This window comes from Nostoc sp. UIC 10630 (assembly GCF_010747425.1).
GTDB lineage: Bacteria > Cyanobacteriota > Cyanobacteriia > Cyanobacteriales > Nostocaceae > Nostoc.
In genome coordinates this window covers 1-57,671 of record NZ_JAAGOG010000003.1, presented here as the reverse complement: position 1 = coordinate 57,671, position 57,671 = coordinate 1, and the positions used below count along the sequence as shown (strand labels likewise).

The following is a 57,671-nucleotide window of genomic DNA, read 5'->3' as shown; positions in this document are numbered from 1 at the left end:
AAACAGAAATCCGTGGCGTTAGTTTAGACCAGAAATTGGGATAGACAATTAACAAACATTAATCAAGGAAATCGCCATTAACTCAAGATATATCCTTGAAAGGCTGTGGAGCCAATTAAAAAATAATTTGGAATCAATAAATTCTGCCCTAGAGTTGATTGAGTATCTGAAAACCTGCCATGCTAATTTAAAATTGATTGCATGGTAGGTTTTCTATCGCAGTGATTAATTTAATTAATATTTTTTTGCAAAAATCTGCCAAAATGGCAAATATATACTGACGACATTGGTAAACTAATAAGAACGGCAATTTCAACCACAATAGAGGTGATTGGCAGCAAGCAAGTTAATTTAAAAACATAAAATCAATGATTAGTTCTGACTATGAAATAAATCAAACTGATTACAAAAGTAGTCAGCATTTCATGGAGTAAATAACTCCTATCCCAAGATAAATGATGTAACCGTTGCTAATGGTGGTTCTTTTTCTGAGGAAGTCTGAGCAAAAAGAATTTGGGGAGGTGGATTCCCCCAATCCAAATTTTATACAGCTTTCATTGACTGCAGACGATGTGAGTAATGCTTAGAAAACTTTCTATCTTGTGATTGGTGTTGCTTTATTTAATAAAGCAAACGCTTAACACCAATAACAGGGACGGAAACAGGAAAGTTATGGTGAAACCGTTGTCTTGGCTGGTGGAACTAGTAGGTCATACGCTTCTCTTTCAACCATTGTAATCCTAGTCCTCCCAACCTGGATTATCTCTGCTTTCTAAATTTTCAATTTATACAGTAAATACTGGAAGTTCAAAACTTGAAGAGCTTCCAGTATTTTTATGTATAAATAAAAACAGAGTGGACAATTCGACCACCCTATTTTTTGTAGAGAATGGTTAATCCAACAATGAATTAAACCTTGGCTAATTCTGGGGTAGGACGCTTGCTGTTGCGAATTGATGTAATGGCCTCAGCATAATCTTTAGCATTAAATACAGCTGAACCGGCGACAACTGCATTAGCTCCTGCTTCTAAAACTTGCCAAGTATTATTTGCCTTCAGCCCTCCATCCACTTCAATCCAAGGGTCAAGACCGCGTTCATCACACATTTGACGTAGCTTGCGGATTTTAGGTAACACACCAGGGATAAAGCTTTGACCACCAAAACCAGGGTTGACGCTCATAATCAGTACTAAATCGCACAAATCTAGAACGTATTCAATTAACTCTAGAGGACTACCAGGATTAAGTACAACTCCAGCTTTCTTACCAAGCTCTTTAATTTGCCCCAAGGTACGGTGCAGATGTGGAGAAGCATTATGTTCGCAGTGTACGGAGATAATATCAGCACCCGCTTTAGCAAATCCTTCTACATACTTTTCTGGCTCCACAATCATCAAGTGGACATCCAGTGGCTTGGTTGTAACCGGACGAATCGCCTCCACAATCAGAGGGCCTATCGTAATATTAGGTACAAAACGACCGTCCATTACATCAACATGAATCCAATCTGCTCCGGCCGCGTCTACGGCGCGAATTTCATCACCCAGACGGCTAAAATCGGCTGATAGGATAGATGGAGAAATTACAATGGGCTTTTGAGATAGGTTTTGGGTCATGGCTAGTGGGTTTTTAAGCGTCCTCGTCTGTAAGCATTGTAACAAAACATTGAGCAAGACTCATAACTTTGATCCCGGCCTTTTTACAGGAGTAGAGAGCAGAGAGAAAATAATAACTCCTAACTCTTGACCAATGACCAATGAATAATGACCAATGACTAATGACAAATAACAAATGACTAAAAAACTAACCTGGATAATTTGGGGATTAAGTGCTTCTTGTCTGAGTGCGCCAGTAATTGCTTCGGCTTTAGAATCTGCTTTGGGAACTAACGGTATTGATGCTTTGAAGCTACACCAAGCTCCTTATAATTTAATCGGTCGTAAAATTGCTATTGGTCAAGTGGAAATTGGTCGGCCGGGAATGTTTGGGTGGGATAAGGCAGTGTCTAAAAATCGCGCCATATCTTTAGCGGGAGTATTCTTACGCAATGGGCCAGCTAAGTCTAATAGCGGTGTTGACCCTCACGCCTACAATGTTGCTGGTGTAATGGTAAGTAAAGACAAAGCTTTGCCGGGAATTGCTCCGGGAGCGAGATTGTATTCGTCTGCGGTGGGTTCCACTAAAAGCATGGGTCAGCCAGAAGAATGTTTATCAGCCCAGCACATAGCGCTACAAAATGGTGGCGATGTCCGTGCCATTAATTTTAGCTTTGGTGAACCTCTCAGTCGCGATCCTAGACCAGAGGCTATTTTAGACGGCAATGCTTTACTAACTTTATGTGTTGACTGGTCTAGCCGTGTTCATGATGTTTTGTATGCGATCGCAGGCAACCAGGGTAAAGGCGGTATTCCTATTCCTACAGATAATTTTAACGGAATGAACGTGGCTTTTTCATCCCGCCGAGGGGGAATTTTTAACAAGGTAGATGTGGCTAATCTGGCGGGTGCTAACCAAGGAGTGAGTGGAAGGCTAGCTGGAAGGGAATTTGATATTGGTGGCCGCCGCGCTATCAGTTTAGTTGCTCCTGGGAATAATATTCCTTTACTCAATCCAGATGGCAAATTGAACAAGGTTACAGGTACTAGTTTTGCAGCGCCTCAAGTTACGGCTACCGTTGCTCTATTACAAGAATTTGCTGACCGACAGATACGCACAAAACAACCCCACTGGAGCATTGATGCTCGGCATCATCAAGTAATGAAAGCTGTATTGCTGAATTCAGCAGACAAAATCCAAGATAGTGGCGATGGCTTACGGTTGGGAATGAGCCGGACGCTAATTGATAAACAAAATCAAAACTGGCTAGATTCTGATGCTTATAAAGATCCAAAGATTCCCTTGGATGCTCAAATGGGAGCGGGTCATTTAAATACATTTCGCGCTTATCAGCAATTGAGTGCTGGTCAATGGCAGCCATCAACTACGGTGCCAGCTATTGGTTGGGATTATCACAAAGTGGATGTTGGAGCATCTGTTGACTATGTATTAGTAAAACCATTAAAGCAAGGAAGTTTTGTTGCTGTTACCCTAACTTGGGATCGATTGGTAGAACTCAACGATAAAAATACAAACCAACAATATGATGTGGGCGAAAATTTTCGCGATCGCGGTTTAAATAATCTCGACCTATACTTAGTAAAAGCTGATGCTCAAAATTTAGATACTGGTGCTGTTTGCTCTTCAATCAGCCAAATCGATAGTGTAGAACATATTTTCTGCCCAGTTCCTGCTACTGGCAATTACAAAATCCGCATCCAGTTTCGTCAAAAGCTAAATGAAGCGACTCAACCCTATAGTTTAGCTTGGTGGAGTGTACCTATCAATTAAAAATAGGTCAGCATAATTTTCATCTATTCGAACAACACTCTCCAATCAGGGCGCATAGGCGTGCGTCCCTATGAAAATTCTGTATTTTATGCAACTAAAAATGTTATTCTATCTCAGGAGTTGCAAAACAATAGCCGAAAAAAAATTTTCTGTTAGGGGTATTTGATGAATTACCCCTAACTCCTGTAGTTTGGCGTAAATCCTATATCTATAAAAACCCAATAGAAGTGGTTATTTTATGTTAGGTAGTCTACAATACTGTTATTGATAAATAGAAAAGTTCCTCAAAATTGAGATTTTTCATAATTCGTCTGCATAGCCGCCTCAAGTAAGAATTAGCAGCTTTAATGAGTTGTGTTTTATTCCTCTGAACTATTAACTTGCTGTTACAAAAACTGTAACAGTCTTATTTTCTATTGGATCAAATGCAATAGTAAATCATTGACACAGTGTCTGCGTCAACCATAAGCACAGATCGGGAATCTTTGGCAAGTGAGGTAGCAGAATGAATCGGCAAAAGTTTAGTGATGCAAAAGAAAATTTTCTGCAAAGACGTTATGGTGTGAGTCTGGGCAGACGTTATGCTTTGGCAGCTGCAAGTGTTGTTCTATTCAGTGTATTAGGTTGTTCTCAAGTCGAGAGTAACAAAAGTGCCCTCGCCCAATCTAGTTTACCTCAGCCAGAAACTCCATTGCAAAAAAAAACAGTCAACACTGATACAAGAATAGTTGAGTCTAGCAATAAGTTTGGCTTCAAACTATTTTCAGAAGTTCTGAAAGATGATAAAGGTGAGAATAATATTTTTATCTCACCTTCGAGTGTCGCTCTTGCTCTAGCCATGACCTACAACGGCGCTAGTGGCTCAACTCAACAAGCTATGGCAAAAACCCTAGAATTACAGGGAATGAATCTACCAGAAATTAACTCTTCTTATGCGGCGGTATTAAAGCAGCTTTTAGAAAATCCAGATGCGAAAGTCCAACTGAGTATTGCTAACTCGCTTTGGGCAAATCAAGATGTTAGCTTTGCACCAGATTTTCTCAAGAGAACCCAGGATTTCTATCAAGCTAAAGTCAGCAATTTAAACTTTAAAGATGCCGCCGCATCTAATATTATCAATAACTGGGTTAAAGAAAATACTAAGGATAAAATCACTAAAATAGTTGAAAGTATTAAACCAGACCAAGTGCTGTTTCTGATTAATGCCATATATTTTAAAGGTAATTGGAGTAACGAATTTGACAAAAGTCAAACTGCTCAATACCCTTTTTACATTACATCTGGTAAACGAAAGCAACACCCAATGATGTCACAAGAAAGTGACTATAGGTACTATGAAAGCGAACAATTTCAGGCGGTTAGCTTGCCTTACGGTCAAGATGGGAAAATCAGTTTTTATATCTTTCTACCCAAACAGAACTCTAATCTCAAAGCCTTTTATCAGAACTTGAATGTTGAAAACTGGGAAAAATGGATGACTCAGTTCAACAAACAAAAAGGGTTTATTCGTCTACCTCGCTTCAAAACAGATTATGAAGTTACACTCAATGATGCCTTGAAAAGTTTAGGCATGGAAGAGGCTTTCAGTAACAAAGCCAATTTTTCTGGCATGGGTAAAAATTTTGCCATTAGCCAAGTTAAGCATAAAACTTTTGTCGAAGTGAACGAAGAAGGTACTGAAGCGGCTGCGGCTACTTCAGTGGGAATAGTCGCAACATCTTTGAGAGATGAACCAGAACCATTCCGAATGATTGTTGACCGTCCCTTCTTCTGTGCGATTAGGGATAATCAGACGGGAAACGTTTTGTTTATGGGTTCCATTATTGAACCACAATGAGGAGGCAGGAAACCTCCTGCCTCCTTAAGGTAATGTCGCTTCAGAAATACTCAAAGTGTTGTTAGCGTTTGCTTTCGAGGACTCGTTTGCTGCAACGGGTGCAGTTACTTCCCCCGTGCCGCTATCGTTTGTCTCGCCACCAAGACGCAAGGCACTTAAAGCGGTTTTAATGACAACAGCGGTGGGTACTGCCACAATTACGCCCAACAGTCCGCCAATTCTTGCCCCTGTTAAAACTGAAATTAAAATCCAAACTGGATTTAAACCCGTAAAACTGCCTAAAATTCGGGGGGCAATTAAGTTTTCGAGAATTTGCTGTACGATTACTGCTGCTATCAAAACTCTCACACCCATTGAGAAATCTTGTAGTGCTACCAATAGTGTAGTCAGAGCAATGCCCACAGAACCACCAAAGGGGACGAGAGCCATCAGACCAATAGTTAGCCCAAATAGCAGTCCAAATGGTACTTTCAGCCACAAAAAGGTAGGAATGAGGGCTGAAGCCATACAGGTAGATAAAATCAACTGGGTGATGAAGAAATTTTGAAAACTTAGGCGGACTGTTTGGGAGAAAGGAGCGCGAAATTTAGAGGGTAGCCATTCTACTAAACTTTCCCAGAGTTCACTCCCATGCTGTAAAAGGTAGAAAGTCAAAACCATCGTCAAGAGGATATCTAGCAGACTAGTGACTGTAACTACCGCCAGATTTAAAACTTGGCCAGCGATCGCTTGTAATTGTCCCTTGACGCGATCGTTGATTTGTACTACCAGAGCATCGAGGTTAATCGGTAAGCCAAAAGTCTCCGCTTTTTCGTTTAATATCATTAGCTGAGAGCGTCCAGAGTCGATCAACTCTGGCAACCGAGCCACCAGTTGTTGAGCTTGGGTAAGGGCTAACGGAACAAGCGTCACACCCAACGCCAATAAAATCGATAAAGCCAAGAGAAATACTAGGATAGCAACTTGCTCTCGTTTAGCACCATGATGTTCCATCCAACTCACGGGGTAGTTGAGCAGAAATGCTAAAACAGAAGCTCCCACTAAAATGACTATGAGAGAATGGAAATAATTAAAAAATACCGAAAGTGCCCAACCATTTAGAACTAGCAGTGGAACGAATAACGCGATCGCCCCGATTCGCGCTATTGGTGTGAATGTTTGCCACCAGTCGAGTAGCTTGCGTGTCTGCATTTTGAGCTAATTGCGGGATAGAACTAAGTTAAATCTTTCTTTACAGCTTATTATCTCTAACTATATGAGTCTTATTCATCCTTCTAGTTTAGGAGTTATACTAACCCCAATGAAGAATTTTGAATCAAAAGAGAACAGGGAGTGGAGAGCAGGAGAGCAGGGGAGCAGGGGAGCAGGGGAGCAGGTGGAGAATAATAATGCCCAATGCCCCATGACGGCAGTTGCTCCACTAGGGGAAACCCCAAGACCGCACGGTCTCCCCAATGCCCCATGCCCAATCCCCAAAACCCAGTTGTTTTTATATTTGATTCCGATTATCGGCTTTTTTCCATCTTTGTGGACTCTCTATCGGGGGCAGGCCAGCCGGGAACAACTTGCTGTTAGCCGTCTGTCTATCACTTTGGCACTTACTTGGCTGTTGGGATATTTATTATTAAGTACCGGAGCCACAACTTCAGATTTTTTTTCGCTACGTCTATTTATCCTGAATAGTTTTCTCACGTCGGGTTATTTTATAGTGAGTGTCTGGTTGATTTTGCGCTTAATGCAGGGCAAATCTGGACGTTTACCAGGCTTTAGTACTTTAGCAGAACGATTGTTTAGTAAGTACTTATCTTAATTTTTTAGGATGAGAATTATTCAGTAGTTTTACCTATTTCCTAAAAAATTATGGTTGATTTCTCTATATATCTAGTCAAATCCAGTTTATTATTGCCATACTTCAGTAAAACATCTCTAGGTTGACCCAAAAGCAGAAAAAATGCTGCTATAAGTGTTGTGGTTGACACTACATTAAAAAAGTTAGCACTGATAATTAAGAGTTAGCTATTATGGGTTGATTTGTTTGGATATTTTTAGTCTGCAAATTTACCAAATTTGATTATTGAGTAAGTGTGAGGAAGTCTGTGACCATTCAAAGAAGTTCGGCGGAAGAAAATCAGTCGGGAAAAGCCTCAAAGTCCAATAAAAAAATTTCTCAGAACTCGAAATCTGGACGTTGGCTGTGGTTTTGGGTAGGGATGAGTGGGATTGCAATGGTGTCAGCAACAGCAGGGGCACTTTTGGCGGTGTCTTTAACCAGTACACCTTTGCAACAAGCCCAGCTAAGTCCACAGGAAGAAGCGGCCTTTGATGGCGATCGCATTTCTGGAGGTGTGATGCGATTCTCACAATTAACTCGCCCAGTTAATCTCTTAGTTATGGGGATGAGTGTACTCCCTCCAGATGTCCAAAATCCCCCTGAAGACACCAAAAACCTCAAATACCTGCCCCAGGTAAACTCCTTTGATGGTCTTTCTGATGTGATGCTCTTGGTCAAATTTGATCCAGAGACGAAAAAAATAATTATGCTCTCCATTCCCAGAGATACCCGCACAGAAATAGAGGGGTATGGAGTGAAAAAAATTAATGCTGCTAATGTTGATGGTGGGCCAGCTTTAACTGCCAGAACCGTCAGTAATCTCTTAGGTGGGGCGGGAATTGATCGCTATGTGCGAATTAACGTTCTGGGAGTTGCCAAGCTGATTGATGCTTTAGGAGGCGTAACAGTCTACGTCCCCAAAGATATGAAGTACCAAGATGATTCTCAGCATTTGTACATCAATTTGAAGGCGGGTAAGCAGCATCTCAACGGCGAACAAACACTGCAATTGCTGCGGTTTCGCCATGACGAACTTGGTGATATTGGTCGAATTCAACGCCAGCAAATGGTCATGCGGGCTTTGATGGATCAAACACTCAACCCAGCTACTGTTGCTCAATTACCTAAAGTTTTGGATGTAGTTAAAGACCACATCGATACTAATTTGACGGTTGAAGAGTTAGTGGCGCTAATGGGTTTTGGCGTGCGGACAAATCGCTCTAATATGCAAATGTTAATGCTGCCAGGTCGCTTTAGCGAAAAAAATGAGTTTGATGCTAGCTATTGGTTGCCCAGTAAAAATGGTATTGCTAAACTGATGGCTCAACATTTTGGCTTGGAATCAGAACAAGAACAGCAGATGGCTGATCCACGCTCTTTGCGTGTAGCAATTCAAGATAGTACAGGTGGCGATCGCTCTAATCTCCAACCATTAATTAGAGCCTTGGAAAAATCTGGATATCGCAACATTTATATAGCTAAGGCATGGGGTGAACCTCTAGAGGTAACTCATATTGTCGCCCAGCAAGGAGATGGTGACAGCGCCGAATCAATTCGTGAAACTTTGGGATTTGGCGAAGTGCGTGTGGAAAGTACTGGCAACCTTGGCTCGGATGTCAGTATTCAAGTAGGTCAAGATTGGTTGCAACAAAAATCTATTTTGGAGAAGTCGCTGAGTAAATAATTCGTAATTCGTAATTCGTAATTAATTACACTGGCACAAATGCTGCTGAGAGAGAATTTACTGTTTGGCTGAGTTCTTGGAGTTTAGCTGCTACTGCACCATTGGTTAATAATTCCTCTGCTTTAGCTAAACCCTCTGGCATATCTGAACAAATACCACTCCGCCATAAGTAAAATCCACCATTCCACAAGGCTGTTTGCATTAGTTCACCTGGTTTACCTGCTAAAATATCCTGAATATCCGCCACCAATTCTTCAGTAGTTCCAAGGGGTACGTTCTTGGTAGTAAAGCCGTAATCACGCGGTACGAGGTGCAATCTTTCTACCTCTTGGGATGCTATGGATGGAGATAAGCTGATAATTGCAGTGCGATCGCGCGGTAAGTCGCAACTACCTTCCAGTCCTTTTACTAATGTAAATTTCGTTACGCCCCGCAGCCCTAGAGCTATCTTAAACATCCCTTCTGTCGGCGGATGCACAAATCCAGCAATGACATGAGCATCACCAGCATAAGGACACCAAATTAGCTCCATTGTCGCCAAAGGCGGACGTTTGCCAAGTTGATCGCGGTATTCCCAAATACTTGCAATTAAGGGAAAATGCTGTGGTAAATAAATAAAGCCGATTCCCGTTTGCTCAAAAACTTGCTGGGTTTCTGCCAGTGGTAGGTTAGTCCAATCGACTCCTAAACCTTGCCAAATATCTATTAGGGGTAAGCCGTACTTTGTTGGCAGGCGATCGCCTCCGTGCATTATGACTGGTTGTCCAACTGCGGCGAGGATTAAAGCTGTTACCGGACTAATTGGTGCTGTACGGGTTCTGCCATCATAAGGGATGCCAAGAGTGATCGCAGTTCGGCCAGAGTCGAATGGTTGCAGCTTTGGCCCCAATTCATCATAAGCATCCAACATTCCTGCTAACTCTTCCCCTGTAGGACGTTTGATTCGATGAGCAATCAAAAACGCTCCAATTTGGGCTGGTGTCGCTTCACCCAGCAGCATCATTTTAGTAGCGCTGGCTGCTTCAGCGCGAGTTAAATTTTCCCCTGTGTGGTTTCCGCTACCTACTTTTTTCAGTAATTCCCTAAATACATTGCTCATTTGTCCTTTGTCCTTTGTCTACTGTCATTTGTCCATTGTCCTTTCTGAAAATGACTAATGACCAATGACTAATAACTAATGACTAATAAATAATGACACTCAAGAAGCTGATCGCTGCTGGTCAATTTGTAATGGGATATTTTCCCGCACGAGTTGCCAAAAGTACTTAATGGGGGGAATTTGTAGTCGGTCTTGAGTTGTCACCATAACTACCCGCCGAGTCAAACTTGAACCATCTGTTAAAGCACTAATATTATTGTTCTCTAAGGAACGAACCGCTAAAGTAGGGTCAAGACGTGCTTCCAGTAATGCTGATTGAGGTAGCAAAGCGATTAATTCTCCTTGGCGCACCACTCCTCGAAAGGCATCTAGGGTATTTACCTCTAAAGCCGCCTGGAGTGTAGCTTCCATTCGCTCAAATCTATCTTGTATTAAGCGCTGCATCCCATAACCATCTTTAAAAACCACTTGGGGATAAAGAATTAGCTCCGACCAAGGGACACATTCATATTGTGCCAGGGGATGATTAGCTGCGGTGAGAACTTCTATCGGTTCATCATAAAGTACTTCTACCACCATTTCCCTAGCAGTGGTTAAAAAGCGATTATTCATCACAATTGCTAAATCGACCAATCCATCTTTGAGGACTTTCAGGGCGCGATCGCTTCCTAATGAAGTCACCCGCAATTGCACATCTGGATAAGCATGACAAAATTTTTGCAACACTGGTGGTAAGTAAGATCCACATAATGAGTGAATCACGGCAATGCAAAGTTCTGGTTGCTTTCCGGCGATTAAATCAGCTAATTCTTGTGTAGCTGTCTCCCATTCTTGGCAAATTTTACGGACACGGGGTAGTAAACATTCACCTCCTAGCGTTAATTTGGCGTGAGTAGTTCTATGAAAAAGTTCTACACCCAAATCTGCTTCTAATGCCTGGATTTGGCGACTAATCGTCGATTGGGTAACACCAGATGTTCGCGCTGCTTGTTGAAAGCTGCCGGTTTGTGCGATCGCTAGAAAGGCTTGCAACTGCTCTAGGCGCATTTTTATGTAGCCTGAATTACATTTATCTGTTTCATTAAGTTAACGGCTTTTTAACCAAAATTTAGTATAGTTTGTTACAGTAATTTTTCTCTGCTTTACATTTGGGTAAATCAGCTTTTACTGCCTTTTTCGTCAATTATCCGCTTTCCACGGATTTTTTTGATAAATATCGCCAAAAAAGAATTGACTATTTCTATTCTGTCTGCTAAAGCGCAGTGTTAGGCTGCTGGCGTTGCGGTAGAATCTGCGTCATAGTCCTTCAGTTGCCCATCTTCCATATAAATGATGCGATCGGCAATATCGAGGATGCGGTTGTCGTGGGTAACTAGCAAAATCGTGCAGCCTTGTTCTTTGGCTAGCTTCTGCATTATTTCTACAACATCGCGCCCAGATTTTTTGTCGAGTGCAGCAGTAGGTTCATCTGCTAAGACAATCTTAGGGTGGCTAACTAAAGCACGAGCGATTGCTACCCGTTGCTTTTGCCCTCCAGATAGTTTCTCTGGGTAGTAATCGACACGATCTGCTAAACCGACAGTTTCCAAAATGGCGATCGCTTTGGCGTTGATATCCTGATTGAGAAAATCATTATGCAACTCTAAAGACATTCGGACATTTTCTCTAGCTGTCAAAAAAGTCATCAGGTTATGAGCCTGGAAAATATAACCAATTTTGCGGCGCAGCTTAGTTAACTGCTGCTTTTTGGCATCACAAATTTCCTCTCCTAAGATTTTGAGACTACCTTCTTGGGCAGAACGTAATCCACCCATTAAGGTTAACAAGGTAGTTTTCCCCGATCCAGAGGGGCCAGTCATAATGACAATTTCCCCTGCATTAATCTCCAAATTAATATCAAATAATACTTGTTTACGAAGCCCACCTTCACCAAAATAGTGGTTGAGGTTACTAACAGAAATTACAGATTCTAAAGTAGAAAGTGTTGAGTTGGAATTTTCTGGTAAAGACTTTTGCAACATAGGATTTTATAAAGCATTGGGTAGAAAAAATAATTCTTGTAGAGACGCGATGAATCGCGTCTTCTTCTATAGAGACATAATTCATCGCGTCTAAAAAACATCAGCAGGATCAGCAGATCGTAACTTCCGTATTGCGATCGCACCAGAAACACTACACATAATCACGGTCAAAATCCAAACCTGGATCGCCCGTTCCATTTTCATGAAAATAGGAAGCATCGTCGCAGCATAGGTGACTTGATACAATCCAAAAGAAAGGATGAATCCAGGCAGAAAACCTAATATAGCCAATAACAATGCTTCTTGAATTAGAACTCCCAAAAGATAGTTATCGGTGTATCCCATTGCTTTGAGGGTGGCGTATTCTGGCAAGTGATCAGAAACATCAGAGTAAAGGATTTGATAGACAATCACGATGCCAACGATAAACCCGACTGCTGTACCCAAACCGAAAATAAAACCAATGCCAGTACCGGCTTCCCAGTAAGTTCTCTCCACCTTGGCAAACTCTTCTGGAGTCAGGACTCTGACATCTTTAGGTAGTCCATTGACAAGTTGCGATCGCACTTTTTCTGGATCTGCATTTGGTTTAAGCGTGATTAACCCAACTTCGATGCGATCGGGTTTACGTTCTGGAAATAACTGGAGAAAAGTCGAATCACTGGTGATCACATTACCATCGGCAGCAAAAGAAGCACCATCAGTAAACAAGCCTTTAACAAAGACGGCTTTACTATTCAGTTCCGTGTCAAATTTGCCTGTTTTCTTCCAAATATCAGCAACTGCACCGTATTCTGGGCGACCTGCCTGGTCAAAGATAACTTGATACAACTGTTTAAGTTGATCCTGATTTTGTCTGATTTCAGGTGATTTGAATGGTGATTGTGTTGGATCAACACCCCAAACCAAAATGGCACGCTCAAGACGTGTTTCAGGATTTCGCCACTGTCCAGTACTGATGTAGACAGAATTAACTGACTGAACACCTTCATAACCTAATGTTTGATATAGTCGCTCTCTGGAGAAATTTTTTACAGAAAATAAAGTTTGAAATTGGGGATTAATTAAAACTAAATCTGCTTGTAAATTGCGATGAGGTTTCACCGCAGCATCAAAAAGCGCACTTTCAAATCCTAACTGGATAAACATCAGTATATCGGCAAAGGCAATACCTGCGACTGCAACAGCCAGACGGTTTTTTTCTTTCATTAACTGCCGCCATGCTAGCGGCGTTTTGCGAAATAGTTTAGAAAACATATTCAAAAAAACCTTAATAATCCAATGTTTCAGCTTGCTGCTTAAGCTGGCGCTCTCGCATGAAAAGAAATAAGGGAAGACCTAAAGACACACCAACCAAAAGGTTACAAGCAATATAAACCCAGAGATTTTGCATTTTTAGACGTGTCCCTTCCCAAAAGACAAATGTCCACAAGACTAGCGATGAAACAATAACATCCATGCCAAAAAAACCAGAAATTTTGTTCGCAAAAAGTTGTTCAAAAAACAGCCTTATATCAAGACCATGCTCTAAGATGAATGGAACAAATTGGGAGTAAGGTAGAACGAAGCCAAGTACACAAAACAAAAGGTATATGACTTTAATCATGATTTAATTCACCCTCTAAAAAATGCTGAAATACATGAGATAGCGAATAACAACTCTATATTTCAATTGCTGTCTGTACCTGTAAATTAGTGAAACCTGCAACTCGCTTGCTGTTTTCAGGACTGAGGCGAATTTTCACCTCAACTACTCGGCTATCAAGGTTTTCCCCTGGCTGGTTGCTGAAAACGTTTTGTCTATTTACCTGCAAGCCAATTTGGGCAACGGTTCCTCGCAGTTCACCGACAAACGCCTGACTGCTAATCACTGCCTGTTGTCCTAGTTTCACTTTACCGATGTCGGTTTGATAAACTTCTGCCACTGCCATCATCTGGTTTGTTTGCGCTAAGTCTGCAATGCCAGAAGTACTAATTTTTTCTCCGACTCGCGTATGAATTTTGATGATCTGTCCCGCCATTGGTGCTTTGATGTAAGCACCCGCCAATTCAGTTTGGGCATGTTTGAGTGTAGCGATCGCATTTTCAACTTCTGTCTTAGCTGCGGCTACATCTACAGGGCGAACTTCTGCAATACTGGTAAGCGTGGCTTTGGCTTCACTAACTTGCTTGCTACCAGTGGCATTAGTGCGGGCGAGTGCTGCTTTAGCTTCAGATAATTGTTTGCTAGCAGTAGTATTAATCCGGTTGAGAACTGCTTTGGCTTCGTCTACTTGTTGTTTAGCAGTTTCTACAGTCAAGCCTTTGCTGTCATACAAAGAATTAGAAACTGCACCTTGAGAATATAGCTGCTGATAACGTTGATATTCAGCTTCGGCATTTTTCAGTTCTGCCTCTAGCTTCTTAATTGTTGCCTCTTGCGCGATTCTGTCGCCTTCCCACTGTGCCTCTATGCGGAATATCGCTTCCTGCTGCGCTGTTTTGTCTCCTTGGGATTGAGCCTGAAGTCGTTCAACACTGGCTTGCTGGGCGTTAATTTCTCCTACTTTTGCTCCAGCTTGCACTTGAGCGAGTTTAGCTTGAGCAACTCTAACTTGTTGTTGGGCTTGTAATACAGCAGTTTGTAAACGATCGCGGGCATCTAAAATTGCTACCAACTGTCCGGCTTGAACGCGATCGCCTTCTTTGACTAAAATTTTGGCAATGCGATCGCCATCCAATGCCAAGGGCGCAAACAAGCTAATTACCTCAGCTTCGGGTTCGAGTCGTCCTAATGCAGCCACTTTTTGAATTTTGGGCATGGTTTCTACTGGCTCAGATTTCTCTGTTTGACCAACTAACCCAGACCGAGAAATTCCATAAACAACAATTCCACCTGTAATCAAAGTAGCTACAATTACTAATGCAATTAACCCTTTATTATTAGAAGATTTTTTTGACAAAACCATCTCTTTTACTCTCCTAAAAAATCTAACTCTCAAAATCTGTTTTATTTCTAACTCCTAACTCTTGCGGCAAATATGCCGTGAGCATTTTGCCTAACAATGTACATTGTTCAATAAAATCAATTGTTTCATCACCCCATAACTTCTCCAAAATTAAACCGTTGACAAAGCTCAAGACAAAGGAAGCCAATACCGGATCTTGAATACCTAAAAAATCGCAGGCTGCCTGCTGATAACGCTGGTTAGTCCGCTTAAAAACACTATTACTCAACATTTCTTTAGAGTCTTGATGTTGACAAAAATCAATCCAAATATAAGTCCATTTAATGAAGTAATCTTCGTTTTTCACTAGATACCTGCCTAGTGCTTCCATTGCCGCTTGTAAGGTTTGCGCTCCTTCTAATTCAGCCAATGCTGCACTTAAATCTTGCTCACATATTTCTTGGGCCAATTGCTCAAATAAAGCTTGTTTGCTAGGAAAATAGTGGTACAACGTACCAGTAGAAACCCTTAATCCTTCAGCGATTTGGCGCATAGTAATGGAACCATAGCCTTTTTGGGCAAATAAATCAAAGCACTTGTCAAGCAGTTCTTTACGGTATTGCTCATGGTCAACAATCTTAGGCATGACTCATTTTTTTATATCGAACGCTCGTTATATTTTATAATACTATACTTTTGCAGTTTAGCTACAGAGGTTCTCGCTTGAGTGAAATACAAAATATCGGAAGATTGAGGGAAATTACCACTCAGCTAAAGCGATCGCTATTCCTTGTTGCAAATCTGGTGTGAGTGCAGCATTATTGGCTAACTGCTGCAATTTTTGATGTGCAACTTCCCCATCCAAATTTTTGAGTGCTGCGATCGCGTGTAGTCTCACTGATACATTAGAATCAGCTAGCAGTGAAATCAATGGTTCAATTGCTTGTATTTCCCCTAGCTGTCCTAAAGATAAAGCGATCGCACTTTTGATGTTGACAATCTTTGTGGCTGGATGCTGCGATCGCAGTATTTGCAATAATATTTCTGCGGCTTGTGTAGTTTGCGGCTTTTGGACTCGCCCCAAAACGGTGACAATTTCTTGCCAAAGTGTCTCTGAAGTGATTTGATTAAATGCTGTTTGCAAATATTCCAAACTAGATGGTGTCCCCACCCAACTTAAAGCGCGGATGGTTTCTAATTGCAGCTTTGTTGGTGTTTGAGGTGAAATCAACAAATCAAATAAATGTTTTGCAGCGTCATTACAACCCATCCGACAAAGGGAAACTGCGGCTGCACAACAAACATCAAGGTTAAAGTCGTAAAGCTTGGGTTGCAGTCTTGTCACCAAATTTAATGCTTCGCGCAAATCGGGGCGAAAACCTAAACCAAGCACTGCTGCACGCCTAACTGTAGCAGCAATATCATTTAAAGCGTTTAACAAGATTAGTGGTATACGTTCGTCGTGAAAACTGCTGAGGGCTTCAATTGCAGCAGTGCGGATTGTGGCTTGTGAATCTTGTACTACACTCAACAGTGGTGCAATGGTTTCTGTTTGGGGAATACAGGAAAGCGATCGCACTGCTAAAAGTCGTGTATCTTCTTCTAATAGAAGTTCAGTTAGTGAAGTAATAGCAACAGTACCCATTTGCCCTAGTGCTGTAGCTGCGATCGCTTTGAGTTCTTCATCCTCATCAGTTTTCAACAATTCAACTAAGGGTGCGATCGCTTCTGGGTGCTGAAATTCGCCCAAGGTTCGCGCTGCATACCAGCGTAATTCTTCCTCTGCATCTTCATCTTTTAAGATGTCAATGAGTGGTGGGATAGCAATATTTCCCAAGTGAGTCAAAACTTTGGTGATTTCCCAGCGTTGTTGAAAATCTCCCATCTCTAACATTGAAATTGCTAATGTCAGCAGATATTCTCGATTTTTAACTACCTCTGGATGTTGTGAGTCTGACCCTAAAATTAATTGTTGTAAATATTGAATCAGTGATGACCAATCAGCTGCATTATATGCTGTCTGGGCTTGCACCAAAAGCTGGTTGATATTACTCACGATACTCTGAATTGTATTGTTTAAGTGGGCTTGACTACAACTGAATTACCTTCAATTTTGGCGGCGTAAGTTTTAAGCGCTTCTGTCGCTGGGCCTTTTAGCACCTTACCATCAACCCCATATTCTGAACCATGACAGGGACAAGCGAATTTTTTTGCCTCAGCTTTCCATGCTACAGTGCAACCTGCGTGAGTACAGGTAGGGTTAACAGCTGTCATTGCGGCTTTAGATGTTCCGACTACCAACACAGGCCCAGCCGGTGAGTCTTTAGCCAGTAATTGACCAGTTTTATCTAATTCTGCCGAAGTGCCTACTGTTTGCCAATCCCCAGTTGCGGAATTTGTTTGAGAAGAACAAGCTGCGATCGCTACAGGTAGAGAACTCGCTATCAAACCCAAACCTACCCAATTAATAAAATCACGACGTTTCATAGTTGCTGAAATAATATCTAAGTTTTCGCTAACATCTGCCACCTCGATTTTGAATTAGTCTATGGCAATCCAAAATCCCTTCAGTCATCTCAAACCCTCTTCATCAAGCGGTTTGTGTAGCTCATTGGCTGACTGTGATGCAAAAAATGCATATTACGTATCCTTTTTCAGCAATTTTACTAAAAAATCGTAACAATTTATACGATTTTAACAGAAATCTCGCATTAAGTTATGAGTATCGAAATTGTTACATGAACATTATCTAAACCTGCTTGACAAATTTTACAGATGCAAATGGAGACAAGTTTTTCTTGACTAACCACGGATTTGAAGTTTCACGTTGAAATGCTTTTAAGTAACAATAATCAGCCGTAATCAAATATTAAGTCTTTATTCCCTAAACCTCGTAGATATACCACCTAATGGAACTACGGGTTGATTGATATTGGGCAATTAGCAGCAAAAATTCTCACGAGAGTCAGCCTCATGACAGACACAACAACTACGACTACCAGCCTCAATAAATTCGAGAAATTCAAGGCGCAAAAAGATGGACTCGCCATCAGGGATGAGATAGAGAAATTTGCGGACTTGGGCTGGGAAGCAATGGACGAAACAGATCGCGATCATCGGCTCAAGTGGGTAGGCGTGTTTTTCCGCCCTGTTACCCCAGGCAAGTTTATGATGCGGTTACGGATGCCTAATGGTATTCTCACCAGCAGTCAGATGAGTGTTTTAGCCCAAGTGGTGCAGCGTTATGGAGATGATGGGTGCGCCGATATTACCACCAGACAGAATATTCAATTACGGGGAATCAGAATTGAAGATTTACCAGATATCTTTAATAGATTTCACGCAGTTGGTTTAACCACTATCCAATCAGGGATGGATAACATCCGCAATATTACAGGCGATCCGGTGGCGGGATTGGATGCTGATGAGTTGTACGACACAAGAGAGTTGATACAGCAAATTCAAGATATGCTCACCAACAACGGTGAAGGAAACCCAGAGTTTAGCAACTTACCACGGAAATTTAACATTGCGATCGCAGGTGGAAGAGACAATTCAGTTCACGCTGAAATTAACGATTTAGCTTTTGTTCCAGCATTTAAGGAAGGGACTGGGGACTGGGGACTAGGGACTGGGGAAAAATCTTCCGAGTCCCCAATATTTGGTTTTAACATCCTCGTCGGTGGCTTTTTCTCAGCTAAACGTTGTGAGGCGGCGATTCCTCTAAATGCTTGGGTAGTTCCAGAAGATGTGGTAGCTGTATGTAGAGCAGTTTTGGAAGTCTTTCGTGACAACGGGCCGCGTGCTAATCGGCAAAAATCCCGCTTGATGTGGCTAATTGATGAATGGGGTTTAGAAAAATTTCGAGCAGAAGTAGAAAGCCGTTTGGGTAAATCATTATTACCCGCAGCCGCAAAAGACGAGATTGACTGGGAAAAACGCGACCACATCGGAGTATATAAACAAAAACAACCGGGGCTAAATTACGCAGGTTTAAATATTCCTGTCGGGCGACTGTATGCCGAAGATATGTTTGAAATTGCTCGTCTAGCAGAAGTTTTCGGCAGTGGTGAGATCCGCTTTACCGTTGAGCAGAACATCGTCATCCCCAACATTTCTGACTCGCGGTTAGCAACATTTTTAACAGAACCATTACTAGAAAGGTTTTCTATTGATCCAGGTTTCCTGGCGCGATCGCTAGTATCTTGCACAGGCGCACAATTTTGCAACTTCGCCCTCATCGAAACCAAAAACCGCGCCTTGGAAATGATTAAAGCCTTAGAAGAAGATTTAATCTTCATCAATCCAGTCCGAATTCACTGGACAGGTTGCCCTAACTCTTGCGGCCAGCCCCAAGTTGCAGACATCGGCTTGATGGGAACTAAAACTCGTAAAAATGGCAAAACCCTGGAAGGTGTTGACATATATATGGGCGGTAAAGTCGGCAAAGATGCCCATTTGGGAACTTGCGTTATCAAAGGCATACCCTGCGAAGACTTACAGCCATTATTGCAAGATTTACTAATCAAAAACTTTGGGGCAAAACTCAAACAAGAAGCTTTACTAGTTGGGAACTGCAAACTTTAAGACTTAAACTTCGACTTTTAAGACTTAACCTTCGACCTTAAAAACTTAACCTTCAAACTTAAAGACTTAAGCTTCGACCTTTAAGGCTTATCTTCTCCTACCTCTTCATCGTAGTTTATTCAATTAGAAAGATTGGAATGCTTAAAAACTTATTTTCATTTAGCGATCGCTACCGAATTTTACATCAAACTTGGTTTGCTTTCTTTCTTACCTTTGTCTGTTGGTTTAATTTTGCTCCCTTCGCTACAACCATTGGCAAAGAGCTAAGTTTAGCGCCTGAGCAAATCAAAACTTTGGGTATCTGTAACCTTGCTCTCACAATACCTGCACGGCTAATTATTGGGATGCTTCTGGATCGTTTTGGCCCCAGAATCACCTACTCAATCTTGCTGATGTTTGCGGCTGTTCCTTGTTTAGCAACGGCACTAGCGCAAGATTTTAATCAACTAGTTATCAGTCGTTTGCTGATGGGAATTGTCGGCTCTGGGTTTGTTGTCGGTATCCGCATGGTAGGGGAATGGTTCCAGCCGAAGGAGATGGGAATTGCTCAAGGCATTTATGGCGGTTGGGGTAATTTTGGGGCTTTTGGTGCAGAGTTTGCCTTACCGATACTTGCAGTTTCTACTAGCTTTTTCGCTGGTGGTGCTTCTAACTGGCGATTTGCGATCGCACTTACAGGGATCGTTACAGCTATCTACGGCGTAATTTATTACAACAACGTCCAAGATACACCCACTGGTAAAGTCTACAAGAAACCGAAGAAAAATGGTTCTTTAGAAGTGACTAGTGTTAAAAGCTTCTGGGCGATGATTGTCTCGAATTTTGGTTTGATTTTCGCTTTAGGTTTATTAGCTTGGCGCTTAGAACAAAAGAACATTCACTTCCTAACTTTGAGCCAAATGTATTTGGCTTGGTTACTATTAGCAGGATTGTTTGCTTACCAAAGTTATAAAGCTTGGCAAGTAAACCGAGAACTTCTCACTGGCAAGAAAACTTACCCTGCATCTGAACGCTTCCAATTTGGTCAAGTAGCTTTACTCGAATTTACTTACATAACTAACTTTGGCAGCGAATTAGCAGTTGTTTCTATGCTCCCAGCATTCTTTGAAAAAACTTTTGCTCTAGAGCATGTTGTCGCTGGGATGATTGCTGCTACCTATCCCTTTTTGAATTTGGTTTCTCGTCCTAGTGGTGGCTTAATTTCTGATAAATTTAGCTCCCGCAAATGGACAATGACAATTATTAGTGCTGGCATCGGTGTTAGTTATTTGATTGCACATTTTATTAATGGTAACTGGCCAATTCCGTTAGCGATCGCAGTTACAATGTTTGCCGCTTACTTTGCTCAAGCTGGCTGCGGTGCAACTTACAGTATCGTACCCTTAATTAAAAAGGAAGCCACTGGACAAATTGCCGGTAATGTGGGAGCTTACGGTAATTTTGGCGGCGTAGTTTACCTAACAATTTTTAGCCTAACCGACGCTCCCACACTATTTACCACAATGGGTATAGCTGCACTAATCTGTGCTTTTATGTGTGCTTTCTTCCTCAAAGAACCAAAAGGTTCCTTTGCCGCAGCTTATGAAGGTGAATTACCAGAAACTGCCACTCAAAACCCTACCTTTATAGCGGAAAAATAGACTTCTGCATTGGACATTGTAAGAGAGATTTTCATTTTTTCTTGTGAGTGCAACTCATGAAATTTCTTGACTACCCGCTTCAAGGTGACTCGTAAAATAAGATTGTTTTTTCTCAGCGCTCTCTGCGCCTCTGTGGTTAAATAAATTACTTTTGAACCGCAGAGACGCAGAGGACACAGAGTAAAGTGCTTAAAGAATAATTTCTACACTATTCTTTACTCCCTAACATTTCTCAAACAGTCGCTAAATCTGAGGTTGCACAATCAAAATAACAAAATGGTACAACTGCCATGAGTGAATTTACCAAAACTCTTTGTCCTTACTGTGGTGTTGGTTGTGGACTAGAAGTTTCACCCCCAGCCCAACTTGGCAAAGCAACTAATCGAGATAGTGAAGGAAATCCGACTTGGCGGGTGCGCGGCGATAAAGCCCATCCATCTAGCCAAGGAATGGTTTGTGTCAAAGGCGCAACGATCGCAGAATCTTTAGATAAAAATAGATTACATTACCCAATGGTGCGAGACTCTTTAGATCAAGAGTTTCGGCGCGTTAGTTGGGATGAAGCTTTTAATCTCATCACGCAGCGCATTCAAACAGTCCGCTTCACCCAGGGGACAGAAGCCTTATGTATGTACGGTTCTGGTCAGTTTCAAACCGAGGACTACTACATAGCCCAGAAGCTCATGAAAGGCTGTCTGGGTACTAATAATTTTGATGCCAACTCACGTTTATGTATGTCTAGTGCTGTGGCTGGCTACATTCAAAGCTTTGGCGCAGATGGCCCGCCCTGTTGTTACGAAGACTTAGAGTTAACTGACTGTGCATTTTTAATTGGCACTAATACAGCCGAATGTCATCCCATCGTTTTTAACCGACTGGAGAAATATCACAAAAAGAACCGCAAGGTCAAAATGATTGTGGTAGATCCCCGACGCACACCAACCGCCGAAGCCGCCGACTTGCATTTAGCCATTCGTCCCGGTACAGATATCGATTTGTTAAACGGCATCGCCCACTTATTGATGCGCTGGAATTACATTGATACCATGTTCATGGACGACTGCACCAGCAACTTTCCCGCTTATGCTGAGGTGATTCGCCACTATCCACCGGAAGTCGTGGCTCGTCAATGTGGAATCAGTATTGAAGATTTAGAAACAGCAGCACGCTACTGGGGTGAATCTCGGCGGGTACTGTCTTTGTGGTCAATGGGTGTGAATCAATCGTCAGAGGGGACAGCTAAGGTAAGAACTATCATCAACCTGCATCTGATGACTGGACAAATCGGCAAACCTGGGGCTGGCCCTTTTTCCCTCACTGGACAACCAAACGCAATGGGAGGAAGGGAAGCCGGTGGTTTGGCGCATTTATTACCGGGTTATCGGGTAGTGAAAAATCCCCAGCATCGGGCAGAAGTTGAGCAGTTTTGGGGACTTAAACCAGGACAGATTTCACCCAATCCCGGTTTGACTGCTTGGGATATGATTACTGGCTTGGAAAATGATGCTGTCGGGTTATTGTGGATTGCAGCTACTAATCCGGCTGTAAGTATGCCAGATTTGGAGCGAACTAAGAAGGCGTTGTTGCGATCGCCTTTTACCATTTACCAAGACGCTTATTATCCCACAGAAACCTCTGCCTATGCTCACGTTTTGCTACCAGCAGCCCAGTGGGGTGAAAAAACTGGTGTGATGACAAACTCCGAACGGGTGGTAACTTTGTGTCAAGCATTCCGCCAACCACCAAGAGAAGCTAAAGCAGATTGGGAAATTTTCGCTGAAGTTGGACGCAGATTAGGTTTTGAAAAAGAGTTCGCCTTTGCTAACTCGGCTGAAGTTTATGCTGAATTCGTCCAATTAACTCAAAATCGCCCCTGCGATATGACAGGTATCAGTCATGAACAATTGACACAAGGCCCGACTCAATGGCCTTACCCAGCCAAGAAAGGAGAGTCAGTATTTATTGATAGTGAAACAGGACTCTTAAGTTTTCAGCCAGAAGAAGAAGAAACTTTCTCTGACAAAGAAGCTGGGAAGAAGCGTAAGTACCATACACTCAGAACAGGAAAACGGCTCTACACTGATTTACGCTTTCATACCCCTGATGGACGCGCTCAATTTGGGGCATATTACTCAAAGGGATTGGCAGAACCACCAGACCCAGATTATCCTTTTGTGCTAACTAATGGGAGACTTTACGGACATTGGCACACCCAGACACGCACCGGTCGCATTGAAAAAATTTGCAAAATGCACCCCGAACCGTTTATCGAAATTCATCCCCGTGATGCGGCGAAGTTAGGTATTGTAGATAACCAATCTGTACAAGTGCGATCGCGTCGTGGTAAAGCTCAGTTTCCTGCGAAAGTGACAAAAGCGATCGCACCAGGTACAGTTTTTGTCCCTATGCACTGGGGTTCACTGTGGGCTGATAATGCCGAAGCTAACGCCCTCACCCATCCAGAATCTTGCCCAGATTCGCTGCAACCAGAATTAAAAGCCTGTGCTGTGCAGCTGATACCAATTTTTGTAGAAGTTACAGTCAAAGATTATCAATTCCAGTCATCACAATGGTAAGCTGCAAAGTGTATTTATAAAGAGGGAATTAACAATCAATCACTAATAGGTAATTTAGTCAATAATAAATAACTAATAGTGATTATAAATTTTTATGGCTCTCTACTCTTGACTCATAGCAACTACTATATATAAAGAGGCTAGATTTCTAGTAAGCAGAGGTTTTACTAGCACCGAGTTAAGCTATGGGAAAGAATAAAAATCAGATAGTAAACTTAAAAATCATCTTTTTTTTAATCCTCTAGATTTATCTATAGGATTTTATTTTATTTAAAAATTGGGTGCAGCAAATGAAAAAGTTAATGAGGCAAATTCTCGGAGCTACCACAGATGAGAACTTCATGCACATCATTGAAAACATTGAGGTGCTAGTTTCTAAAGTTCTATCTATTTTTATGGTAGTTGTAATTTTGGTTGCGATCGGAGACTTAGCAGTTTTTATTCTTAAAGAGTTATTTACAGCTCCCTATGCAAAGTTTAACACAACCTTGTATAAAATATTTGGGTTATTTTTGAATATTTTAATCGCTTTAGAAATCTTAGAAAATATCACAGCTTATTTGCGAAAGCACGTCTTTCAAGTTGAATTAGTTATTGTCACATCTTTAATTGCTGTTGCCAGAAAAATTATCATTCTTGATTTAGAAAAAGTTTCAGGTATTGATATAATTGGTTTAGGAATTGCTATTCTCGCCCTCTCAATTAGTTACTTGATAATTCGGCTCAGTAATGACAGAAATACTCGTTAACAATAGAGCTTGATTAAGATATTTTCGGCTATAATATCTAGGGAGATATAGTTTGGTCTGAATCCACCTAAAAATATAGAGTATACGAGATAATTAAGAACAACCAAAACTCCATTTTGGATAAATTATTAGTCTGCGATCGCTATTTATGTATTGTTTTTAATTACTAATTGGTGTAAATGAAATCTAAAAAATTATCCATACTTTAAAATCGTTAATTTTAAATAATCGAATTTTGAATACTTGACTATGACAGATTTTTTTCAATTTGAAGCAGACTTTGTTGATTCCCTGCGTTGTATCCCCATGCAGGTGCGCTGCAATTTAGATACTTGTGGCATTAAGCTAAAATTGTCTGATTGGAATCAAATGACTACAGCCGAACGTCAAGCTTTAGTCGATTTACCTTGCACAACAGAAACGGAAATTCAGTCTTACCGCGAACATATCGAACAATTAATTCTAGAACGCACGGGTATACCAGCTACAAAATTACCCATTGAGCCACATCCTGCATGGCTAGACTCTAGTACCGTACCACCTAGCCTCCAGGAAAAAGCTCAAGAAATAGGTGTAAACCTGACACCGCAACATTGGGCAGCTTTAACGCCTTTACAGCGTTTTGCCTTAATTAAACTCAGTCGCCCAGGGCATGAAAGCAAAAATTTTAAGAGAGCGATCGCAGAATTTAATCTGCTTTAATTTACAGAATAAAAGTGTTCAGTGCATTACACTTTGTTAACTTGCCATCATGAAATGATACATTATCGCCGAGTTAGTGCTGTAATGTGTCAAAAATTTGTGCGTCTGCTCACGCCTAATAGACTCAACTCTAAATTAATATTTATTTTATAAACAACTGCTAAATATTGATTCTAGACTATTGACTATTAACTAATAGGTGGGGGTAGAAAATATGGCTGCAAAGAAACTTTTGATGCTGGTTGGGGACTATGTAGAAGACTATGAAGTGATGGTTCCTTTTCAGGCGTTACAAATGGTGGGGCATACCGTCCATGCAGTTTGCCCAGACAAAAAAGCTGGTGACAAGGTGCGGACAGCAGTTCATGACTTTGAAGGAGATCAAACTTATAGTGAAAAACCCGGTCACAATTTCACTTTAAATGCTACTTTCGCGGAAGTAGACGCTGCAACTTATGATGGCTTAATCATTCCCGGAGGAAGGGCACCAGAATATATCCGCCTGAATCAGCAGGTACTAGAAATCACCCGTCACTTTGCCCAAACGAAAAAACCAATTGCTGCCATCTGCCACGGCTTACAGTTATTAGCAGCTGCTGATGTACTGCAAGGGAAGAGATGCACTGGGTACCCTGCTTGTAGTCCAGATGTCAAGAGTGCTGGAGGGATTTATGTTGATATCGCTGTTGATGAGGCAATAGTTGATGGTAATTTGGTAACGGCACCAGCTTGGCCTGCTCACCCCCGTTGGCTGGCAGAATTCCTGATAGTACTTGGAACTAAGATTGAACACCCACAACTGGCTACAGTTATTTGAGCCAATACACCGAAAATCTTTTGGGGCGATATTCAGGGCAGTTTCTTTACCTACTCCCTACTTCAAATAGACTGTGGCAAAAACAGCTGACCTTTAAAGTGAGACTCCTACGGACGCTCGATTACTCGCTACCGCCAGTTACTCATTGAGAAACTCTCTTCTTTACAAGACACTTTGCGTTCGCAGAGCGTTCCGTAAAGCCTCCGGTATAGATCCGCTTAGGGCGCAGCCTCTCGTAGAGAAAGATAAAGCGCTAGCCCTGTCCCTTTGGAAGAAGACCATACTAGCTCGCAACAGACCACGAGAAATTATATATTTTCTAAATGAAACTAAATGCAGTAAAAACTACTGTTTTTTGATAAATTGCTTTGGATGAAATTTACCGCTAGGATGTCAAAAGCAGACAAATCATATAGTCTGATTCATCCGCATGACAAGCCCATTTAGGACAAACTCTCAGTACATGGAATACTTATTAACATTAGGTGAAACAATTTGAAATTTCCCATCTAGAATTTTAAATTTCTTAGCAGTAAGTGAAGCTATAGTGGATTTAGCAATGCTGCTGTTAATGTGGCTAAGGTCAGTCCTGCTGCCAAATTATATGAAGAAGAATTAGTTTAGAAACGCACACTAACTCGATGACAGGCAAAAACGCAAGACATAATGCATTTCTGCGGCTAGTGTCTGGTAATGGGGCAGCTTCTGGATCAGAATCTCGCTACTCGCTGCCCCCCAGCAAAGAGATGGTAATTGGACGCGACCCCAGCTGCCAAGTTGTCTTGGATGCCATGATGTACCGGATGGTATCTCGTCGTCATGCGGTGGTTCGTCCCCTCTCTTTATCGCCAGATAGCAAATTCAGCTGGGTGCTTTGTGATTTAAATAGTGCTAATGGTACTTATTTGAATGGACAACGCTTGTATGAATGTCAGGAATTGCACCCAGGCGATCGCATTTCTCTAGGTGCTGATGGCCCGCAATACGTTTTTGAGTACGAATTTACTTACCAAGCTCCGGCCACAACCGTTAACCAAGTTACACCATTACCTTCGGCAACAAATTACCACGGCCACACCCAATTAAAGCAGCCAGATTCTGTTAGCTTCACTCAGCTTTTCCCCATTATTTCCACTGGTAAAGATTTAACTCGCAAAGCTTACCTCGTACCGGGAATACTGACCGTAATCTTTGTAGTGTTAATGTTTGCTACAGTCGGGCAGCCCCAAGCTAATCAAATTATCGTTGCAACTTATATCGCCTTCGCTGCCTACTATTTTGTTTACCAACTTTGCGGTAAACAAAAGCCTTGGTGGGTGCTAATGGCTGCGGCATTGAGTACAACGTTGATTTTACTCAGTCCACTATTGGATGTATTTATTTTCGTGTTTCGCGGTATTCTTCCGGGAAACTTGCCCTCACCCCAAGAATCGACCACCTTCACAGAGTTACTGGTACGGATGTTTTTTGGTGCTGGGTTGATGGAGGAATTACTCAAGGCATTACCTGTGTTAGGGGCGTTTGCCATCGGTAGAATGTTATCTTCACCTTGGCGGGAAAAGATCGGCGTTTGGGAACCCCTAGATGGTATTCTCCTGGGAACGGCTTCTGCTGTAGGCTTCACTCTATTGGAAACTCTTGGACAATATGTGCCCGATATTGCACAACAGGTAGGCATAGGCGCTGCTGGTCAACTAGCGGGTTTACAACTGCTAATTCCGAGAATTTTAGGCTCTGTAGCAGGACACATGGCTTATAGTGGCTACCTGGGCTATTTTATCGGATTGGCTGTTCTCAAGCCCAGTAGAAGTTGGCAAATTCTTTCTATTGGTTATCTTAGTGCTGCTGCGCTCCACGCTCTGTGGAATGCGACAGGATCTATCAATGCCTTGCTGTTGGTAGTTGTTGGGGTGTTATCTTACGCCTTTTTGATGGCGGCAATTCTCAAGGCACGGGCGCTATCACCTACGCGATCGCAAAATTTCGCTACCCGATTTCTAGGCCCAAAATAAGAGATGAAGAAGCTGGAATCAGGGAGCAGAGGAGCAAGGGAATAATTTGAATATTTATATCTTTGGATAGATGGCCTAGTTAGAAAATAAGCGTACTGTAAATTTACTCTGGGGTAATTATGCCTGAAAAATAAAAATCATTTAACTTCTTGCAAAAGTCTTGATTTTTGACTCTTTTTTTGCGCCTCTGCATAATGTAAATCAACATCTTTGCAAGAGATGACGCTGAACGTATAGCGATTACAAAGCGTGGGCTATGCGAACACAGCGCATGATGAAAAGATTTTGGCTTTCTCTACTTTTTCTATTGCCCGTTACCGATCAACTGTCACTGATTCCCGATTTTATAGTTCAGACTGAGACTGGTTGAGTTGAGTAAAAGCATAAGAAGCGATCGCTAAAGTGACCTTTGCTTTCTCTACTTCTGATAAAGCTGTCCACTCGCTATTGTTAAGATTACTTATGGCAGATGCCGAGTTTTTTGATTCGCTACTTCGCATAGCGTAAGCAAAAGGACGAGCTAAAACTAAAAGATCCTCAGTTCCCCAAGTTGGTAACACTGTCTGAACGCACTCAACTAGTTGTTCACCTATTGATTGCTGGGCAGCAAAAATCTCAGCAGCTTTCTGGGCGATGGTATTGAGCAATGTTTGGGGGACACAGGCAGCAAAAGTATTACGTAGTGTTTCTTGAAGATTCAGCACTAGTGATTGTTGGGGATTGTCATTATAGCTTGACGTAAGGGAGATATTAGACCAAAGTGTATCCAGATTGCTATAAAAATCTTGCGATCGCGTTGTCAGTTCTTCCTCAAGTAAATCTTGCATTCCGAACTGTTGTTCTAATTCCTGAAAATAAGCTTCTGATTCTTCATCAGCTGGATTCCAGGGATAGGTAGCATCGTCTGGTTCTAGTAGTGCTTCTAATAAATCTAAATCTACTTGAGATGGCAAAGAAGAGAAGGTGTCTGAGCCGTTGATTTGTTTAGCCATTTTTTATTTTCTCCCGATTATTTGGTGGTATTGACAACTACAATTCCTTACAAGAGATTTCCGCAAAAACAGTTGATTTTTTCTCTGGAAAAAATAGATTTTAAAAGCTGATGTTAAACATGAAAATCCATTTCTGCAATAGCTATACTAGGAGTCTTCAATAATAAACTCCCAGGTTTCACCTCTAGCACTTCCAAACTTTAACTGCATTCCCGATTTCAGGGGTACTTCCTCTCGGAGGATTTGTTGCCATCCATTAGGGCCTAAAAACCAGGTTGTACCGTATGTGGAAAAATCTTGCAAATAATAAGTTCGCACCAATGTAGCATCAGTAAGAGTATTACGGCAGAAGATTTCGGCGTGGCGTTTGGATACAGATGGTTCGGCGATGACAATATCATTATCTTTCGTGCGACCAATACGGGTAACTCCATAACGCAACAACCAGGTTTTACCTTTTGGAGTAAGCGATCGCAACGAAGCAGTTGGAAGCGGTGAACCTATATCAGGAATGGCTGTGTCTGGCAGTTCGGTAATGCCTTCATCTAGATTCTTAATGAGTTCGCCATTAAAATCTGGATGCAGGTAGAGAACAGGCAAAGTCCAAGCTGGTTGATTAAATTTATACAGTGTTAATAACTCTTGTCTAGCCAGTGATACGGCTTCATCTATGGGTTTGTGCGATCGCAAAGCTTCGGTAAACGCTTGAATAAAACTGTGACTTTCGTGATCGGCGATTTCATCGCGCATCCCCAAAACGGCAGGTACGCCATGACGGATCAGTACTTCGGCTAAACTACTGGCAGGTATGGCTTGATGATTAATAGCAGCTGGTTGTGCGCCCCAACAGGCGTTGAAAAGTGCTAGTTTCACACCTGTACGGGTCAAAACTTGCGCCAATTCTATCCCATTCAGGGGCATATCTGGTCGCAAAAACAGTAATCCTCCATCTGCTCCTGGCAAACCATGTCCAGCGTAAAAGAAAACGTTATATGCTTTGGTTTCTAATTCTTGAATCAACTCTTGTGGAGTTGGTTGTATAAGTTTATTCACTATACAAGGTGCGTATCTTTGAGAATTACCACCCACAGGTGTATCTACAAGACTTTGCTGTAAAATAGCTGCTTCTTGTTCTAGTTGCAGCTTTTCATCATGACCTAAAACCAGCAAAATACTTAAAGCCTGGTCAGTTCGCAAATACGGTAATGGGTCAACTTCACTACTGGTACGACTAAATAGCAAATCTTGGGAGAGAGACATTGCCGATTGACCAGGCTCACGCTGCATAATTTCCCAAGGGAGAGCAATGAGATCCGGGTCACGAATTTCTAGCCGAAAGCGCAAACGTGTATGCTGACCCATAGCAATCCCGCGACTGCGTTCTAGACTACCGAGAATTTGTCCGTCAAATACCCAGCGCCATAAATTCATTCCCAAGTATTGCATCAGACGACTGGTGTAAGGCCCAGTGGTTTGACCAGAAGGGAGCGAAATCCAATCGATGGAGAATTGGTTCGACTTTTGAGATGTTGAGTTTGGGGAAATATCTAGCCGACTATGGCCAGCAAACATCTGCTGCCATTCTTGCCAGACTTGATTGAGTTCAACAGGCCATACACAGTCACGTAAAACGTAGCCACTGGGATAGGGAGCCTTGACCACCCAAATGGCGAAGTTGTCAGTGCCAGTGTTTAAGAGACGGGCGATCGCCAAATTCAGGGATGGCATGGATTCATAAAACTCAAAGCTAAAAACAATGGAAGGAGGCAGGAGGTAGGATAGCGCCGGCGGCAAGCGAGTCCACGAACATCAGGTAGTTTTTCTCCAGGAAGAACTGCCCTCTGCGGCTCGACTGAGCGATCGCCGAATGTCCTCCTGCCTTTCTTGATAATTTAAAATAACAATTCTTCAAGGTGAAAATTTTCTATTTTTTGACCTTGTAAGCTTTTTACTTTGATTGTTACTTGTTATTATTCCAGGTTTTTACCAGTTTATCGAGTATTTGATTAAGTTGGACTGGTGCCAGCTGATGGAGTAGCTGGCGGTTGCGTAACTGTTGGACAGGGATTTGGTACATCTGATTGTAAAACAGATACACCAAAGCTTTTTAGTTGGGATAAGTCCAGCAATACTGCTTCCGGTAAAGGTTTCAAATTGGGCGGAATTGAGGAATTTACTGCTGGTTTATTAGTATTAGCTGGAGTTGGCGTGTTTTTGCTTGGACAGACTCGCATAGAAACCGAAAGATTTCCAGAAGCAGGTTTGGAATTTGGATTTGTGTTGATAACTTGTAAAAAAGCTCCAGGGGGAAGCGATGGTTTATTTTTCAAGGGGATTTCCTTGTTGGTTTGAATTACCCAGCCAGGAGAAAGGTTATCAAGCGATCGCGCTACGGGTGTTGCTTGGGTGTTAGGCTTTTGAGTTGGTGTGGGATTGGGAAGAAATGGAAATAAGCCTGATGGCGATCGCAATTCCTTCACGAACAGTCCTAAAGAGCCTGCTATCACCACAAATATTAAAGGAACAATCCACTGTAGCGGTAATTGGCGATTTTTAGCAGGCTCAGTGTCGGGAATCACCTGAGTTTTGTGGTTTGGGCTACCTAAAAGGCTTGTATCTGTTGCCCTGGATGCAAAATCAACAGTTTTGGCAGAATAACTCTCTGGAATGAAGGCTTTGATGGTAATTTCTGGTTCCCAATATTGGACTTGATAATGCACTAAAGCGATGGTGACATTATCGTGTCCGTTTTTAGTATTAGCAATTTCGATTAATCTATCGGCAACATTGGCGATGTTTGCTTCCCCAACTAGAATCGGCAAAATTTCTGTTTCCCAGTATTCCTCCACCCGATCAAAATCACTCAAACCATCGGATGTGAGCAGAAAAATCGCATCTTCGTCGAGCATAAACCGTGCCGAGGTGGGATGCAATGAAGTGCTGGGCCCCATACCCAAAGCCTGGACGAGAGAGCCGGCAGAACTTTGTTGTACAGCGTCGCGGTAAATGGCATAGCCTAGACGCACTTCACGGGAAGCGACATCATCATCAAGGGTAACTTGATAACAGCCTTGGCGGGTAATCCAGTAAGCACGACTATCACCTACATGGGTAATGTACATTTCGTGTGCAACAGGCAATGCCATGACTAAAGTCGTGCCCATACGCTGCCGCCCTTGGCGATTTTCACTGTCATTGCGCTGACTAATTTTGTCATTGGCAATTGCCACTGCTTTTTCTAGGTCATTCAGCAGTAGTGAGGGGTCTATGTGGTCGTAGGGAACTTTTGTTAATTGCTGTACCTGCTGCTGGATCGTTTCAATGGCTAAATTTGAGGCGACATTGCCACCTTCGTGACCACCGATGCCATCACAGACGATTGCTAAAGCTGTTGGCTGGGGTGGTTTGCTGATCAGAGTTCCACTGGGAGGGCTACAAGCATCTTCGTTGCGTTGGCGACTTGGGCCAGTGTCGGTTTTGGTGATAATTTTGATCGTGGGCGTTTGCGATCGCCCTAATTGTGCAAGTCCCTGATCTAAAACTGTAATCAATTGGTCAGTTGAGTTAATCTCTCCCTGAATTAAAGAAAGGCTAACCTGCTCAACAAATTCAGTTATGGCTGGTTTGGCTTCATGTACCAACTGCTGCCAAAATTCACCTAACTGCGGCAATTCTGGCGATATTTCGCTGTCGAAACGCAAATCCAACAACCGGACTAACGATCCTTCTACCCGTAATACAGATGAGTCAAGCAAGCTAGAAGCGACACCTTCACTTGCCAGAGGTTGCCACAGATGAGCTATTTGCCATAACCAATTGAGTTGGCGCATCGATGTTGCATCACGCCAAGCGGTGGTTAACTCGCTGCCCAAATCCACTTGGATTGTGTCATCTACTAATAGTGGCGGTTTAAATAGTGGCGGTTTTTCTAAGAGTAATATTTCTCTTTCATGGGAAGATCCGTCAGCTATAAAAATCACTCCATATACCTGTGGTACGTGTAAGCGATAGGGAATGAGTCTCAGGTAAGCTCTTAGAGGCTGTAAATTCTCTAACTCAGGTGTTAGCGCTAAGAAACCAGGTTTCGTGTCTAAAAGAATAAATTTATCAACGACTAAATAGCGATCGGCTAATATTTCTCCAGGGCTACCCACACTTGGGCCATCTACCACAGCCCAGAGATAATTTTTGGGTAAGGGCGTGGAACATCGCTGGCAAAACTTGTGAGTCAGGGGGTTGGCAGCCTGACAATTTTCATTTGGACAGTAGAGCGTTGCCGCGTCATTTTCCATAGTTTTCGCACCGATCAGCGATTGGCAATTTCTTTAACAGCATTATTAGGGACAATCTAGACCGCTCATCTTTCTTAAAATTGACATACCCAGACTTTAGATGATGATTTTAGCTGGCGATATCAGCAGGTGCTAATACTTAACTTATCTAAAAAACACGCTCCTAAGTCAACCCTCCAGCCTCATCATAGCTTCTATTGCTCTGTGACTCTCAATCGCCAAAGCAACTAGCTCCAACCCTGTTAACAAAGCATAACCCAAGCATAACTGCGCCCCAAGCTTTTGCTGAATTATCGCATCATCAAGAGGCAGTGAATGTTGGCATTTATTTAGTTTATAAGTAGGATAGCAACAATTAACTTTAATTAAGAATTAAGAATAGCAAATATAATTTTGGCAAAAGTAGCGGATGAATTCCCCCTTCCTACGTCGGGAAAGGGGATTTTTAGTCGGCTTTTGCTGATAAGTTGCCTGAATTGTCAGAAGGGTTCAGCCAGACTCCTAGCAACTTTTTAGCTTACTTGTTTGTCGTCAATTGCAACTTGGGGGACTCCCATGCTGTAGTTGGTAACGCGCGCAGACAGATTGTAGCTGATTTCGCCGCCTTGCAGGAGCGATCGCAGATAATGCTCTAAGTCTGACCCCACACGGCGCAAATTATAGTCCGTGAGGTCTGCGCCACTGGATGCTTCTACTAGTTCATCAAATTTTCGATAAACTTTTTGCAGCGCGTCTTCATTCCAGTTAAATTCGTTATCTGGGTCAATATCTAACGTTAAGACCTGTTGACTTGGAACTAGGTCGCCATCCCGGTCAATTTCGCCTGCAAAAATGCGGACATGACGGGTTGTGGACTTGAGCAGCATCGGGTTATCCATAAAAGGGTGTAAGATTTGGGTGGATTACACTGAAATTATTGTAAACGCTATATTCAAGCTTGAATGCTCTCAATTTACAAGCTTTGAACGCAGTTTCAAAAGGGTATATTGAATGGGCATAAGTAAAAATATCACCTGTACTGATTAACTTACTACTTCTGTTATGAGTTCAAGACACATTTAGCAGCTAGTACTGTCAGTAGCCCAATTATTTTTCTGTAAAAATTACTTTTTCATTTAGGGTATACAAACAAGCCATAGTGGTGTGTGAATCTTAACTACTTCTAGGATTTTCTTACTCATAAAGCCTAAAAGCCAGTAAGGTGAAGCACTCATAAGGAATAATTTGATCTGTGTACATTTTTCTATGGAGAACAAAAGTTTTTACCTTAATAATTCTGCTGATGAATTTCTTCGGAATTTTCTATTGCAAAAAACGTACATCAAGTAATTTCACTGAATAGTGCTACATCGACCTCTGGCTGTAATAAGTTCAAAAAAATAGGCGATTTTACTTACGTATAAACACCAAAATTAAAGTAACAAGTCCAACTGTTATTGACGTTCACATAAAGTTGATGTAAAAAGCTTTAAAAAGGTTGAACAACTTCTTACAGAAACTTTATTGTGTAGAATCTTAAAAACTGAATAATAGTTATGGCTTACCATAAGCTACATCTGGCACAGGAACATCAGAATCTAGACAGTGAAAATTTAGCTTGTAAATAAAACACAGGAGAGTGAAATGGATTACAAAAGTGATTGATGAAGAAAAATTCTTAATTCAAGCACTTTGGATTCAAAAGAGATATAAAGAATTTTTGCTGGACATCTACCTCCTTACCCTCATGACAACCAAGTAAAGGAATCTCAATAGTTATGAACTCCAAAGCATTACCACGCCAGATAAATAATCTCGAAGTAGGTGTTTATGAGTGCGAAATCCATCTCAAATTCCGGTTGATTGAGGAAAAGAGTCTATTGAGCGATCGCGAGCAACTCTTACAAGTGCTACTTGATGCTTTAACCGAAGGTTCTGATGACTTTCTAGAGACGCTACAAGCGTCCGTTAAAGCGCAGGAAGTGTCTGAGTTTAAAGCTTCACCTCAAATGCGCCGTCAGCTTATGCGCTTGCGTAATGCTGCTGAAAATCCACCTACTTAAATGTGTAATTTAAGTAGTGAGAAGCATGAATTGGGCATCAAATCAAATGTTGATCCCATAGCCCCGTTGCAATAAAAACTAAGCAGCAAGTAGAATTCATCAAATTTTGTGATTTTTACTTTGTGAAAGTCTTATTTAGCAGCGCAAAGTCCCAGGAACAGTTTCCTCTATTAAAAAACTTTGTAGCAAAGGGTACTGGTAGAATCTGAGAGCCAACTCAGCCGGGTGCATTTTACCGAGTTTTTATCAAAAATTGCAGGAAGAAAAACCTGTGTCTTTACAGATGGGGAATTGGACAACAGGCGCGAATCCAATGAAAACCTAAAAGACCAAAGTAAACATAAATAACCTTGCTTTTAGCTTTTTACTTTAGCTAAGTGCCTGATTTGCTGAAATACTTATGTTTGATCTATTACCAGTATTAGGTTATGGTTTGGCAGCCAGTTACCTATTACCAATTACCTAAGAGTAAGGGAGCAGGGGAAGATGAGGGAAATAAGGAAGAAGCAGGGGAGCAGGGAGCGCAGGAGGAAGAAGTATTGATTTTCTCCCTTGCGCCCTGCCCCCTGCACCTCTGCCTCTTTTGCCCACAATACCTATTTAGCCAGACCGTGTTCTAGAGCAAAGCGAACTAACTCTGTACGGCTGTTAGTGCCAGTTTTACTAAACAAACGGCTGACGTACTTTTCTACATTGCGGACGCTGGTTTCCAAACGACGGGCGATTTCTTTATTCATCAACCCTTCAGCGACCAAGTTTAAAACACTTTGTTCTCTGGGAGTCAAATCAATTTTAAAAGGGGCTGGTGATTGGGAAATGGCATTTCTTTGGGTTAATAATGCTTTAATTTGGGCAATTTGATTGGCTAGTTCAGCAAGATCGGGTGTTTCAGTGTCATCTCCTGTAGTTTTAGCCTTAGCATCGCGGCGGGCTAGTAAATTTTCGACTATAGCCACTAACTCATCAGGATCGAAGGGTTTGGGTAAATAGGCATCAACACCAGCATGATAGCCTTGGATGCGATCGCCAGTCATACCCTTAGCAGTTAAAAATACTACCGGCAGCGCTTGGAAGCGGGGATCTTCTCGAAGTTGCTTGAGGAACTGATAGCCATCCACCTGGGGCATCATGACATCGGATATCACTAAGTCAGGTGTATTCATCTGCATCCATTCCCAACCTTCAAGGGCGTTACTGGCGACTTGAACGCTGAAACCGCTCTCTTGCAAATAGTCTTTCACGGCTTCCCGTATCCCTGGTTCATCATCCACCAGTAACAATTGTGCTGACATTTAAGATTTCCTTGAGTTTTCCTTTTTCCAATTTAGCGAAAGTTGACAGTCATTGAACATTCTGAATTTATCTCTACAGCCCCTAAAACTTCTAAAGTTGACATCTTGGGCTCGTTCAACCCTTTAACCTTTGTAATCATCCTCCCTTCATAAGGACGGGCTGACTGCAAAGTTTAGGGACTTCCAAATAAAAAAATACAATTATTGATTGTGGAGTGGGCAACATGAGCGCCCAGTTAATGTGGCGCTCATGTTGCCCACCCCACAAGATTGGATCATTTGTGGAAAAAGTATTTGCCAAAAAGCCAGGGTTTTTGCCGGATAAAGAAAACCGAGTTCTTAATTTTGGATAAAGTCGAGCGAAGAAAGTGGGAACGACTGCGTGAGACATATTTATATTTTTGATTGGCAACCCTACAAAATACTACATACAGTTTTCTGCAAAATAGCACGTACTATTATGCGATCGCACCATACAAATTAGGCAACTATATATGCATAAATGGTGAATGCATTACCTAGTCATTTCCCTTAATCTGAGTATTAAAGAAACGGTTCATAAATCGAAAAACACAAAAAGCATAAATTTATTAACCGTTGCTGATAAAAATTTTGTAATCTTTATTAACTCAGATGAAGAGGTTTATCATGTTTTCTAAACTAGTTCGCAATACAGTTTTAGTAACAACTTTAGCATTCCCAATAGTACCATTAGCCAGTCAAAATGCTCTTGCAAACGATATCCGTGATTTCTTGGTTTACAACAACAATGAGTTAGAAATTACTCAACTATATGTATCCTCAGCAAAATCTAGATATTGGGGTAATAATATTCTCAATTCAGATATTGTTAACGGTTCATTTGACATGATTACATTTGGTAATAGCAGTAATCAATGTACCTATGATGTTAAAGCAATTTATAGCGATGGCACTTATGATCTCATGCGTCAAGCTAATCTTTGCAGCACCTATGGAATAACTTTTTACGGTCATGGAGGCGACTATCAAGAATATTAGGAATTTCCCAATGGGATTTTGATGATTGCACTTTTATGCAATCATCAAGAAATCTATTATGGTATTTTAATTAAATAATAATATTCTCTTCCACGCTGAGGTCTGGGAACACAATTACAGAGGCTCTACTAATATCATGTCTGTTGATTACTAATTAAACAGAAGTCTGATATAGCACTAGACACTATCTTTTACACACTATATAAACAATGGGTTCCTACCTTCGATTTCAAAAGCTTTTTTTAATATTATTTTCCTGCATCAACATCACTCCAATCCCAGTATTTGCCCAATCGACACCGCCATCTGGAATCACAATTCCTCCCGATATTCCAGGGAAAGTAGAAGAAACCATTCCTCAACCATCACCGTCACCAAGTATTCCTCCCACACCACCTGCACAAACTGTTCCTATACTCCCATCACGCCAGCAGGAAAATCAACTCAATACCAATTTTCCTAGCGGCGAAAGTTTCTTTGTCAAAGAAATTCAAATTACAGGCTATTCTGTTTTAAAAGATGAAATTATCGCGTTAAAACAACCCTTAGAAAATACAAACGTTACATTTGAGCAATTATTGCAACTGCGATCGCAAATCACCAAACTCTATGTTGATAATGGTTATATCAGCAGTGGTGCATTTATTCCCAACAATCAAGATATCGCTAGCGGTGTTGTGCAAATCCAAGTTGTGGAAGGCGAACTTGAAGGAATTTCCATTTTAGGGTTACAAAGATTGCAAACTGCATACGTGCGTTCCCGGATTGCACGGCTGGCAGGTAAGCCTTTAAACCAAAAACGTCTCGAAGAAGCGCTGCAATTATTACAACTTGACCCCGTAATTGAACGAGTCAATGCCGAGTTAACCGCAGGTAGCACTCCAGGTAGCAATATTTTACAGGTGACAATTACCGAATCCCCACCATTCCATGCTGGGGTGAACTTTGCAAATAATCAATCACCTAGCGTTGGTTCAGAACAAGGAAGTGTTTTTATTGCTCACGATAATTTATTAGGGTTTGGAGATAAATTCAGCGCTGAATATGCTGGTAGTGAAGGGTTAGATATTTACAATATCAATTATTCTATTCCCTTTAACGCTCTAGATGGAACTATTGGTGTCCGCTATAGTAACAGTGCTAGCCGGATTATTGAAAGCGAATTTCGTGACTTAGATATCCGCAGCGAAGCCGAAACCCTTTCTTTTAATATCCGTCAACCGCTAACCCACACGCCAAACAACGAATTTGCTCTCTCGTTCGCATTCGATTTACGGCGCAGTCAAACCTATATACTCAATGATATTCCCTTCTCGTTTACTGAAGGGCCCGAAGATGGGCAATCAAGAGTTACGGTAATTCGCTTTTCGCAAGATTGGTTACAACGTAATGCTAACAGTGTCTTAGCGGCGCGATCGCAATTTAGTTTTGGCATCGATGCTTTTGATCCAACTATCAACGATAGTGGTACTGATGGGCGTTTTTTCTCCTGGGTAGGACAATTTCAATGGGTGCAACGGCTATCTCCCCGCATTTTGATGTTGGCCAAAGTTAACACTCAACTTACTCCTGATTCTTTACTTTCGCTAGAAAAAATCAGTATTGGGGGAGTTGATACAGTGCGCGGCTATAGTCAAAATCAACTTGTTGCTGACAATGGGGTAGTTGGAGGTGTGGAAGTTCGGATTCCCCTAGCATCGAATGTGGAAACTTTACAGCTAATACCCTTTTTTGATATCGGCACAGCTTGGAACAATCGCGGTATTAATGCCGACCCACACACCATTGCTAGCTTGGGTTTAGGCTTGAACTGGCAACCTTTTAACGGTTTGGTATTGCGTGCAGACTATGGTATACCATTTATGGGCACAAGCGATCGCGGTACTTCACTGCAAGAGAATGGCTTTAATTTTTCAGTCCGCTATCAACCATTTTGAACCACATCTACAGAAAAAGCGATCGCACTATAAATCAAGCTATTCTTCTGCTTCAAAAATAACACCTTCATACAGTGGTGCGATCGCTAACTCAAATTCGATGCTGGATAGGGTAATCATATCTCCCTCAATGTAGGGATAATAAAGCCACATTCTGCCCTCTCCCCGACAGTAGCGTTCGACGGAAATTTTTTCCGAATCTATCAATAAATATTCTTGTAAAGAGGGAATTTTCAGGTAATTGGTAAATTTTTCGCCCCTATCTTTCCCGCTTGTACTGGGGGAGAGAACTTCGGCAATAATTTTTGGGTTTTGAATAAATTTGCGGGCATTCAGGTCTTGAGGGTCGCAACTAACGATAACATCAGGATAATAATAAGGACTTTGAGGAGTAACTTGTACTTTCACATCCGACACATTTACTCGACAACCTCTAGCCCGTAAATGTGGGTATAAGACTCTGTAAAAGTTAAGTGCAATATCATTGTGGGGAATTGTACCACCTGTCATTGCAAAAACTTCGCCGTTGACATATTCGTAACGAAGTTCTTGCTGGAGTTCCCATGCAAAATATTCCTCGATGGTCATTTTTGGCGGTTGCTGAGGGATGGCTACCATAGTCAGATTTTTCCAGTTTGTTTTGATTTTAGCGAATCAACACTAATTAGAACATTCTCGACTCAATAGCAACTGTCCATTATTCAGCCGATATAATCCTTGTGGTTCAATAATTGCATCGCCTTTTTTCCAAGGACGAGATGTGGTTTCAACACTTCTCACCTCGCCAGTTGTATAGTTAGAAACCAAAACCCCAGGACGATTAGTAGTTAAAGCACCAGAACCCGTGATGGTAAAAGAGTTTTCTTGCCGCTTGGTGCCGCGTGAAATGCAACTATTGGCGATGAGTGCGTTGGTATCGATGACTGGAGGTAATTCGGTAAAGCTATTTTGGATGGAACTGGTATCAGGTGCGTTAATGCTAATTACACCTGCAACACCTAGTTCCGAACTGGCGGTAACATCACTTTTTTCGGTTGGCTTTGGACGCGACTCGATACCAAAGACACCTTGTGAATTGATTTCGACATTTCCACCTATTCCTGTGAAGGCATTGGCTGTGATGTCGCTGTTTTCTTTGGGGATGGCGATGATAAATCTTGAATTGATGTCGATGTTACCACCATTGCCACCTGATTGCGCTGTACCTGCGGTGGTCGAAATTTGGCTATTATTACGCAAGAGTAAGCGATCGCTAGCAGTTAAATTAATATTTCCCCCATCGCCAGAATTAGTTATTGCTGCAATAGCTGCTTTGTTATCAAGTGCTGTGGAACTAGAATTAATATTAATATCTCCGGCTTTCCCTTGCCCAAAGCTGCTTGAACTGATTCCCCCGCGATTTAAAAATAAAGAATCTGTTGTCAGGTTAATATTACCTCCATTGCCTACAGCTATTGGATTGACTGTGCTAAAAACACCGCTAGAAAAACCTGTGGTGCTAATACCGTCAATCAAAATGCGATCGCGTGCATCAATGGTGATATTACCCCCATCGCCTCTAGAATAAGTACCAGCATTGACTATTCCCCCATTGGTTAAAAATAAAGAACCTGTTGTCAGGTTAATATTGCCTCCCTTACCCTCAGCTTCACCTTCTAAGGTACTAAAAGCACCGCTTAAGCTTCCATTACTACCGACACCATCAATACTAATAGCATCGTTAGCATTAACTATAATGTCACCTGCATTACCTTGACCTAAACTGGTCGCAACAAGTTGTCCGCCGTTGCTTAGTTTTAAGGAATTGGTTGTTATTTGGATATCCCCACCTTTGCCAACACCTCCATCCAACAAAAAACTAAAAGTGCCACTTGTGTTATTGCCACTAGAACCATCGACAATGACAGCATTGCGGGTATCAATCTTGATATTTCCAGCATTTTGTTTTGCCGAGGTGAAGATTCTACCGCCATTTGTTAACGTTAGCGTTCCTGTTTTAACCTCAATATTTCCACCATTCGCGCTTCCAATGGCAAAGGTATATGCCCCAGTCAAAGAGTTTTTAGCATTGGTTCCGTCAAAGGTAACAGCATCGCGCGTATCGATAAAGATATTACCACCATTACCTTGACCGTCACTAAAAGCGCTGAGTGCAGCATAATTTTTTACAAATAATTCTCTAGCGTTGATGCGGATATTTCCAGCCTTACCCGTGCTATTGTTTAGCGCATTAGTGCCTACGGAAGCAAGTGAACCATTTTCTCCACCATCAAAAGTTACTGTATCGCCGGCATTGATGGTGATATTGCCTCCATTTCCCTGTCCCAATGTGTTTGCAGAAATGGTTGCACCATTAACGGAAACTGTATCGCGGGCGTTGATGGTGATATTGCCGCCATTTCCCTGTCCATCTGTGTCTCCAGCAATGGCAGCACCGTTGGTGACGGAAAGTGATCCTGTTGTAATTTCGATGTCACCTCCTTTACCTTCACCACTCAGCAAATAACTAAATAAACCGCTAATACCAATTTTGTCAAGACCAAAAGTTCCACCCTTGACGACACCATCAAAAGTTACTCTATCACGAGCATTAATGGTTATATTTCCACCATTACCTTTTCCTTCGCTATGTGAAGAAGATACTCTACCGCCATTTGTGAAAAACAGCGATCCCGTTTCAATTTGAATATTTCCGGCGTTACCATTGTATGCTTCCGTACTGGCACCACTAGATAAACCATTACCGCCAATTCCATCAAAAGTAATAGTATTGCCAACATCAAGAAAGATATTACCTCCATTTCCTTGTCCGCCGTTGCTAGCATTTAATCGTCCGCCATCTTTTAATAGTAAATTACCCGCAGTGATGCGAATCTCACCACCATTACCTATGGGATTATTAGTAACGAAACTTGATACTGTACTGCCATCTTTTTTTCTGCCTCCAAAACCTGAAAATGTAACATTATCGCGGGCATTAATAGTGATATTCCCTCCATTTCCAACTCCAGCAGTAAAGCTAGATATTTCAGCACCATTAGTAACAGAAAGCGATCCCGTTGTCACTTGAATATTTCCTGCTTTCCCGACACCTCCAATGTTTAAGTTGCTTTGCAAACCACTGGATTTATCGTAATCCAAGTCATTAAGATCAAACTTCCCCGCGTCGATGAAAACGCCATCTAGCTTGACATTATCAGAGGCTTCAATGGTAATATTTCCGGCATTACCTTGTCCTGATACATCTGTTGATATTTGACTACCGTTAGTTAACGAGAATGAACCTGTTTTCAGGTAAATATTTCCTCCGTTACCTACCCCCCCATTAAACACCTCACTACTAACATCACTATTATTATCGAAGACTATATTATCAAGGGCATTAATGCTGATATTTCCAGCATTTCCTTTGCCAAACATACTACTAGCAATAAACGCTCCATTAGTAGCTTTTAGCGTACCTGTTGTGATTTCTATATTACCTCCATTACCTCCAATAGTGGATTGCACATTATTAATAATTCGGCTAAATGTATTACCGTTATTACCATTTAACGAAATATTATTACGAGCATTAATGATGATATTACCAGAATTACCTTTTCCGCTAGTCCTACTTTGAATTTGCGAACCATCGTTTATTTCCAAGGATCTAGTATTAATAGTAACGTTCCCACCATTACCTATTGCACCCTCATCTAGCAGGGAAAAAATTCCGTTAAGTTCCCCTGGTCTTGAGTTACGAAAACTGATATCACCTTGAGCATTGATATTGACATTTCCTCCATTACCTTGTCCGAAGATACTAGCACTGATTCTTCCACCATCGCTTAACGTCAATGTCCCAGTCGTAATATTGATATCGCCAGCATTACCAAATGCTCTTTCTTGCACGACGTTAGCAATGAGGCTTTCATCTCTTAACGTTGTATCTCCTGTGGCATTAATAGTAATATCTCCACCTTTAGTATTGAGAGTACCTAAACCTATATCTATTCCTGCTCTGAGTATACTTTGCCCTACTAAGTTTACATTTCGAGCTTCAATTTTGATATTCCCGCCACCCGCACTGCGAACATTAACTTCTGCGCCATTACTCAACGAAACATCGGCGCGTTCCACATTTTCAGGTATAACTAAACTCAGATTATCACCTGCAATATTTAATCCCACATTTCCCGGTGCAGCCAAACCTGCTAACTCAATATTTCCGCCATAAGTGCGAATTCCACCACCATCAATATTGATATTGCCACCAACCAGCAGCAAACTTTTACCATCAGCAACTCGCAAACCCGTAACATCTTGTCCAATGAGATTTGTCCCTGCGGGTGCTTGGGATTGATTAATGATTCCCCCACTTGCTTGGATTTGATTAAACAGCAATACTGAAGGATTAATAGTCAACAATGGCACAGCTTGGGGATTTGTGGCACTAAAAACCCCTTGATTGCCAAACTGCACACCGTTCGCAGTCGTCCCCACAAATGAACCCTGCACATCTAAACTGGCATTTTTTCCAAACACAATGCCATTGGGATTTATCAAAAATAAATTCGGGCTAGAATTACCAAATGTGCCGAGTGTACCCAAAATTTCTGAACGGTTATTACCTGTCACCCGTGCCAAAATATTCTGAATATCTGCGCTAGGACTGAAAAAATATGCCCCCCGCCCCGCACTGATATTAAATTCTTGAAAGCTGTGAAATAGATTGATTTGGCGAGTTGCACCACCTGTAACTACTTCTATGGGTAGTCCCTGAAAGTTGCCTATAACTTGAGAGGACTCAGCGCCAAGTGTGTTATCAGGAACGATATTGCTTTGCTGTGCCTGGGTTTTGCTAGTGAAGAGACTTACACTTAAGCAGCCCAGCAACGCTGCCAATCCGAACTGCAAACACCTGTTTAATCCGTAGTTGCTCGTCATTGGGTGCTATTTATATAGATTACTTGAGTATCTAATAGAACTGCACCTTTGGATCATTAACAACGTTAATTATGCACTTTTCTGCAATGGTGCGATCGCATTTCTGCATTATCCAGGTATTAAAACTGCACACAAACAAGCAGAAAAATTGGATGTGTAGCATGAAGATGTCGGATATTGTGTAACTCATCGGCAACAGTAAAACTACTGAACGCTAATTAGTCCCTTGCTTTTTAGGCTAAGTAATTACACAACTTAAAGTTTTTACAAGTTAATTGCATATTTTAGCCTGAATTATCAATTCATTAGTCACAACTTTCAGAAATATGGATACGCTTCGCTTAAGTAAAAACACTGCTGGTAAAACTGCATTTCCTTTTGTACACAATTCTGATGATACTGTGCTTGTAGGCGATCGCTATCTCACTATCGAAGAAGTAATTAGTGTAGCCCGTTATGGGGCACAGGTACGTTTAACTGACAACCTCAAAAGTTTAGCCAATGTCCAAGCATCCTGCGATTTTATTCATCATGCGGTTGAATCTGGCGACCCGATTTATGGGGTGACAACTGGTTTCGGTGGTATGGCCAACGTGGTGATTTCTCCTGAATCTGCGGCTTTGCTGCAAAATAATTTGATGTGGTATCACAAGGTGGGTGCAGGAAAAAAATTACCTCTGGCTGATGTCCGTGCTGCGATGCTTCTCCGTGCAAATTCCCATATTACTGGTGCATCGGGGATTCGTTTGGAACTCATCAAGCGAATGCTGGTATTTTTAAATGCTGGTGTTACACCCCATGTCTGCGAATTTGGCTCAATCGGTGCGAGTGGTGATTTAACGCCTTTAGCATATATCACTGGGGCATTGATTGGTTTAAATTCTAACTACACCGTAGATTTTAACGGTGAAGAAATGGATGCACCAACAGCACTTAAAAAGCTGGGTTTAGAGCCATTGCAATTACTTCCAAAAGAAGGGTTAGCAATGATGAATGGGACTTCGGTAATGACTGGAATTGCAGCTAATTGTGTACAACAGACGAAAGTTTTATTAGCCTTAAGTGTAGCTACCCATGCTTTAGCAATTCAAGGTTTATCAGGTACTAATCAATCGTTTCATCCATTCATTCACAAACTAAAACCTCATTCTGGGCAAGTTTGGACTGCTTCACAAATGCTAGATTTATTATTAGGTTCACATTTAATTCGTGATGAGTTAGATGGTTCCCATAATTATCGAGATGAGCATCCAATTCAAGACCGTTATTCTTTGCGTTGTTTAGCACAGTATATGGGGCCAATTGTGGATGGGATTGAGGAAATTGCTAAACAGATTGAGGTAGAAATCAACTCTGTGACTGATAATCCGTTGATTGATGTTGAAAATCAAGCGAGTTATCATGGCGGTAATTTTTTAGGGCAATATATTGGCGTAGGAATGGATCGACTGCGTTATTATATTGGGATGTTGGCGAAACATTTGGATGTGCAAATCGCTTATTTAGTTGCACCAGAGTTTAATAATGGGCTGTCTCCGTCGTTAGTTGGCAATCAACAGCGCCGTGTAAATATGGGTTTGAAGGGGTTACAAATTACTGGCAATTCGATTATGCCCCTATTAACTTTCTATGGAAATTCTATTGCTGATAGATATCCTACCCATGCGGAACAATACAACCAGAATATTAATAGTCAAGGGTTTGCTTCGGCGAATTTAGCGCGAACCAGTGTAGAAGTTTTTCAGCAATATATGGCTGTGGCTTTGATGTTTGGGGTGCAATCCGTGGATTTGCGTACATACACGCTCGCAGGACATTATGATGCGCGTGCAACTTTGTCTCCCGCAACTAGGGATTTATATATGGCGGTACGGAATGTGGTGGGGCGATCGCCATCTAAGGAACGCCCCTATGTGTGGGATGACAACGAACAAGCTCTGGATTTACATATTAGTAAAATTGCGGTTGATATTGCGGCTGGTGGAGAAATTGTGACTGCTGTTAGTCGAGTTTTATCTAGTTTGAATAAATAAAGATAAACGAACCGCAGAGGGCGCAAAGAAAGACACTTTGAGCGAGATTTTATTTTGTTTCAGAAGCAAATTTTTCTATTCCCCATTCCCTAGCTATGAATATCGCACATCATGTAGAACGCGGTCATCGACTATATCCCAACAAGACCGCCATAGTTTACGAAGATAAGTCTTATACCTACAGGCAACTTGACCGTTTAGTGAATTGTACAGCCAATGCTTTGCGTGGATTGGGCATTGTAAAAGGCGATCGCGTGGCGTTGTATTTACCCAATATACCGGAGTTTGCGATCGCTTATTTGGGGATTTTGAAAATTGGTGCGATCGCAGTTTCACTAAATGTCATGCTGAAGTCTGCCGAGGTTAGTTACATTCTCAATGATTGCGCTGCTAAAGCTATTGTCACCACAGAATCAGGTCGTTTGCAATTAACAGAGGCTGATTTACCCCATTTACAACATATTCTCATTGCTGAAGGTGTAGTTAATAACGACATAGATTTTGCAGATTTGATTTCAAACGCTTCTCCCATCACCCGCGCTATGGAGATGGAATGGAACTCTCCAGCTAGTATTGTCTATACTTCTGGTACTACAGGCTTCCCCAAAGGTGCAACACTTTCCCACGGTAATATCATTTCTAATATCTCTGCACACAATCGTTGTTGCGAGATGAGTCGAACTGATAGATTGCTACTGTATGTACCACTGTTTCATTGCTTTGGTCAAAATGCGATTTTAAATGCTGGTCTAAATGTTTGTGCAACTATCATTTTGCAAAGGAGATTTGATTTAGATCAAGTCTTAGAAAGCATCGAAAAATATCAAGCCACTATGTTTTTTGGTGTACCGACTGTATTTATTCGATTACTGAATCAAGACACCTCTAAATATAACTTTGACAGCCTGCGTTATTACTTTAGTGCTGCCGCCCCAATGCCTGTAGAAATTGCCAAATCTTGGCAAGATAAGTATAAAAAGGTGATTCATGAAGGATATGGTTTAACCGAAGCTTCACCCTGCGCTAGCTATAACCACAATTTAAAATATAAGTTTGGTTCCATTGGTGTTCCAATTACAAATGTCAAAATGCGAATTGTGGATGCTAACGGTTTTCAAGTATCAGCAGGAGAATTGGGTGAAATAGTAATCAAAGGTTCCAATGTGATGCTTGGTTATTGGAATCGTCCTCAAGAAACTAAAAAAGTAATTAAAAATGGTTGGTTGCACAGTGGTGATATTGGTCGTATGGATGAAGAAGGCTTCTTCTACATCGCCGATCGATTAAAAGATATGATTAACGTCTGTGGATTTAAGGTATATCCAACAGAAGTAGAAAATGCCATTTATAAACATCATGCTGTTGCTGAAGTTGCTATCTATGGACTTCCCGATCCCATAAAAGGCGAGATAGTCAAAGCCAACATTGTAGTTAAAAATGGTCACAAAATTACAGAAAAAGAAATTCTAGAATTTTGCTCTCAACAAATAGCAACTTACAAGATTCCCCAAACAATTAAATTTGTGAATTCACTGCCAAAAAATCCTACAGGCAAGGTGATAAAGCGATTTTTACGTGATGAAGAATTTACCAGTATATCCAATAAATTTCTAAGTTTTCCCACACAGTTAAGATAAATCTAGCAATTCTCAATTATTCACTTAAATCTCTCCTCATTCTTCTCTCTGCGCCGCGCCAGTTGCTGCAAGTCAGGAACCCGCCCAATGCACTGGCTTATCTGTGCAATTGCTACTTTACCTAAAACTTCAATTAACTCATCAAACATATCCAAAAATCATGAATACAACTACATCTATGACAATTCAAAAACCCAAAACTGACGAACTACTATTATGGAATCTTATTTTTGCAGATACAGGTCGTCAAGTACTGCTAGTTGCTTATGATATTAAACTATTCCCTCTCCTATCTCAAAAACCACGTAGTTTAGCAGAAATTTGTGATGAACTAAAAATTTTTCAACGTCCAGCCGAAGCTGTATTAGCAGTTCTTATATCTATCGAATTAGTAGAATTAGAAAATAGTTATTATTCACTTACTCCTCTTGCCAAAGACTATTTGGTCGAAAGTAGTCCCACATATTTCGGTGCTTTATTAGAAATGATGATCTTTGATGAACGCAAGCATATATCCTCGTTTGATACTTTAAAAAAGTCTTTATTTACCAATAATTCTCCTAGCAAAAATGTGATGAAATCTTTGAGTAAAAATCATGATTTTATGCGTGCCATCACCTTTGGTAATAATGTTAAATTTATCCGTAGCTTTATCTCTAGTATGCATGGGCCAAGTATGGCGGCTGCATTAATTTGGCCAGAACTCATTGATTTATCTGAATATAAATTGTTTATTGATATTGGTGGAGGTTCGGCGGCTCATTCAATTGGTGCAACGTCAAAATGGCCGAATTTACAAGCTGTTGTTCTCGAACTACCTACAGTATGCGAAATAGCTCAGGAATTTATCATACATTATGGCTTGCAGAATCGGATTGCAACACAAGATTTTGATATGTGGAGTGATCCTTTTCCCGTAGGCGATCTTCATTTTTACAGTGCGATTTATCATCATTGGCAACAAGATAAATGCCAAATTCTCACAAAAAAAAGCTTTAATAGCTTATTGAGTGGAGGGCGGATTATCCTCCATGAAATGCTATTTAACGAACAAAAAACGGGCCCTTTTCCAGTAGCAGTTAAAAACCTAAATATATCTTTAAAGCTGGGAGGTCAACAATATTCAGGCCAGGAATTAGCAATGATGTTGGAACAAGCAGGTTTTATTGACATTGAAATTAAACCAGCTTCGAGTTACTGGAGCATCATTACTGGTCGTAAACCCTAATTCTTGCTCAAGAAAGACTACTTAACTTATACGCATCAAATTTACTTGTATGAACACAAAAACAGTTACAAATACATCTGGATCTTCCATTTTCTCACCACCTACAAACAGCAAACTGACCCAATTAACATCAACCGAACTCACCGTTGGAGAAACTGTAGTCAAGATGTTAGAAGATATGGGAGTCGAATCTGCATTCGGTGTTTCTGGTGGTGGAATTGGGCCACTGTGGGCATCCCTCAATCGCAGCAAAATTCAAGTTTTACACTTTCGCCACGAATCGGGAGCAGCTTTTGCAGCTTGTGAAGCCCACTTTGCTAGCGATCGCCCTGTGGTTGTGTTCGTCACCACTGGCCCCGGTATTACCAACGCCCTCACCGGATTGCTGGCTGCCAGAGGCGAAGGTGCAAAGGTAATTCTATTATCTGCAACCACCGCATCTGGAAATCGCGGACGCTGGGCTTGTCAAGAAACCAGCGCTCATACGTTGCCGATTTCAGGTATATTTACCCCAGGTGTATTATTCAATTACGCCACCATCGTCGAAACTGGTGAGGAAATCCCGGAAATTTCCCGCAGACTGGCGCAAGGATTATCCCAACCAGGCGGTTTTGTCGCCCATATCAGTATTCCTACCCCAATTCAAACCAAACCATGCACAGCGCGATCGCAATTCGGATTTACTCGTGGGGTGTCAGTTACCAGCGAAGAAGCGATCGCTGAATCGGTGCGGTTGCTTTCTCAAGAACCCTTTGCCATTTGGGTAGGTTTTGGTGCTAGGGAAGCCGCCGCCGAAGTTCGCCAATTAGCAGAATGCACCGGGGCTGCGGTGATGTGTTCGCCTCGCGCTAAGGGCATTTTTCCCGAAAATCATCCCCAGTTTATCGGCGTTACCGGATTCAGTGGTCATGCTTCTGTCCTCACATATATGCAGTCACAGCCACCCCATCGCATCCTAGTTTTAGGAACTCGTTTAGGTGAACCGACTTCTTTCTGGAATCCCTTGATGATTCCTACTGGTGGCTTCATCCATGTAGATATAGATCCAGAAGTACCGGGAGTAGCCTATCCATCTGTACCAACTTTCGCAATTCAATCGGAAGTAAAGCCTTACCTCAAATCTCTACTAGCATATTTTCCCCAACGTCGAGGGAATTCCCCAATATTGCCCAATCCAGAGTTACAACCGCCTTCTCCTCATATAGATGGTTTAGTCAGACCAGAAGTTTTGATGGATGCAATTCAAAAAATCATCGTTGAGGATAGCGATGTTGTGATCCTAGCTGAGGCTGGTAATTCCTTCGCTTGGGCGACTAACAGACTGCGCTTTACCCAACCAGGACGCTACCGCATTAGTACTGGCGTGGGGGCGATGGGTCATGCTGTGACTGGAGTCGTGGGGGCGACTTGGGGAAGAAATGGTAAAGCGATCGCCATTGTGGGAGATGGCGCGATGTTGATGAATAGCGAAGTTAGCACCGCCGTTAAATTCGACATTCCCGCCGTTTGGATTGTACTGAATGACGGACGCTACAATATGTGTGCCCAAGGCATGAATTTACAAGGATTTCAAGGCGTAGATACGGAAATACCGAGTACCAATTTTGTCAAACTTGCCCAATCAATGGGTGCAGACGGTATCCGCGTTTCCACAGAATTGGAACTAGAAGCAGCGTTAACAAGAGCTTTGGCTGCTACTGTTCCCTTCGTTGTTGACATTAACTTAGACCCCAAACAACCTGCTCCCATTGGCGGTAGAATTCGCAGCCTCATTCAACAAGGAGCAATCGAATCAAAAGGAGAACAATCATGATTTTACAACCAGTTGGCATTCGAGCGATCGCCCTGAATTTTCCTCGCACCATCCGCACCAACGATTATTACAGAAATAATTTTCCCCAGATGGTGGCGGAAGCTGAACAAAAAACCTTGGCTAGGTTGTTTGTCACAGATAATTCTACAGATATCTGGTCACAGGAAGTAGCCCCTTATATGTCCGATCCCTTTCGCGGTACTGTTGAACGGCGAGTAGTCAGCCCAGATGAAACCTCTTTATCTCTAGAATATCAAGCAGCGATCGATGTTCTGCAAGCAGCAAAATTACAGCCCGAAGATATCGACTTGATGCTTGTAACTTCGTTATTTCCCGAACAAGTCACACCAGGAAATGCAGCCTTTCTCGCCGGGAAATTAGGATTATCCAGCGCAGCCTGGAATATAGAATCAACCTGCACATCTGTATTAGTTTCCCTACAAACAGCCTGTTCTCTAGTCCGAACGGGAGAATATCGCAATGTATTAGTGGTTGTTTCCTCTACATATTCCCGTTATACCGATGAGAATGATACCCTCGCCTTCTTGTCAGGCGATGCAGCTGGAGCATTTATTGTGGGTGAACTCCAACCCAATCAAGGAATTTTGGGAACTAAAATTGCCAATACCGCCGCCACTTGTGGAGCCTTTTATAACGAATTCACCACCGATGAACAGGGGAACATCAGAATGTTCATTCGGGGAGGTAAGGGCGCAAGTAAGATGTTTAACGAGACAACCGTGAAATTTATTCGTCTATGTTGTCACGGAGCGATCGCAGCTGCTGATGTCAGCTTAGATCAAATTGACTTTTTTGCTTTTAACACACCCAGCGCTTGGTATTCGCAGGTTTGCACCCGTGCATTAGGGATTAATCCAGAACGGACTATTAACCTGAATCCCTTCTACGCCAATATTGGCCCAACCTTCCCCGTAGCCAATCTCTACCACGCCGCCCAAGCAGGTAAAATCCGGGAAAACGATTTAGTTCTTGTTTATACAATGGGTTCTTCATCCAATGCAGGTGCTAGCGTCATGCGTTGGGGCGATGTTGCTTTAGGAACTCCACCTGCTCCCCCCTTGAGCCTTTCCCTACACAATCAAAAAATTCTCATTTCTAGTGCTTTATCTCATTAATTTTGATTTCTCTTCTTTCCTTCTTCCTTAGCGCTCTACCCTTCGGGAAGCCACTTCGTGTCTATGCGTCCTTTGCGGTTCGTTCCCTTACCTATCAAATTTGCGAGGTTTTTATGAAATTCTGGAAAAAAATATCGATTGTATCTGTGATTGCGATCGCAGTCTTCCTATTCCAAGGAACAATCAGCACATCTACCGCTCAGGCTGCTACATACAAATTCACTTTCACTGGTGAAGAAGCCAACGGTTACTTTATTTATGATACTGCTGCCAAAGGTGAAACAAAATCGCCCTACATGACTCAATATTACGGTGGAGGGCGCGATTATAAAGTCGATTTAGGAGACAAAGGATTATTTCAAGGCACAGTTAGTAATGCCATTGTTTTTTTGCCCAGAGAAGAAGATAAAGTCTTAGCAAAAATTCGAGCGCAACACGATAAACAATATGGGAAAGATGACGAGCATAATGTTTTATTACCTGCCGATCTCTTCCTTTTACAAGTACGTAACTTTGAACGACAGCCAAAGTCCAGTTATTCCCTAGTTAGCTATTTCAAGTATCCCCAAGAAACGTTCAATGGATCTACAAGACTACCAACAGAGGTTCCTCTAAAGGCTGAAATAGAAGTATTTCCCAAAGTAGATTTTCCCAAAACATTAGGTAAAGCTTTGGTTAAAGCAGCCGTACAAACCAAGATAGAAAAGATATCTGATTAAGATGTAGAGACGTTGTATGGCAACGTCTTTACAAGCCGATAACTATTACTTGTAAAAAAGAGGAAAAATAATGAACTTTTGGAAGAAACTAATAATTACATCCATCTTAACTTTCGCAGTTTTTTTCACTCAGGGAATAATTGATCATCTCCCAGCCCATGCAGCCTTACATAAATTTAGTTTTAATGGCGAGCAAGCCAACGGCTACTTTATCTTTGATGACTCAATCCGAGGAGGCGCACCAATTCGTCCAGATATGTTGAGTGAGTACGACGGTTCTGTCGTCGAATATGCGGTAAATATTGGCGATGAAATATCAGAACAAGGTTCTCAAAGTCCTGAAAGAGCAACGCATGATGAAGCTCGAACTATTGTAACTTTACTCCGTCCTGAATTAGTCAAAGCTTCTCCCAATCTTCCGAAAGACTCTCCACAAGATGATGAGTTTATCCTTTTTGTACCCAAAGTTGCTCGTCAATCAAAGTATGCGCTATCAGTTCGTTTTCGCTATCCTGAAAACACCTTTCATAATTCTGTAGCTCAACCAAAAAATGTTCCTAATCAGGCATTAATGTCTGTTCACCCCTACTGGAATTTTCCTATAACTATGGGGAAAGTCAAATTTGAACAACCTGTTAAAACCTCAATTGAAGATATTTTTTCATTGCCAAAAAATCAATATGATGGTGTTGGTGCAAGCAATTAGTAATTTTGCGACTCTCAGCTTAGGTGTTTTTTCTCGCCAGAAAATGCCAGAAAATGTTAGTATACAACGCAGCCTTAGATTTTTATACTTCTATTTACAGACAAGAAATTGGTATAATTAGCCGTTTAATTGCTCAATCTGCGCCGATTGTAGATATTATGCTGGCTACACAAGCACGACGAGATGCGATCGCACGATTAGCAATTACCAGCAACAGATTAGCTCACTCACTACATTAAATACGTAAAATTATATATGAAGCAAAAACCAGATGTGCCTATTGAGGCACTAAAGCGAATTTTGAAAATGTTGCTGAAATACCCAGTAATGGTATTAGCTGCGATCGCTAGTTTATTAATGACGACAGTTGCTAATATCGCTGCACCTCAAATTATTCGCTGGGGAATTGATGCTGGTATTGCCAAAAATAACTTACAAGTGATTTTGACTTGTGGGGGATTGATGGTTTTGGTGGCTTTGATTCGGGGATTGTTTAATTTTGGGCAAAGTTTTTTTTCAGAGATAGTATCTCAAAGTATCGCTTATGACATCAGGAATAAATTTTTTAGTCAAACCCAGCATTTAGATTTAAGCTACTACGATCGCACGCCCAGATCACAACTGCTCACACGTATTAATAATGACATCGAACAAATTCGCGTTTTTATTGGTGCAACCTTGCTGCAAATTTTCGGTGCTGCGATCGTATTATTCAGTAGTGCGACAATTTTGCTACTCATGAATTGGAAGTTGGCACTTATAGCATTAGCAATTATCCCGATTTCCTTCATGTTATTAGGCGGATTTTTTCAAAAAAATACTTCCTTGTTTACTCAAGCACAGAGGCAGCTAGATGATTTAAACTCAATTTTAAAAGAAAATTTACTCGGTGTGCGTGCAGTCAAAGCTTTTGTGCGTCAAGAAACAGAAATAAAACGCTATGCCGTTGCTAATGAAGATTTCCGCACAACAAGTATCAAAACAATTTATGCACTACGAGATACATTTCCCATAATTTTTTTAGCGAGCAATTTACTTGCCGTTGCTATTTTTGGATACGGGGGTTTAGAGGTAATTAGCCACAGCTTTTCTATAGGCGAACTAGTTGCCTTTAATTCCTATTTAGGATTTATCATCCAACCAATTTTTCAGACGACTTTTGCATTTCAATCTGTTGCTCAAGCATCAGCATCAGCCACTAGAGTTTATCAGGTGATAGATGCAGAAATTGCCATCAAGGAATCTCCCAATGCAGTTTTTTTGCAAAGATGCGAAGGAAAAATTTCTTTTGAAAATGTTGATTTTCGCTACCCAGAAGTAAATGAGAATACCTTAAATAGTATTTCATTTGAAATCCAGCCAGGGCAAACAGTGGCAATTTTAGGTACGACGGGAGCAGGTAAAAGTACACTTGCTAAATTGATTCCACGTTTTTATGATGCAACAAATGGAATAGTAAAGATTGATGGATATGATGTCCGCTCCTTAAATTTAGTCAGTTTACGTTCTCACATTGGTTTGATTTCTCAAGAAGCAAGTTTATTTTCTGGAACCATCCGTGAAAATATCGCTTATGGAATACCAGATGCACCTCTTTCAAAGGTAATTGAAGCAGCTAAGTTTGCTCAAATTCACGATTTTATTATTAGCCTCCCTGATAGTTACGATACTTTTATCGGCGAACGAGGAATTGGCTTATCGGGAGGGCAAAAGCAAAGAATTACTATTGCTCGGATATTGCTAAATGATTACAAAATTCTGATTGTAGATGATAGTCTTTCTGCTGTTGATGCGAAGACAGGAGCATTAATTCAAGAATCCTTCAAAGTTCTGATGGAACAGCGTCAATTTACTATAATTTTCCTCACTCAACGGATTAATAATATGGTAAGTAATGCTGACCAAATTTTCATAATTGATCGAGGTAAATTAGTTAAAACATCTTTCGGTGCAGAGCTAATTGAAAATGCCATCTTAAAAAACTAGTTATTTATAGAAATGCTAATTTTTGGATCTCTAGAAAATTATTTATATCTCAAATCAACCTTGCTAGACTCTCTAAGATAAAATTGCCATCCATGAACAGAAAAATTAATATCTTTGAATCGGTATCACAAGTCAATGCACCATTACCTGTTATCCGCCGCTTCAGTCAATATTTTCGTCCATATATCAAAGAGATTCCCATCATCCTGGGAATAATTATTATTAGCTCTATTACCCAAACAATAGCACCTTTGCTTACTGGTTGGTCGGTAGATAACTTGATACTTAAAGGCAATTGGTTAGGACTGTTATGGATGCTAGTTCTATTAACAATAATATACCTTACGGGGTTTGTATCCAATCGGACTTTGATTGTTAAAGTTGGTGTAATTATGCAGCATTTACTTGCACAATTACGTCAAGATATCATGAATAAATTACAAACATTACCCCTTAGCTTTTATGATAAAAGTAAAGTGGGTGATTTAATGAGTCGCCTGCTGAGTGATGTTAATACTTTAACTCAAGTATTCAGCCCTATGCTACCGCAAGTTATTGGAAGCTTTTTTGGCTTATTAGCAAGTGCAATATTCATGCTTTCCATCAACTTACAATTGGGTTTAATTACTAACCTGATTGTGCCAATTATGTTATTAACAACTGCTTTTTTTGCCAGATTAGCGAGGGCAAAGTTTCGCATTACTAGACAAACAATTTCTCAGCTTTCAATTAAACTAGAAGAAAATATTAGCAATATTCAAGAAGTTCAAGCATTTAACCGGGCAGAAATCAACATTCAAGAGTTTAAAAAACTTAACGCAGATAACCGGAATGCTAATATCCAAGCAACAGCAATTACTGCTGCTTTCCTGCCAACAATAGACTTATTTAATACACTTACTTGGGGAATTGTATTAGCTTATGGTGGCTTTCTCGTTTATAAAAATATCATGACTGTGGGAGCTGTTACCGCATTTTTGTTTTACGTCCAGCAATTTTTTCAACCCATCCAACTTATCACTAACTTCTATACTCAAGCACAATCTGGATTAGCCGGATTAGAAAGAATTTTTCTACTTTTGGATGAGCCAGTCCAAATTGAAGATACCACAGACGCGATCGCCTCCGGTGGGCACAACGCGATCGCAATGCCACCAATTCAGGGTAAAGTTCAATTTGAATCTGTCAATTTTGAGTATAAACCCGGACAAAAAGTTTTAGAAAACATAACTTTTGACGCTGAACCAGGACAAGCGATCGCATTAGTCGGAGCTACTGGTGCAGGGAAAACTACTATAATTAGTCTACTCTCGCGCTTCTATGATGTGTCAAGCGGTGCTATAAAAATTGACGATATAGATATCCGAAAAGTTACACAAGCAAGCCTACGTCGTCAAATTGGTGTTGTCTCGCAAGATACCATGATTTTTAGCTGTAGCGTTGCCGAAAATATTGCCTTTGGCAATCCCCAAGCAACAACGGCAGAAATTGAAGCGGCTGCAAAGATTGCAAATATTCATGACTTTATCTTGACCTTACCCCAAGGCTATGAAACGCAATTAGGAGAACGTGGAATAAATCTTAGCAAAGGACAACAACAGTTAATCAGCATCGCCCGCGCAGTTTTGGTAAACCCGCGTATCTTGATTTTGGACGAAGCAACTAGTAACATTGATAGCCAAACAGAGAACTTAGTTCAACAAGCGATCGCTAATTTACTTCAAGGTCGCACCAGCTTTATCATCGCTCACCGTCTGGCTACCGTCACTAACGCAGACAAGGTATTAGTCATTGAGCAAGGACAAATCATCGAACAAGGTACACATACACAATTGATGGAGCAAAGGGGAGTATATGCAAACCTTTATTCTCTACAACTAGTAAATAATATCAAAACTAGCTTGAAAATAGGTTCTAGAAACTAGTATAGAGGGTTAGTAAACTGCGTAGCAGCTTAATACTATTCCACGAAATGTTCTGATACAAATAATTTGTCTCTAATTCTTTCCCCCCTGCTCCCCTGCTCCCTATTTGTATCA

At 41.4% G+C, this 57,671-nt stretch carries 43 protein-coding genes and 1 pseudogene (1 of these 44 running past the window's edge); 25 read left to right on the top strand and 19 right to left on the bottom strand.

Annotated features, from left to right (window positions below; all coding sequences use genetic code 11):
• Window positions 1-41, top strand: a pseudogene (locus tag G1O98_RS01655) (HetP family heterocyst commitment protein) (its annotated part extends 295 nt beyond the left edge of the window); the annotation flags it as partial.
• Between the two features lie 868 nt (window positions 42-909).
• Here G1O98_RS01655 and rpe read toward each other — a convergent pair.
• A complete protein-coding gene (gene rpe / locus G1O98_RS01650; protein WP_114081048.1) occupies window positions 910-1,617 on the bottom strand; it encodes a ribulose-phosphate 3-epimerase in 708 nt (235 codons plus the stop codon).
• 175 nt (window positions 1,618-1,792) lie between these two features.
• Between rpe and G1O98_RS01645 the strand changes: the two genes are divergently transcribed.
• Both G1O98_RS01645 and G1O98_RS01640 read left to right on the top strand, forming a co-directional pair.
• Window positions 1,793-3,388: a S8 family serine peptidase gene (locus G1O98_RS01645; protein WP_163926877.1), complete on the top strand. Its 1,596-nt coding sequence runs from the start codon at window positions 1,793-1,795 to the stop codon at window positions 3,386-3,388.
• A 505-nt stretch (window positions 3,389-3,893) separates the two neighbouring features.
• Window positions 3,894-5,225, top strand: coding sequence for a serpin family protein (locus tag G1O98_RS01640; protein ID WP_163926876.1), 1,332 nt, complete (start codon window positions 3,894-3,896; stop codon window positions 5,223-5,225).
• A 24-nt stretch (window positions 5,226-5,249) separates the two neighbouring features.
• On the opposite strand, the gene G1O98_RS01635 is transcribed toward G1O98_RS01640, so the two are convergent.
• A complete protein-coding gene (locus G1O98_RS01635; protein ID WP_163926875.1) occupies window positions 5,250-6,416 on the bottom strand; it encodes an AI-2E family transporter in 1,167 nt (388 codons plus the stop codon).
• Between the two features lie 211 nt (window positions 6,417-6,627).
• Here G1O98_RS01635 and G1O98_RS01630 point away from each other — a divergent pair, with 211 nt between their 5' ends.
• Complete coding sequence (locus G1O98_RS01630; RefSeq protein ID WP_175586470.1) at window positions 6,628-7,035, top strand: hypothetical protein; 408 nt, start codon at window positions 6,628-6,630, stop codon at window positions 7,033-7,035.
• Window positions 7,036-7,321: 286 nt separating this feature from the next.
• Window positions 7,322-8,740 carry an LCP family protein gene (locus G1O98_RS01625; RefSeq protein WP_163926874.1) on the top strand — a complete coding sequence of 473 codons (1,419 nt, stop codon included), beginning with the start codon at window positions 7,322-7,324 and terminating at the stop codon, window positions 8,738-8,740.
• A 25-nt stretch (window positions 8,741-8,765) separates the two neighbouring features.
• On the opposite strand, the gene G1O98_RS01620 is transcribed toward G1O98_RS01625, so the two are convergent.
• From G1O98_RS01620 to G1O98_RS01580, 9 genes are all read right to left on the bottom strand, one after another.
• Entirely contained in the window at window positions 8,766-9,839 is a 1,074-nt protein-coding gene (locus G1O98_RS01620; RefSeq protein WP_163926873.1) for an anthranilate phosphoribosyltransferase family protein, read from the bottom strand.
• Window positions 9,840-9,938: 99 nt separating this feature from the next.
• The gene (locus G1O98_RS01615) at window positions 9,939-10,886 is read right to left on the bottom strand and encodes a LysR family transcriptional regulator (protein WP_163926872.1); all 948 of its coding nucleotides are present in this window, start codon (window positions 10,884-10,886) and stop codon (window positions 9,939-9,941) included.
• A 218-nt stretch (window positions 10,887-11,104) separates the two neighbouring features.
• Window positions 11,105-11,860: a DevA family ABC transporter ATP-binding protein gene (locus G1O98_RS01610; RefSeq protein WP_163926871.1), complete on the bottom strand. Its 756-nt coding sequence runs from the start codon at window positions 11,858-11,860 to the stop codon at window positions 11,105-11,107.
• 90 nt (window positions 11,861-11,950) lie between these two features.
• Window positions 11,951-13,117 carry an ABC transporter permease DevC gene (gene devC, locus G1O98_RS01605; protein ID WP_163926870.1) on the bottom strand — a complete coding sequence of 389 codons (1,167 nt, stop codon included), beginning with the start codon at window positions 13,115-13,117 and terminating at the stop codon, window positions 11,951-11,953.
• Window positions 13,118-13,130: 13 nt separating this feature from the next.
• Window positions 13,131-13,466 carry a DUF2834 domain-containing protein gene (locus G1O98_RS01600; RefSeq protein ID WP_163926869.1) on the bottom strand — a complete coding sequence of 112 codons (336 nt, stop codon included), beginning with the start codon at window positions 13,464-13,466 and terminating at the stop codon, window positions 13,131-13,133.
• A 55-nt stretch (window positions 13,467-13,521) separates the two neighbouring features.
• The gene (locus tag G1O98_RS01595; RefSeq protein WP_163926868.1) at window positions 13,522-14,808 is read right to left on the bottom strand and encodes an ABC exporter membrane fusion protein; all 1,287 of its coding nucleotides are present in this window, start codon (window positions 14,806-14,808) and stop codon (window positions 13,522-13,524) included.
• 22 nt (window positions 14,809-14,830) lie between these two features.
• The gene (locus G1O98_RS01590; protein ID WP_163926867.1) at window positions 14,831-15,433 is read right to left on the bottom strand and encodes a TetR/AcrR family transcriptional regulator; all 603 of its coding nucleotides are present in this window, start codon (window positions 15,431-15,433) and stop codon (window positions 14,831-14,833) included.
• A gap of 114 nt (window positions 15,434-15,547) precedes the next feature.
• Window positions 15,548-16,846, bottom strand: coding sequence for a HEAT repeat domain-containing protein (locus tag G1O98_RS01585; RefSeq protein WP_163926925.1), 1,299 nt, complete (start codon window positions 16,844-16,846; stop codon window positions 15,548-15,550).
• A 17-nt stretch (window positions 16,847-16,863) separates the two neighbouring features.
• Entirely contained in the window at window positions 16,864-17,274 is a 411-nt protein-coding gene (locus G1O98_RS01580) for a ubiquinol-cytochrome c reductase iron-sulfur subunit (RefSeq protein ID WP_163926924.1), read from the bottom strand.
• A 486-nt stretch (window positions 17,275-17,760) separates the two neighbouring features.
• On the opposite strand from G1O98_RS01580, the gene G1O98_RS01575 reads away from it, so the two are divergent.
• The 7 genes from G1O98_RS01575 to G1O98_RS01545 all read left to right on the top strand — a co-directional run bounded on the left by G1O98_RS01575 (window position 17,761) and on the right by G1O98_RS01545 (window position 27,870).
• Entirely contained in the window at window positions 17,761-19,374 is a 1,614-nt protein-coding gene (locus G1O98_RS01575; RefSeq protein WP_163926866.1) for a ferredoxin--nitrite reductase, read from the top strand.
• Window positions 19,375-19,511: 137 nt separating this feature from the next.
• Entirely contained in the window at window positions 19,512-21,014 is a 1,503-nt protein-coding gene (locus G1O98_RS01570; RefSeq protein WP_163926865.1) for a NarK family nitrate/nitrite MFS transporter, read from the top strand.
• A gap of 290 nt (window positions 21,015-21,304) precedes the next feature.
• Window positions 21,305-23,590 carry a nitrate reductase gene (locus G1O98_RS01565; protein WP_163926864.1) on the top strand — a complete coding sequence of 762 codons (2,286 nt, stop codon included), beginning with the start codon at window positions 21,305-21,307 and terminating at the stop codon, window positions 23,588-23,590.
• A gap of 290 nt (window positions 23,591-23,880) precedes the next feature.
• Window positions 23,881-24,339 (top strand): phosphate-starvation-inducible PsiE family protein, encoded by a 459-nt coding sequence (locus G1O98_RS01560; RefSeq protein WP_163926863.1) that lies wholly within the window; start codon window positions 23,881-23,883, stop codon window positions 24,337-24,339.
• Between the two features lie 249 nt (window positions 24,340-24,588).
• Window positions 24,589-25,041 (top strand): nitrate reductase associated protein, encoded by a 453-nt coding sequence (locus G1O98_RS01555; RefSeq protein WP_163926862.1) that lies wholly within the window; start codon window positions 24,589-24,591, stop codon window positions 25,039-25,041.
• 214 nt (window positions 25,042-25,255) lie between these two features.
• Window positions 25,256-25,858, top strand: a complete 603-nt coding sequence (locus G1O98_RS01550) for a DJ-1/PfpI family protein (RefSeq protein WP_163926861.1) — start codon at window positions 25,256-25,258, stop codon at window positions 25,856-25,858.
• Window positions 25,859-26,499: 641 nt separating this feature from the next.
• Window positions 26,500-27,870 (top strand): PrsW family glutamic-type intramembrane protease, encoded by a 1,371-nt coding sequence (locus G1O98_RS01545; protein WP_163926860.1) that lies wholly within the window; start codon window positions 26,500-26,502, stop codon window positions 27,868-27,870.
• Between the two features lie 344 nt (window positions 27,871-28,214).
• Here G1O98_RS01545 and G1O98_RS01540 read toward each other — a convergent pair whose 3' ends face one another.
• The 4 genes from G1O98_RS01540 to G1O98_RS01525 all read right to left on the bottom strand — a co-directional run bounded on the left by G1O98_RS01540 (window position 28,215) and on the right by G1O98_RS01525 (window position 34,032).
• On the bottom strand, window positions 28,215-28,862 hold the full coding sequence (locus tag G1O98_RS01540; RefSeq protein WP_163926859.1) for a hypothetical protein: 648 nt from the start codon (window positions 28,860-28,862) through the stop codon (window positions 28,215-28,217).
• A 147-nt stretch (window positions 28,863-29,009) separates the two neighbouring features.
• Window positions 29,010-30,590: a CHAT domain-containing protein gene (locus G1O98_RS01535; protein ID WP_163926858.1), complete on the bottom strand. Its 1,581-nt coding sequence runs from the start codon at window positions 30,588-30,590 to the stop codon at window positions 29,010-29,012.
• A gap of 278 nt (window positions 30,591-30,868) precedes the next feature.
• Complete coding sequence (locus G1O98_RS01530) at window positions 30,869-33,154, bottom strand: protein phosphatase 2C domain-containing protein (RefSeq protein ID WP_163926857.1); 2,286 nt, start codon at window positions 33,152-33,154, stop codon at window positions 30,869-30,871.
• Window positions 33,155-33,666: 512 nt separating this feature from the next.
• Window positions 33,667-34,032, bottom strand: coding sequence for an NAD(P)H-quinone oxidoreductase subunit M (locus G1O98_RS01525; protein ID WP_114081065.1), 366 nt, complete (start codon window positions 34,030-34,032; stop codon window positions 33,667-33,669).
• An 879-nt stretch (window positions 34,033-34,911) separates the two neighbouring features.
• Here G1O98_RS01525 and G1O98_RS01520 point away from each other — a divergent pair.
• Window positions 34,912-35,196 (top strand): Npun_R1517 family heterocyst differentiation transcriptional regulator, encoded by a 285-nt coding sequence (locus tag G1O98_RS01520; RefSeq protein WP_012408225.1) that lies wholly within the window; start codon window positions 34,912-34,914, stop codon window positions 35,194-35,196.
• Window positions 35,197-35,792: 596 nt separating this feature from the next.
• Here G1O98_RS01520 and G1O98_RS01515 read toward each other — a convergent pair.
• Complete coding sequence (locus tag G1O98_RS01515; RefSeq protein WP_163926856.1) at window positions 35,793-36,488, bottom strand: response regulator transcription factor; 696 nt, start codon at window positions 36,486-36,488, stop codon at window positions 35,793-35,795.
• A gap of 648 nt (window positions 36,489-37,136) precedes the next feature.
• On the opposite strand from G1O98_RS01515, the gene G1O98_RS01510 reads away from it, so the two are divergent.
• Both G1O98_RS01510 and G1O98_RS01505 read left to right on the top strand, forming a co-directional pair.
• Window positions 37,137-37,508 carry a hypothetical protein gene (locus G1O98_RS01510; RefSeq protein WP_163926855.1) on the top strand — a complete coding sequence of 124 codons (372 nt, stop codon included), beginning with the start codon at window positions 37,137-37,139 and terminating at the stop codon, window positions 37,506-37,508.
• A 209-nt stretch (window positions 37,509-37,717) separates the two neighbouring features.
• Window positions 37,718-39,445, top strand: a complete 1,728-nt coding sequence (locus G1O98_RS01505) for a ShlB/FhaC/HecB family hemolysin secretion/activation protein (protein WP_163926854.1) — start codon at window positions 37,718-37,720, stop codon at window positions 39,443-39,445.
• Between the two features lie 39 nt (window positions 39,446-39,484).
• Here G1O98_RS01505 and G1O98_RS01500 read toward each other — a convergent pair whose 3' ends face one another.
• Both G1O98_RS01500 and G1O98_RS01495 read right to left on the bottom strand, forming a co-directional pair.
• Window positions 39,485-40,063 carry a Uma2 family endonuclease gene (locus tag G1O98_RS01500; RefSeq protein WP_163926853.1) on the bottom strand — a complete coding sequence of 193 codons (579 nt, stop codon included), beginning with the start codon at window positions 40,061-40,063 and terminating at the stop codon, window positions 39,485-39,487.
• Between the two features lie 42 nt (window positions 40,064-40,105).
• The gene (locus tag G1O98_RS01495) at window positions 40,106-44,374 is read right to left on the bottom strand and encodes a filamentous hemagglutinin N-terminal domain-containing protein (RefSeq protein WP_163926852.1); all 4,269 of its coding nucleotides are present in this window, start codon (window positions 44,372-44,374) and stop codon (window positions 40,106-40,108) included.
• A gap of 326 nt (window positions 44,375-44,700) precedes the next feature.
• Between G1O98_RS01495 and G1O98_RS01490 the strand changes: the two genes are divergently transcribed.
• A complete protein-coding gene (locus G1O98_RS01490; protein WP_163926851.1) occupies window positions 44,701-46,407 on the top strand; it encodes an aromatic amino acid ammonia-lyase in 1,707 nt (568 codons plus the stop codon).
• A gap of 95 nt (window positions 46,408-46,502) precedes the next feature.
• Window positions 46,503-48,044 carry a long-chain fatty acid--CoA ligase gene (locus G1O98_RS01485; protein WP_163926850.1) on the top strand — a complete coding sequence of 514 codons (1,542 nt, stop codon included), beginning with the start codon at window positions 46,503-46,505 and terminating at the stop codon, window positions 48,042-48,044.
• Between the two features lie 20 nt (window positions 48,045-48,064).
• Here the strand turns inward: G1O98_RS01485 and G1O98_RS40560 are convergent, their stop codons facing one another.
• On the bottom strand, window positions 48,065-48,193 hold the full coding sequence (locus G1O98_RS40560) for a hypothetical protein (protein ID WP_275941756.1): 129 nt from the start codon (window positions 48,191-48,193) through the stop codon (window positions 48,065-48,067).
• 11 nt (window positions 48,194-48,204) lie between these two features.
• Between G1O98_RS40560 and G1O98_RS01480 the strand changes: the two genes are divergently transcribed.
• The 8 genes from G1O98_RS01480 to G1O98_RS01445 all read left to right on the top strand — a co-directional run bounded on the left by G1O98_RS01480 (window position 48,205) and on the right by G1O98_RS01445 (window position 57,557).
• On the top strand, window positions 48,205-49,272 hold the full coding sequence (locus G1O98_RS01480) for a methyltransferase (protein WP_163926849.1): 1,068 nt from the start codon (window positions 48,205-48,207) through the stop codon (window positions 49,270-49,272).
• Between the two features lie 49 nt (window positions 49,273-49,321).
• Window positions 49,322-51,085, top strand: coding sequence for a thiamine pyrophosphate-dependent enzyme (locus G1O98_RS01475; RefSeq protein ID WP_163926848.1), 1,764 nt, complete (start codon window positions 49,322-49,324; stop codon window positions 51,083-51,085).
• Window positions 51,082-52,221, top strand: coding sequence for a 3-oxoacyl-ACP synthase III family protein (locus tag G1O98_RS01470; RefSeq protein WP_163926847.1), 1,140 nt, complete (start codon window positions 51,082-51,084; stop codon window positions 52,219-52,221). Before G1O98_RS01475 ends, G1O98_RS01470 begins: the two co-directional genes overlap by 4 nt.
• Window positions 52,222-52,334: 113 nt before the next feature.
• Window positions 52,335-52,940: a hypothetical protein gene (locus tag G1O98_RS01465; RefSeq protein WP_163926846.1), complete on the top strand. Its 606-nt coding sequence runs from the start codon at window positions 52,335-52,337 to the stop codon at window positions 52,938-52,940.
• 70 nt (window positions 52,941-53,010) lie between these two features.
• Complete coding sequence (locus tag G1O98_RS01460; RefSeq protein ID WP_163926845.1) at window positions 53,011-53,646, top strand: hypothetical protein; 636 nt, start codon at window positions 53,011-53,013, stop codon at window positions 53,644-53,646.
• A gap of 53 nt (window positions 53,647-53,699) precedes the next feature.
• Window positions 53,700-53,885 carry a hypothetical protein gene (locus G1O98_RS01455; RefSeq protein ID WP_163926844.1) on the top strand — a complete coding sequence of 62 codons (186 nt, stop codon included), beginning with the start codon at window positions 53,700-53,702 and terminating at the stop codon, window positions 53,883-53,885.
• A gap of 16 nt (window positions 53,886-53,901) precedes the next feature.
• On the top strand, window positions 53,902-55,632 hold the full coding sequence (locus G1O98_RS01450) for an ABC transporter ATP-binding protein (RefSeq protein WP_163926843.1): 1,731 nt from the start codon (window positions 53,902-53,904) through the stop codon (window positions 55,630-55,632).
• Window positions 55,633-55,724: 92 nt separating this feature from the next.
• Complete coding sequence (locus tag G1O98_RS01445; RefSeq protein WP_163926842.1) at window positions 55,725-57,557, top strand: ABC transporter ATP-binding protein; 1,833 nt, start codon at window positions 55,725-55,727, stop codon at window positions 57,555-57,557.
• Window positions 57,558-57,671 lie beyond the last annotated feature (114 nt).

Excerpts from the sequence above, each read along its gene's own strand:
- rpe (WP_114081048.1), bottom strand. The coding sequence starts at position 1,617 with ATGACCCAAAACCTATCTCAAAAGCCCATTGTAATTTCTCCATCTATC.
- G1O98_RS01645 (WP_163926877.1), top strand. The coding sequence starts at position 1,793 with ATGACTAAAAAACTAACCTGGATAATTTGGGGATTAAGTGCTTCTTGT.
- G1O98_RS01640 (WP_163926876.1), top strand. The coding sequence starts at position 3,894 with ATGAATCGGCAAAAGTTTAGTGATGCAAAAGAAAATTTTCTGCAAAGA.
- G1O98_RS01635 (WP_163926875.1), bottom strand. The coding sequence starts at position 6,416 with ATGCAGACACGCAAGCTACTCGACTGGTGGCAAACATTCACACCAATA.
- G1O98_RS01630 (WP_175586470.1), top strand. The coding sequence starts at position 6,628 with ATGACGGCAGTTGCTCCACTAGGGGAAACCCCAAGACCGCACGGTCTC.
- G1O98_RS01620 (WP_163926873.1), bottom strand. The coding sequence starts at position 9,839 with ATGAGCAATGTATTTAGGGAATTACTGAAAAAAGTAGGTAGCGGAAAC.
- G1O98_RS01615 (WP_163926872.1), bottom strand. The coding sequence starts at position 10,886 with ATGCGCCTAGAGCAGTTGCAAGCCTTTCTAGCGATCGCACAAACCGGC.
- G1O98_RS01610 (WP_163926871.1), bottom strand. The coding sequence starts at position 11,860 with ATGTTGCAAAAGTCTTTACCAGAAAATTCCAACTCAACACTTTCTACT.
- devC (WP_163926870.1), bottom strand. The coding sequence starts at position 13,117 with ATGTTTTCTAAACTATTTCGCAAAACGCCGCTAGCATGGCGGCAGTTA.
- G1O98_RS01600 (WP_163926869.1), bottom strand. The coding sequence starts at position 13,466 with ATGATTAAAGTCATATACCTTTTGTTTTGTGTACTTGGCTTCGTTCTA.
- G1O98_RS01595 (WP_163926868.1), bottom strand. The coding sequence starts at position 14,808 with ATGGTTTTGTCAAAAAAATCTTCTAATAATAAAGGGTTAATTGCATTA.
- G1O98_RS01590 (WP_163926867.1), bottom strand. The coding sequence starts at position 15,433 with ATGCCTAAGATTGTTGACCATGAGCAATACCGTAAAGAACTGCTTGAC.
- G1O98_RS01580 (WP_163926924.1), bottom strand. The coding sequence starts at position 17,274 with ATGAAACGTCGTGATTTTATTAATTGGGTAGGTTTGGGTTTGATAGCG.
- G1O98_RS01575 (WP_163926866.1), top strand. The coding sequence starts at position 17,761 with ATGACAGACACAACAACTACGACTACCAGCCTCAATAAATTCGAGAAA.
- G1O98_RS01570 (WP_163926865.1), top strand. The coding sequence starts at position 19,512 with ATGCTTAAAAACTTATTTTCATTTAGCGATCGCTACCGAATTTTACAT.
- G1O98_RS01565 (WP_163926864.1), top strand. The coding sequence starts at position 21,305 with ATGAGTGAATTTACCAAAACTCTTTGTCCTTACTGTGGTGTTGGTTGT.
- G1O98_RS01560 (WP_163926863.1), top strand. The coding sequence starts at position 23,881 with ATGAAAAAGTTAATGAGGCAAATTCTCGGAGCTACCACAGATGAGAAC.
- G1O98_RS01555 (WP_163926862.1), top strand. The coding sequence starts at position 24,589 with ATGACAGATTTTTTTCAATTTGAAGCAGACTTTGTTGATTCCCTGCGT.
- G1O98_RS01550 (WP_163926861.1), top strand. The coding sequence starts at position 25,256 with ATGGCTGCAAAGAAACTTTTGATGCTGGTTGGGGACTATGTAGAAGAC.
- G1O98_RS01545 (WP_163926860.1), top strand. The coding sequence starts at position 26,500 with ATGACAGGCAAAAACGCAAGACATAATGCATTTCTGCGGCTAGTGTCT.
- G1O98_RS01540 (WP_163926859.1), bottom strand. The coding sequence starts at position 28,862 with ATGGCTAAACAAATCAACGGCTCAGACACCTTCTCTTCTTTGCCATCT.
- G1O98_RS01535 (WP_163926858.1), bottom strand. The coding sequence starts at position 30,590 with ATGCCATCCCTGAATTTGGCGATCGCCCGTCTCTTAAACACTGGCACT.
- G1O98_RS01530 (WP_163926857.1), bottom strand. The coding sequence starts at position 33,154 with ATGGAAAATGACGCGGCAACGCTCTACTGTCCAAATGAAAATTGTCAG.
- G1O98_RS01525 (WP_114081065.1), bottom strand. The coding sequence starts at position 34,032 with ATGGATAACCCGATGCTGCTCAAGTCCACAACCCGTCATGTCCGCATT.
- G1O98_RS01520 (WP_012408225.1), top strand. The coding sequence starts at position 34,912 with ATGAACTCCAAAGCATTACCACGCCAGATAAATAATCTCGAAGTAGGT.
- G1O98_RS01515 (WP_163926856.1), bottom strand. The coding sequence starts at position 36,488 with ATGTCAGCACAATTGTTACTGGTGGATGATGAACCAGGGATACGGGAA.
- G1O98_RS01510 (WP_163926855.1), top strand. The coding sequence starts at position 37,137 with ATGTTTTCTAAACTAGTTCGCAATACAGTTTTAGTAACAACTTTAGCA.
- G1O98_RS01505 (WP_163926854.1), top strand. The coding sequence starts at position 37,718 with ATGGGTTCCTACCTTCGATTTCAAAAGCTTTTTTTAATATTATTTTCC.
- G1O98_RS01500 (WP_163926853.1), bottom strand. The coding sequence starts at position 40,063 with ATGGTAGCCATCCCTCAGCAACCGCCAAAAATGACCATCGAGGAATAT.
- G1O98_RS01495 (WP_163926852.1), bottom strand. The coding sequence starts at position 44,374 with ATGACGAGCAACTACGGATTAAACAGGTGTTTGCAGTTCGGATTGGCA.
- G1O98_RS01490 (WP_163926851.1), top strand. The coding sequence starts at position 44,701 with ATGGATACGCTTCGCTTAAGTAAAAACACTGCTGGTAAAACTGCATTT.
- G1O98_RS01485 (WP_163926850.1), top strand. The coding sequence starts at position 46,503 with ATGAATATCGCACATCATGTAGAACGCGGTCATCGACTATATCCCAAC.
- G1O98_RS40560 (WP_275941756.1), bottom strand. The coding sequence starts at position 48,193 with ATGTTTGATGAGTTAATTGAAGTTTTAGGTAAAGTAGCAATTGCACAG.
- G1O98_RS01480 (WP_163926849.1), top strand. The coding sequence starts at position 48,205 with ATGAATACAACTACATCTATGACAATTCAAAAACCCAAAACTGACGAA.
- G1O98_RS01475 (WP_163926848.1), top strand. The coding sequence starts at position 49,322 with ATGAACACAAAAACAGTTACAAATACATCTGGATCTTCCATTTTCTCA.
- G1O98_RS01470 (WP_163926847.1), top strand. The coding sequence starts at position 51,082 with ATGATTTTACAACCAGTTGGCATTCGAGCGATCGCCCTGAATTTTCCT.
- G1O98_RS01465 (WP_163926846.1), top strand. The coding sequence starts at position 52,335 with ATGAAATTCTGGAAAAAAATATCGATTGTATCTGTGATTGCGATCGCA.
- G1O98_RS01460 (WP_163926845.1), top strand. The coding sequence starts at position 53,011 with ATGAACTTTTGGAAGAAACTAATAATTACATCCATCTTAACTTTCGCA.
- G1O98_RS01455 (WP_163926844.1), top strand. The coding sequence starts at position 53,700 with ATGTTAGTATACAACGCAGCCTTAGATTTTTATACTTCTATTTACAGA.
- G1O98_RS01450 (WP_163926843.1), top strand. The coding sequence starts at position 53,902 with ATGAAGCAAAAACCAGATGTGCCTATTGAGGCACTAAAGCGAATTTTG.
- G1O98_RS01445 (WP_163926842.1), top strand. The coding sequence starts at position 55,725 with ATGAACAGAAAAATTAATATCTTTGAATCGGTATCACAAGTCAATGCA.